Source organism: Stenotrophomonas sp. TWI377 (assembly GCF_039674525.1).
Taxonomy (GTDB): domain Bacteria; phylum Pseudomonadota; class Gammaproteobacteria; order Xanthomonadales; family Xanthomonadaceae; genus Stenotrophomonas.
The window spans coordinates 461,372-519,042 of sequence record NZ_JBDJNT010000001.1; the positions used below are offsets into that span (position 1 = coordinate 461,372).

Consider the following 57,671-nt stretch of genomic DNA (forward strand, 5'->3'; position numbering starts at 1 on the left):
CTGCTGCCCAGCACCGCGCTGATCCTCGCCGGCGGCATGACCCGCGCGCGCGCCGAGCAGTTGATCGATGCCGGCGTGATCGATCTGGCCGCCTTCGGCACCAGCTTCATCAGCAACCCGGACCTGGTGGCGCGCTTGCAGAACGGCTGGCCGCTGGCACCGGCCGATCGCGAGACGTTCTATGGTGGCGGCGCCGCTGGCTATATCGACTACCCGGCGTACGTTCCTGCACGCGAAGCCGCGACCTCCCAGGCGGCCTGATAGATTCGAAACAGCGCGCTCATCCCTCCCAACTCACTCCTTTCGGCGCGCTGAAGAAGCCCGCCGAACGGAGTGCGTCCATCAGGCCATCACGTCGGGCCGGCGCATCATCGATCAGCTCCACGGTGAACGAGGTGCGCCGGCCCCGCCGCAGTGCGCTGGCCAGTGCCTTCGCCGCGGCAGCCGTGGTACCTGCCAGGGACACATCGTCCGCATCGAAGAACGTCAACAGCTGGCGCCCCCCCTGGGCCAGGTACATCAGCAGCCGTCCACCGCCGATCACCACCAGGGCACCGGCGCGGCGCACCGGCCGCACGCGCGAGCCGTGCACCGGCCAAGGCAGCACGGTTCCGAACGGATTGGTCGGATCGACCGCGGACAGCCCGACGGCGACCTCGGCGGCACCGGGCCGCACGGCCTCGGCGATGCCGCGCAGCCTATCCACGATCAGGCGGTCGGCGAACTGCGCCCCGCCCAGCCCTTCCACGAAGCGGCCGCGCAGCACGCGGCCCGCATCCTCCATGCCCCGATAGACCTGTTGCAGGGCCGGGAAGCCACCGGCGATGCCTTCGGCCACCGCGGCGCCACGGGTCACGATGCCGTGCCGGTCCAGCAGGCCGTCGGCCAGCGCCACCGCGCGTACCGTGTCGCTGATCGCCTCGCGCTGCAGCAGCGACCAGCGCCCGGCCAGGGTGGGTGCGGCGAAACTGGCGATCACCGCCGACGTGCCGTCGGCCAAGGGCGTCTCCCCCATCGGGATGCCACGGAAGCCCCGCCCACGCCGGGACGTGCGCGCAACCCGCGGCCGTGGCGCGCGCGCGCCGGACATGCCGCGCAGCGGTGCCCACAGATCGGTGCTCAGATAGCCCGACCAGGCCAGGTCCCACAGCGCGGCGTGCAACTGCTCGGCGCTGATATCCCGCGTCGGCGTGCCGGCCCGCGCCCAGTGACTGCCCACCGCCGTGACCAGCTGGCGCGCGAAGTACGCGCCGCCGTCGGCCAGCACCTGCAGCAGCGCCTCCTGCAAGGGCGACAGCGCGGCCGAGACCGGGAGTGCCGGCAGTGTCTCGGCGGCGACCTCCTGCAGATGCAGCGAGACCAGCCCGTCCTCATCGCCCAGCCGCCCGTGGCCGGCCCACACCACGGCCCCGGTGGCGAGCAGCTCATCGAGCATTGCCGGGGCGTAGTCGACCACGCGCGCCGGGAGAATCTGCTGCTCCCAGACCGACACCGGCAGCGCCACGCCGGCCAGCAGCTCGACCACGCGCAGCACCCCGTCGATACCCTCCAGCGCGCCCGTGCCGCGGGGTGCGCTGCCACGCGCGGCCTGTTCGGCGTCGGCGAGCACGCCATGGCGCTCCAGCAGCAGCAAGGCATACGCCTCGCGCGCGACCGGGCGGGTCGCCTCGCGGGCCTGCTGCAGCGAGCGCATCCGCAGCCGACGGAACACCGCGTCACCCACCCATTCGTGGCGGGCCAGCGGCGTCGGCGCGGCCATGGCGGCAGCGGAGCGTGCATCCCGGCGGGCCACACCGAAGCTGCCCTTGAGCAGCTTGCCCTGCGCCTCCAACGCCGCCAATGCCGCATCGACGACGGCGACGCCGAGTCCGAACGCGGCGGCGGCCTGCGCCGTGGTGAACGGCGCATGCGTGCGTGCGTATCGCGCGAGCAGTTCGCCCAGCGGATCCACCGACGGCTGCAGGAATACCGCCGGCACGTCCGTCGGCAGGCCGACGCCGAGGGCATCACGCAGGCGCCCGGCATCCTCGATGGCCGCCCAGTGCACACCGCCGGCGATCCGGACCGGGAAGGCGCGCCGCTCATCGACGAGGGCGGCCAGCTCAGGCGCAGGATCGGTATCGACCAGTCGCAGCGCCAGCGCTTCGTCGGTGAGGGGCCCCAGCTCGCGCAGCAGGTCGGCGATCCCTTCCCTGCCGCGCGCCCGCCGATCGGGCGCCCGCCGTTGCAGCTCATCGCCCACCTGCTCGACCACGGCCGCATCAAGCAGTTCGCCGAGGTCGACCTGGCCGAGCAGATCGCCGAGCAGGCCGCTGTCGAGGGAGAGCACCGAGGCGCGGCGTTCGGCCAGCGGTACATCGGTGCCGTACATGAACTCGGCGACATACCCGAACAGCAGGTTCGCCGCGAACGGTGATGGCACCTCGGTGGTGACATCGGCGATCGCCACGCTGCCTTCGGCGAGCCGCTGCATCAGTGCATCCAGCGCGTCCAGATCGTAGACATCCTGCAGACACTCGCGCGCGGTTTCGATCAGGATCGGGAACTCCGGATAGCCCTGCGCGATGGCGAGCAGTTCGCCGGCGCGCAGGCGCTGCTGCCACAGCGGCGAGCGGCGGCCGGGCGTACGCCGCGGCAGCAACAGCGCACGTGCGGCACATTCGCGGAAGCGCGCGGCGAACAGGGCCGATCCGCCCACTGCGCGGGTGACCTCCCGGCGCAGCCGCTCCGGCTCGAACAGGAACAGCTCCGCTCCCGGCAGGCGCCCCTGTGCGTCGGGCAACCGCGCGATGATGCCGTCGTCGCTGGCGACCACCGCCGGATCCACGCCCCAGCGTTCGCGGATGCGCGCGGCCACCGCCAGCGCCCACGGATCGTGCACGCGCCGCCCATACGGCGAATGCAGCATCAACCGCCAGTCGCCGGCCTCATCCCGGCAGCGCTCCAGCACCAGGCTGCGATCGGTGGGCAGCACACCGGTGGCCTCGCGCTGCTCGGCCAGCAGCCCGGCGATGTTGGCGATCGCGTTGTCGGCCAGCCCGGCGGCCTGCAGCCGTTCGCGCAGTGCAGGCCCAATCCCCTCGTTCCCCTCGTCCGCCACCACGGCGTCGAGCGCGCCGATGAAGGCGCCCACCGCCTCGCCCAGCTCGGCGGGCCGGCCGACCCCCTCACCGCGCCAGAACGGCAGTCGCGCCGAGCGGCCCGGCGCCGGGGTGACGACCACCTGATCGTGGGTGATCTGTTCGATCCGCCACGAGGTCGCGCCCAGGGTGATCACGTCGTTGACCCGCGATTCGTGGACCATCTCCTCATCGAGCTCGCCGACGCGGCGTGACCCGGCGCGCTCCTCGCCTTCCGGCAGCACCACGCTGAACATGCCGCGGTCCGGAATCGTCCCGCCGCTGGTGACCGCCAGCTGCTTCGCACCCGGGCGCGCGCTCAGTTCGCCGGTGACCCGGTTCCAGACCAGGCGCGGCCGGAAGCCGGCGAAATCATCGGAGGGATAGCGCCCGGCCAGCATGTCCAGGGTGGCATCGAAGGCGCTGCGGGGCAGCGACCGGTACGGCGCGGCGCGGCGAACGCGTGCATACCAGGCCTCCACGTCCAGCGTCTCCATCGCGGCGGCGGCCACTGTCTGCTGGGCCAGCACGTCCAGCGGGTTGCGCGGCGGGTGGATGGCTTCGATCTCGCCGGCCAGCATGCGCTCCACCGCCACGGACGCGTCGATCAGGTCGCGCCGCGTGCGCGGGTAGACCAGGCCCGTCGAGATGCCTCCGACCTGGTGGCTGGCGCGCCCGACCCGCTGCAGCGCACTGGCCACCGAGGGCGGTGCGGCCACCTGGATCACCAGGTCGACCAGGCCCATGTCGATGCCCAGCTCCAGGCTGGAGGTCGCCACCACGCAGCGCAGTTCGCCGGATTTGAGCGCCTGTTCGATCTCACGGCGCTGCTCCTTGGAGACCGAGCCGTGGTGCGAACGCGCGATCAGCGCCTCCGCACCGGCGGCCAGTCCCCCGGTGCCGCCATTGAACGAACCGTAGTGCTCGAGCGCGGGCGCCGCTGCCGGGGCCTGCGCCGGGATCTGGCCGCGGGCGACGCGGTCGGCGTACAGCTCATTCAAGCGCGCGGTGAGCTTTTCAGCCACGCCCCGCGAGTTGGCGAACACGATCGTGGAACGCCGCGCCAGCACCTGGTCCAGGATGCTGGCCTCCACATGGGGCCAGATCGAGCCGATCCGCCCGGAGGCCGGTGGCGCATCGGCCGCGGCAGGCTGTGGCGGAATGTCGGCCATGTCCTCCACCGGCACCACGATGCGGACATCCAGGGCCCGTTGCGAAGGAGGATGGACCACGGTCACCGGGCGGTCGCCGCCGAGGAACCGCGCGACCTCTTCGACCGGTCGGACCGTGGCGGACAGCCCGATGCGCTGCGCCGGCGCCCGCAACAGGGCGTCCAGCCGCTCCAGGCTCAACGCCAGATGGGTGCCACGCTTGCTGCCGGCCACTGCATGGATCTCATCTATGATCACGGTATGCACGTCGCGCAACGTCTCGCGCGCCTGCGAGGTGAGCATCAGGAAGAGTGATTCGGGCGTGGTGATCAGGATGTCGGGCGGACGCCGCAACAGCCTTGCCCGCTCCGCCGTGGTGGTGTCGCCGGTGCGGATCGCGACCGACAGGGTGACCGCCGGGTCGCCGCGCCGCTCACGTTCGGCGCTGACGCCCTGCAGCGGTATCTGCAGGTTGCGCTGGACATCGGCGCCGAGCGCCTTGATCGGCGAGAGATACAGCACACGGGTGCCGCGCTTCTTCGGCGCCGACGCCTCCGGCTGCGCATCGCCCGGCTGCTCATCGCTGGGAGGCTCACCGCTGCGGAACAGCTGGTCGATCGCCTGCAGGAACGCGGCGAGGGTCTTGCCCGAGCCGGTCGGCGCGATGACCAGCGTGTGCTGGCCGGCGCTGATCGCCGCCCAGGCATGGTCCTGCACGGGCGTGGGCGCAGCGAAGGCTGCCGTGAACCAATCGCGCGTGGCCGGAGTGAAGGTGGCCAGTGCGCCGGGGGCGGGGTCGTTCGAGGTGGGCATGGATCCGGATGTCGTGGGACGCTCGCCCAGCGACGGCCGCGAGCGCAATGGAACCAGACTAGGGTATGCCGCGTCGGCCATCCGTCAATCGGCGCGGGACCGACGCGTCTCCGCCTGGCTCCACCCGCCCCTGAGCCCCCGCCACTCGTCCCTTCATCACCCACATCCGGCCCCAGGCCAAGGCCCGCGGGCCTCTGCGGGAACACACTCGCTGGCATCGACCACGCTGCCGCCGCAGGAACGACCCTCATGAAACGACGCGATTGCCTCAAAGCCGGGCTGACCCTCCCGCTGCTGCCGATGCTGCTCAAGGCCGGCCCTGCCTTCGCAGCGATGCGTTCGAGGGTCCGGCCGGGCGCTGCGGGGTGGCCCGCTGCCGCCGAGTGGGACCGATTGTCGCGTGCGGTCGGCGGTCGGCTGTCGGTGCCGCAGTCCCCCTTCCTCGCTGACGCCGCCACCCGGGCCGCCGCGCTGGAACAGCTGCAGAATCCGTTCTTCCTCGGCGATGCGCCCGCGCTCACCCAGACCAGTGGTTACTTCGGCGCATGGCGGTCAGTGCCCAGCGCGAAGGTGGTGGCCGCCGCCAACAGCGCCGATGTGGCCGCGGCGGTGAACTTCGCCCGCACCCACCGCCTGCGGCTGGTGGTCAAAGGCGGCGGGCACAGCTATCACGGCACCTCCTGCGCGCCGGATTCGCTGCTGGTCTGGACCCGCGCGATGAACCAGGTCGAGCTGCACGATGCCTTCGTCGCCCACAACGCCCGCCCGGGCACGGCGCCGCAGCCGGCGGTCAGCGTGGGCGCCGGGGCGATGTGGATCGATGCCTACGATGCGGTCACCACCCGCGGCGGGCGCTATGTCCAGGGCGGCGGCTGCACCTCGGTGGGCGTGACCGGCCTGGTCACCGGCGGCGGCTTCGGCAGTTTCTCCAAGGCGCATGGCACGGCCGCGGCCAGCCTGCTCGAGGCCGAGATCGTCACCGCCGACGGGCAGATCCGCATCGTCAACGCCGACAACGAGCCAGACCTGTTCTGGGCCTTGAAGGGCGGCTGCGCCGCGAGTTTCGGGATCGTCACCCGGATGACGCTGCGCACCCATGCCCTGCCCGACACCTTCGGCGGCGTCTCCTGCCAGATCCAGGCCAGCGACGACGCCAGCTGGCAGGCCCTGGCGGCGGAGATGCTGCGCTTCTACCGCGACGCGCTGTGCAACGCGCACTGGGGCGAGCAGTTCACGTTCAAGGACAAGCGCCGCCTGTCGATCTCGATGGTATTCCAGGGCCTGTCGCGCGACGCGGCCGAAGCGACCTGGACGCCGTTCCTGGACTGGGTCCGCGCCCGGCCGGCGTACACCATCACCGACCCCCTGCAGGCATTGGCGATGCCCGCCCGCCACATGTGGGACGCGGATTTCTTCCGCGAGCATGCCCCCGCGCTGATCGCCGAGGACACCCGCGAGGGCGCCGCCTCACGGCACATGCTGTGGAAGGGGGACCAGGGTCAGGTCGGCTGGTTCCTGCATGGCTACGCCTCGGCATGGCTGCCCTCCTCCCTGCTGGACGATGCCCGGCGCACGCAGGCGGCCGCAGCCATCTGCGCGGCCGCCGAGCACATGGATGTCGGCATGCACTGCAACAAGGGCCTGTTCGGTGCGCCCGCGGCGGCGCTGGCGGCCAGCCGCGAGACCGCCACCCATCCGGCGGTGCTGGATGCCTTCGCCCTGGCCATCATCGGCAACGCCAGCGGGCCGGTGTATCCGGGCCTCGGCCTGAACGTCGATGAGCCCCGTGCACGCCGCGGCGCGTTGAACGTCGCGCGCGCCTACCAGGCACTGAGCGTGGTGGCGCCCTCGGCGCCGGCCTATGTCTCGGAGAGCGACTACTTCCAGAAAGACTGGCAGAAGGCCTTCTGGGGACCGAACTACCCCCGGTTGCAGGCGGCCAAGCGCCGTTACGATCCGCACGGTCTGTTCGTCATCCACCATGGTGTCGGCAGTGAAGACTGGAGCGCGGACGGCTTCGAGCGGATCGCCGGCTGAAGCAGGTGCGCTTGCCCCTGCGCTGGCGTAGCCTGCGCGCAGCCCGCCCGCCAACGGAGATCGCCCTGTGATTTCGACCACGCCCGCCCGCCGTTTCTCCGCCGTGCTCGCCCTCGCGATCGCAGCCGCCCTCACGCTTCCCTCGCACCGGGCGCAGGCGCAGGCGCCAGCCCCCGCCGTCGCCCCGGCCGCCACCTCGTTCAATGCCCTGCTCGATGCGCAGACGATGGCCGCGATCAACGCCGATCCGGAACTGCGCACGATGCTCGGCATCAGTGGCGATGCCGCCGGTGATCTGTCCGGCCAGCTGACCGACGTCTCGCTGGCCCGGCGCGAGATCAACCGCCGCTTCCTGGTCGACAACCTCGCGCAGATCCGTGCATGGAAAGGCCCGCCGCTGGATCCACAGCAACGGCTCAGCGACGGACTGGCGCGCTGGTTCTACCAGACCCAGATCGATCTGATGGCCGTGCCGTGGGCCGCGGCCTGGTTGCCGGTCGGCGGCAGCACCTACGCCGTGGACCAGTTGTTCAGCCTGCCGGTCAACCTGCCGCAGTTCATGGACAACCAGCATGCGGTCACTGACGAGACAAGCGCGCGTCATTACATCGCACGGCTGCAGGCGATGGGCCCCAAGCTGGACCAGGTCCGGGCCAACGTGGACATGCAGGCCCGCCTGGGCGTGGTGCCGCCCGAGGTGGCGCTGGAGGGCGCGGCCAACCAGTACCGTGCCCTGCTGAAACCGGCGCCGCAGGACAGCCTGTGGGTGCAGTCGTTGCAGCGCAAGCTGGACAAGGTGCCCTCGATCCCCGCAGCCCGGCGCGCTGAACTGATCGCACAGGCGACCACGGCGGTGCGCGACGCGGTGAACCCGGGCTATCAGCGCCTGCTCGACAACGTGCAGGCAACGCTGGCGACCCATCCCGGCAACAAGGGCGTGTGGGCACTGCCGGACGGCAAGGCGTACTACGATGCCGCGCTGCGCTGGTACACCAGCACCGACCTGGATGCCGATGCGATCCACCAGATCGGGCTGCGCGAAGTGGCGCGGCTGGACACGAGCATGGATGCCCGCCTGAAACAGCTCGGGCTGCGCGACGGCAGCGTGGCCACGCGCATCCCGCAGCTGCGCAAGGACCCGCGTTACCTGTACGAGGACAGCGACGCAGGGCGCGCTCAGCTGATCGGCGACATCGAGCAGCGCCTGCGCGACCTCGATCCGATCCTGCCGACCTACTTCGGCCACCTGCCGACACAGAAACTGCTGGTGCAGCCGGTGCCCGCGCACATGCAGGCCACCTCGCCGGGCGGCTATTACTACCCGCCGGCGATGGATGGCTCGCGCCCGGGCACGTTCTTCATCAACCTGGGCGACATCAGCTCCAACACCCGCTGGAGCATTCCCACCCTCACCTATCACGAGGGATCGCCGGGCCATCACTTCCAGATCTCGATCGGCCAGACCCTGACCGACCTGCCGATGCTGCGCCGCAGCCTCAATCCCAGCGCCTTCAGCGAAGGCTGGGCACTGTATGCCGAACAGTTGATGGCCGAGGCCGGCGTGTACCGCGATGACCCCGCCGGTGACCTGGGCCGCCTGCAGGCCGAAATGTTCCGCTCGGTGCGGCTGGTGGTCGATACCGGTCTGCACCGCAAACGCTGGACGCCCGAGCAGGCCGTCGCCTACATGGAGGAGAAGACCGGCATGAGCCCGGCCGACGTCCGCATCGAGGTCAACCGCTACCTGGTGCAGCCCGGCCAGGCCTCGTCCTACAAGATGGGCCAGCTGCGGCTGCTGGAACTGCGTGAGCACGCCCGCAGGGAACTGGGCGACCGGTTCGACATCCGTGCCTTCCACGATCTGATCCTGGGCAATGGGGCAATGCCGATGACCGTGGTCAGCCAGGCCGTGGACGCGTGGATCGCCGCGGGTGGACCTACAACGACTGCCCCAGTTCGATGAACAGCACGTTCTCGCCGCCTTCGCGGAATCCCATGCCGAAGATCAACGGGCCGATCCAGGAATCGAAACCCAGAAACAGGCTGCCGTTCAAGATGCCGTCGCTCAACGACATGTCGCTGCGCCGCTGCCAGGCATTGCCATATTCGACCGTGCCACCAACCTGGGCCGAGCGCCCGAGCAGCGTGCCCAGCTCATAGGTGTAGCCGGCAAAACCCAGTGCATAATCCTGGCCGGTCAGCTGGTTCTGCTGGAAACCGGCCAAGCGCCAGCGCCCGCCGAGCCGGTACAGATTCTGCACCGGCGCCGTGCCGGACGAAGTGACGTGGTAGCGCAGCCCCAGCTGCAGGGCATGCTTGCCGAACGAGCGCGCAGCCACGGCATCCAGGTCGATCTGGCCGAACCGCGCATCCGCGCCAAGGCCGGTGCTGGACTGGTACGTGCCGGCGTTGACCAGATACCCCTCGCGCGGGAAATACACGCTGTCGATGTCGTCCAGCGTGGCCTGCGCGATCCACGCCCCCTCGTCGAAGTCCACGCGCGGGATGGTCGGGTCGCCGACTTCCACCTCGGCGTTGCCGGTGTAGCGCTCCACCCCCACGGACAACGCGAGCACGTTGGACACATTGCGGAACAGCGCCACCGTGGCGCCGGTCCGGCGCACGCGATAGCGCGCGATCTTGTCGCCGGCATCGTCGTAGAGATTGAAGCTGCGGGTCTGGAAGCCACCACCGGCCTGGAAGGCGTATCGATTGTGCAGGTCGAACGGGTGGTAGTACTGACCGGTCAGGCCGGGTTCGCTGCCGATCTGCAGCGCGATGCGCGCTTCGGCGCCGTAAGGCGACAGCGGCGAGAACAGCAGGCCGGCGCGCAGGTTGCTTTCGTGATTCCCTTCGAGGTCGTTGCTCAGGCTCAACCCGGCCTCCAGGTACACCGGTCCGTTGGGCTTGAGATAGGCCGACACCACGACACCGGTTCTGCCGTCGCGTGACCGGATTTCGTAGTTGATGCTGGCCAGCGTTCCCATGCCATACGCGCGCAGCACGCCGGCCTGCATCGCCTCGACATCCAGCGGTTGGCCGATGCGGACCGGGAGATAGGACAGCAGCAGTGCGTCGGCGTACCCGGTGTGGTTGTCCACCTCGACGAAATCGATCATGGTCGGCACCGCGGGCGGGGCCCGCCCGGCCCGCTGCGCGGCCAGCCGGGTGTAGGTCTGCGGCGTCTGCGCGAACGCCTGCAGCGCCGGCGCCGCCTGGTCGGCGGCGAGCTGGCCGATCCGCAGCGCCTCGGGCGCCTTGTCGAAATCGCCGGTGGCGACCTTGCCTGTCAGGTCCGGCGAGATCAGCAGATCCTGCGTGCCCAGACTGTCCAGCTGTGCCTGCGCGCTGCGCGTGGTCAGGAACCCGCTGAGCTGGCCGATCACCTCCACCAGGCTGGCATTGCGGTCCAGCGCGCTCAACGGCGTGCCCACGTCCACCGCGATCACCCGATCGGCGCCCATCGCCCGCACTACGTCGATAGGTACCTGATTGGACAGGCCACCGTCGAGCAGCACCTGGTCATGAATCACCACCGGACGGAAGATGCCCGGCAACGACATGCTGGCCCGCATCGCCATCGGCAGGCTGCCCTCGGACAACACCACTGGCTTGCCGGTATTGATGTCGGTGGCGACCGCCCGGAACGGAATCGGCAGGTCGTCGAAACGGCCATTGACCCGGCCGGCACCGGTCGCACGCTCGAACAGGGCGATCAGCTTCTCGCCTTCGGAGACGCCCCCGGCCAGCGCGACCGCCTTGCCCTCGCCGCCCAGCCCGATGCCGATCGGGGCCAGTTGGGCATAGTCATCGGCCTTGCGTCGCAGCGAGCGCTCGCTGCGCGGCACGGGGTCGGTGAACAGGCTCAGCCATTCGGTGCTCAGCACCAGTTGCTCGATCTGCTCGGGCGTGGCGCCGGAAGCGTACAAGGCACCGACCAGCGCGCCGGCACTGGTACCGGCGATGCAGTCCACCGGAATGTGCAGCGCCTCGAGCTGCTTGAGGATGCGGACATGGGCGATGCCCCGTGCGCCGCCACCGCCCAGCGCCAGCCCGATCCGGGGCCGGGTGTCGCCCGGGCCGCGCACGCCACAATGCCCCCCCTGGCCGGCCGCATCGTCGGCCGCAACGGGTTCCGCCGCGTGCAGCGGCGACAGCGCGCCGCTCGCGAACACGCACGCGAGCAGCAGCGATGCCGTGCACGGGCAGCAGTGCCGTGAAGGAATCAGCGCCACGCGCCGCCCACCCGTCAACGGCCAGCGGTGGCAGCGGGCGGGAAGCCAGCGAGCATCTTGTCCAAGGCGGTCTCCACCGCAGCGTTGATCTTGTCCGGCGACGAAGGCACGGTGCTGCTGGCCGTGCCACGCCAGACGGCCTGCTTTGTGCGCGTATCGAACATATCCAGCACCAGCGTGCCTACTTCGTAGGTACGGACAGTCGTGGTCGCGTTGCCCATGCCCCCGCCCCAGCCACCGCGCCAGCCCCATCCGCCCATGCCGGTCCCGGTGTAGAAGGTGTCAAGCGTCTGCTTCCGGTCAGTGACCGTGTGTGCGGCGAGCGCGATGTCGCCCTGCGGCACCTCGCGCATGCCCTTGGCCTGCAGTCTGGCATTGATGCCATCGACGATGCGTTGTTGCACCAGGGGTGAGCCAGCCGTTGGCTTGACCGCCCAGCTGTAGGTTCTGTACGCGCCAAAGTTGGCGGCCGGATCGAAATCAGTGTTGACGGTCGGTGTGGATGCACAGGCAACCAGGCTGGCCGCGACAACTGCGATGCAGAGCGCTTTCATGACATGAGCCTCCCAGGTATGAACCGAATGACGCACTGCGGTCGCAGGCGTCCTGCTACAGCCAGTGACTCTCTGCGATCAGCTCCTGCGCGGGCCACGTAATGATCGCGAGACGAACGACTCACCCTTCACAGCGGCCGCAACCGCCTCCAGCAGGTCATCACCTGCATCGGACTTGAGCACATAGCTGCACGCTCCCAGGGCCATTGCCTGCGACACCATCTGCGGCGCGGCGTGCACGGTGATGAACACCACACCAAGAACGGGGCGCCGCAGTAGAAGCCGGCGTGCGGCCTCCAGTCCATCCAACTCCGGCATGCCAATATCCGTCACCACCACATCGGGCAACATCGCCTGTGCTGCCTGCACCAGTGAAGCCCCGTCCTGCACGAGCCCGATCACCTGGACGTGCTGGGCAAGCAGCCCGCGCAGCTGGCGTCCCATCGCGCACCCATCTTCGGCCAGCAGTACCCGTACCGCGTTCATCGCACTCGCCTGCTCGACACCTGTCCTGATGGTGCAACCGGACACCGGACGCTCGCAAGGGAAAAACCACCGCGAGCGGGCAAGTAAATCTACTGGCTGCACACGGCCAGGCTGCTCAGGGGCGGATCAGGCCCTCCAACTGGGCCTTGCGCACCAGCTCCAGCGTCCCGTGAACCCCCATTTCCTGCATGATCGCGTACTTGTGCGATTCGATGGTGCGCACCGATACCCCCAGCGCGTAGGCAATCTGCTTGGAACGCAGGCCACGGCCGACGTATTCCAGGATGCGCAGCTGCTTGTCGGTCAGCGCATGCTGTCGGCGCCCCGACGACACGATCGCATCCACCGCCAGGCTGGGCGTGACATAGGTGTGCCCTTCCATCACGCCATGGATCGCGCGCACCAGTTCGTCGCCGGCCGCGCTCTTGAGCATGTAGCCACGGGCACCGGCACGGATCGCCTCGGCCGCGAGGCTGGACTCGTCGTGCATGGTGAGAAACAGAAACGGCGTCAGGCAACCTTCGCTGCGCACCTGGCGCATCACCTCAAGGCCGCTGATGCCGGGCATGCTGATATCCGAAACGACCATATCCGGCGTTTCGCGGCGGAGGGTGGCCAGCAGCTGCTCGCCGGACGACACCAGCACGATCGAGTCAAAACAGTCCATCAACAAGCGTTCGATGCCTTGGGCCACGAGCCTGTGGTCGTCGGCGACGACGACACTGCCGAATGGCACAGACCTCCTCTGCACGCACGAGACGCCCATTGCCTGCCTCCGTTCGCTGCGATAGCCCCCGTGGACCCGTCGCTGCAGCCACCATCGCCAGGTTCGTCATCGGCAATGCGCCACGACAAACCTTCCCGATGCGTCTGCAGCGTGCCGAACATGCGAGTGGCTGCGTGACGGGGCCGTGATGTCATGCACGCGATGTCGTGCGCGCTGCGGCCCACGGCTCAGGTCACGATTCAGCGTCGCAAGGTGTCTCGAGGACATTCCCCGAAGACAGTGCGGTACAGCAGGGAGAAGCGGCCCAGATGCCCGAAGCCCAGCCGCAGGGCTATCTCCGTCACACTCCCCGACGCATCTGCCTGCAGCAACGCGCTGCGCGCGCGGTTCAAACGGGCCACTTGGTGCCAGTGACACGGCCCATGTCCGTAGGCATCACGAAACAGACGTTCGAGCTGGCGTTCGCCCACGCCCAGGGCGAGCGCCAGGGCCGCGCTGTCGAAGGGCCGGTCAAGATGGCCTTTCAGATGGGTCTCGGCCCGCCGCACCACGGCATCGCGGTGGCGTTCGATCCAGCTGCCATCGGCACATCGTTCCGGTCCGGCATCGGCGGCACTGACGGCGTCCACGAAGGCGCCCAGCAGCAGCGCGGACTGCGCCGCCAGGTGCTCCGGCGTGATCAGGCCCTCCCAGCGCGCGGCGGTGTCCAGTGCGGAGAACACGCCGTAACGCAGTGCCTGCGCGTGCGCGGGGGCGGCCGGGCGGCTGCACCATCCGCGGCGCGGGAGGCGCAGTTCGCGGCCGACCCGCGCCACGGCCTCGCGCTGCAGGACCTCGCGCGGAATCAGCAGCACGGCCCACTGCCAGCCCCCGGGCTGCGGACGCACATTGAGCTCGCTGTCTTCGGCGAACACCATCACCTGGCCCGCCGGAACCCAGCGTCCGTTGGCCCACATCGGCTGCTGGCAGGACACGGCCATCGCCAGTGCGATCAATCCTTCGCCAAAACTGCCGCTGGCGAAAATCGGCAGCGTGTAGGTGCCGCTGTCCAAGCTGAACTCTGGAAAGACCAGCCGCTGGAGGCACGCGCGAAAGTGCCCGGCGGCCAGCAGGCGCTGTTCGAACCGCGTGTCGCGCACTACCCCCAGCAACGCATCGGCGTCGAAGCCATCGACGACGAAGCGGCTGTACGGGGCCATCGGTTCGTCCATGCCAGTTCCTCAAGCAGGTCGGAAATCGGATAGCGCGACGGGGGACAAGCTGTTTACATCGGCGCGATTGTGGGGCGGAAACGACATCGCTACAAGCGGTGACACGCTGCCCCGCAAGCGTGAAACGCATCACATTGAGACCTGTCCGAGGGAGGCGTTGCGCGCCTCGGGGACAGGCCTCGATCCGAAGCTTCCTCACGCACCCACCGAGGTCCACGTGCGCGTCAACGCGACTGTTACGCACATCGCTCCTGTCGACAGCACCCGTGCAGCAGCATCGGACGATTCGGTCAGCCCCATCGCCTCCACGCGCGCATCACCTGCGCCTCGCATCACATTCACGCACGTCCTGCCGCTGCTGATTGGTTGCCTGCTTGGCCAGTTGCTGCCGACGCTGGCGCAGATGCCGGGCTTCCGTCTGCACGTGCTGTGGATTCCAGGACCGCTCTTGATGGGCTGGTTGCTGTTCACCCCGCGCCCGCAGTGGCGCACGTGCATCCTCGCGGCCGCGGTCGGCACCGTGCTGGCGTTCGTGCTGGTGCCGTTCGTCGGGCTGAGTGGGCTGGTGGCCAGTGCCGGTGAACTGGCCCTGGTGGCCGCCGTAGCCTGGCTTTTGCTGCGCTGGCGCGCGACCGGTTCCGCGCTGGAGGGATTCCGCGACATCTCCCTGTTCATCGCACTCGGCTGCATCGCACTTCCCGTGTGCGTGGCGTGGTGGCAGATGCTCGTCTTTCCCGGCGCGCCCCGCGGACTGGCACCCGGCATGCTGCTCACACGGCTGCTCTGCAGCAGCGTGAGCTACCTGCTGGTCGTGCCGACGGTGGTCAACATCGCGCGGGTGCTGCAGACACCGGAACGTCGGGCCGGCTGGCGTTGGCGCACGATCGCTGTCGCCGTGCTTCTGTTCGGCGTGCTGGGCGTGATCTGGGGCATGGACTGGCCCGAAGGGGTCATGACCCCGCTGCTGGTCCTGGCCCCCATTCCGCTCCTGATCTGGGTGTTGATCGTGTTCGGGGTCAGCGGGGCAGCGGTGTGCATGCTGATCGTGGCGGTGCTGGCGATGCAGTTGAGCTTGGCCGGCGTGGGTCCGCTCGCCTTCTGGACGCCCGAGCGCAACCTGATCACCGCCCAGGTATGGACCCTGGGCACCGGCTGTGCCCTGCTGTTCCTCGGCGCGCTGTCCGAGCAGAAGCTGTCCAATCACCTGAAACTGCAGCAGGCCTATCGTCGGCTGGGTGAGGTGACCGGGCGGATGCTCGTGGTGCAGGAAGAAGAGCGCACGCGCATCGCGCGCGACCTGCATGACGACGTCAACCAGTCGCTGGCGGCGATCTCGATCTGCCTGAGTACCCTGCGCAACCAGATTCCCGAAGCCGACCGCCACAGCGTGGTCGAGCTCCAGGACCAGCTGTTGACGGTGTCCAATGACATCCGGTCGATCTCCCACGAGCTGCATCCGAGCATCCTGCGTTTCACCGGCCTGGCCAGTGCGCTCGATGCGTTCTGCATCAAGCGCAATGCTCGTGGGGCGCTGCGCGTGCGATGCCGGATCGAAAGCCCGCCCCGACTCGGTGACGACCGCGAGCTGAGCCTGTTCCGGATAGTGCAGGAAGCGGTGAACAACGTGGACAAACACGCGCATGCCAGTACCGCCCACGTCCTGGTGACGGTGCGCGGCGAGCAGCTGCTGCTGCGGGTCGACGACGATGGCATCGGCATGCCGGTAGCGGGCAGCACGCCGGCGGCGCCGGGGCTGGGCATGATCAGCATGGAAGAGCGTGCACGGCTGTTGGGCGGCAGCCTGCGGATCGGTTCCAGCCCGCTGGGCGGTACCCGTGTCGAAGTGCGCTTTCCGTTGGGCGATGTGGCGACCGACCTGCCGCCGCTGCGCGTTCCCGCGCACCCGTAAGCAGCTTGGGGCGGAGCGTGGAAGGCCGCGCGGGTCGCCCCAGATCGCAGGGTGCTCCAGAGCGCGACCGTACGCTGTCCCGCGGCCCATGCCATCCTGCGCCGATCTCCACCCCGAAGGCGCAGCAGATGGCACAGGTCCAGATCGTTTCCGATGGCGTGAACTACCGCCACCACATCCGCAGCGGCGAGCACGCGCTGGTGGCCGACGAACCGGTGAGCCTGGGCGGCCAGGCGGCAGGCATGGCCCCCTTCGATCTCTACCTCGCCTCGCTTGCGGCCTGCACGGCCATCACCCTGCGCATGTATGCGGAGAAGAAGGGCTGGGACCTGGGCGAGTTCCGTGCCGAGCTGTCTTCCTCCCGCGACGCGGACGGCCGCTTGCAGGTCCACCGCGTACTGCATGCCTCCGGGGTGCTGACCGAGGCGCACTGGGCGCGCCTGCTCGAGGTCGTCGAGAAGACGCCGGTCACCCTGGTCATGCGTGAGGGAGCCACGATCACCAGCGAACAGGGCCCCTGACCGGGTGGCCGCCCCGTGGTTTCATCGCGTGGTGCAGACGCCGCTTTCACCTGCTCCTGATAGTTGAAAAAAGAAAGCCTCCTGCTGCATCCGCCACGACACTCCCGCCGTAGCTGAAGGTGCGTCACACCGGCGCATCCATTTGGGAGTTTTGGTCATGAAGATCCAGTTCGCAGGCCTCGTACTGATCGGTTGTCTTGCCGCCACCGCGTCCCCGCTCGTCTTCGCGCAGGCCCCGGCCGCGCCGATGGCGGCGCACAGCAATCCGATGGTCGGCGGTGCGGCGATGTATGCCAACAAGGACATCATCGACAACGCCGTCAGTTCCAAGGACCACACCACGCTGGTTGCCGCGGTCAAGGCCGCCGGCCTGGTCGATACGCTGAAGGGCCCCGGCCCGTTCACCGTGTTCGCGCCGACCAATGCGGCCTTCTCCGCGCTGCCCAAGGGCACCGTGGAGGGACTGCTGAAGCCGGAAAAGAAGGCCGACCTGACCAGGATCCTGACCTACCACGTCGTCCCCGGCGCGGTCACCAGCACCGATCTGATGGCCAAGATCAAGCAGGGCGGTGGCAAGGCGAGCCTGACGACGGTGGAAGGTGAAGCGCTGACCGCCCGTGTCGCCGGCAAGGGCATCACCCTGACGGACAGCAAGGGCCAGGTCGCGCAGGTGACCATTGCCGATGTGAAGCAAAGCAACGGCGTGATCCATGTGATCGATAAGGTCCTGATGCCGTAACCGGAAATGGCGGCCGCAGTTCGCCTTCGGCCGGCCCGGGGGGGTGGAAGAGATGGCCAGGCGCGCCGTCTTCAGAACGATGACGGGGGAGACATCACGCTGTGCGGACGACGCGCCAGGTCAAGACGGTCCCTCGCCGGCGCACGGGTGCGCCGGCGGGGTATGGGCAGAGAGGTGAGCAGGCGGCCCCGTGCGGCTTCAGCGCGGCAGTGCCTTGCCCGACAGTTCGACGCGCCGGTTCGGTGCCAGACAGACGATCAGGGCCTTGCGCTGCGCCTGCTCGCACTGCACCAGCGGATCGGCCTTGCCGCGCCCTTCGGCGATGATGGCCGCCGTCGGCACTCCGCCGGCCACCAGCGCATCGCGCACGGCTTCAGCGCGCCGCTGCGACAGCACCAGGTTGTAGCGGTCGCTGCCGATCCGGTCCGTATAGCCGATCACCTGGATGGTCTGCACCCGGCTTGCATCCCGGACCTGCTGCAGCAGGGCGTCCACGTTCCGGCGCCCCTCGGGGGTGAGCATGGCGCTGTCGAAGGCAAACATCGCGTCGGCTGCCAGCCGCAGCGGCTCGCTCGGCATCGGCGCGGGTGCGGGGGGCGTCGGGGGGCGCGGCGGATCAAGCACGGCCGCACAGGCCTGCGGCTTCCAGTGCGCCGTCTGGGCGATCCCCTTTCCATCGAAGTCGACCTTGAACTGGCAGGTGAAATAGTCCCCGCCCGGGCTGCTGCGGAAGTTGAACAGGTAGTTCCATTCGCGCACGCCCCACATGCCCTCGCCGAAATGCGGGGTGCCCAGCAGGGCGTACAGTTGGCGCTTGCTCATGCCACGGGCGAACAGGCGCAGAGTGTCGACATCCACGAACAGGCCCTCCTTCAACGTGGCTTTGCGGGGATCCGGGAAGTTCGCCGCATCGGTGTCGGCGGTGTCGGCGGTCGCCGTGGACGGCGTGGTGCGTTGTTCGCCGTGGCTGGCGCAGGCGCCCAGCAGCAGGGCCGCCAGGCTCAGGCCCAGTGACCGCAACAGCGGCACCTGGGTGGTGGATGTGGGCTGCATGGACATGGTGTTCCCCCTGTATGCGTTGAATGCGGACCGCAGGTCCGGTGCCGGCAGCGCGCCGGCACCGGAGGCAGTCACCACTGGATGCCGGCACCTACCGCGACACCACCATCGCCGCGGCTGTTGGTCGAACCGCTGAACTTGTAGATCCAGCGCCCGCCTTCGGAGACCCCCGAGATGCCCACCGCCACGCCGGATTCACCGTTGAAGCTGCCGGCGGCGAGCGAGGCCATGCTGCGGCCGGCCTCATAGGGCTGCGGCAGGGCGGCCACCGCCATCGCCGAGGCGACACCGGCCGAGGCACGGTTGTCGGTCTTCTGCAGGTTGCGGTCGAACGAGTCCATGCGCTCGTCGGTGTAGGCCTTGGACCAGTCCAGGGTCTGGGCCATGCCGCTGCGCAGCTGGTCCACGTTGACGGCATCGGTCCCGGCGGTACCCGGGGCGACGTTGCGCACCGTGGTCGGCCCGGTAGCCGTGCTGCCCAGGGTCACGCTGTTGAGGTTGGTGGTGCCGTTGACGTTGGTGTCGTAACGGATCGTGCCCTGCTGGGAGGCCTGCAGCTGGCGGACGTTGACCGCGTCGGTGGCGTCGCTGCCATCAGCCACGTTGGCGATCTGCCGCTCCGCACCACTGCTGCCTACCGAGACCGTGTTGGCCCGATCGGCCACCGAACCGGCGCCCAGCGCGACGCTGTTGCTGCCCTGTGCGCTGGCTCCGTTGCCCAGCGCCGTGGCGTTGTTGCCCGCGGCGGCGGCGCCGGCACCACCGGCCACGGCGTTGTCGCCGGAGGCCGAGGGCGCAGCCAGGTTCTGCGTGTTGTTGACCTGGAACATGCCGGAGGTACCGTTGTTGATGTTGTTGATCTGCGTATCCGTGTAGGCCTTGGACTCGTTGATCGCGTAGTTCACGCCGTTCTGCAGCTGGCCCACATTGACCGCGTCGTAGCGCTCGGAACCATCGGCCACATGGGTGACCTTGCGCTCGGCCCCGGTACTGCCGACGGCCACTTCGCCCACCGAACTGCTCGCCCCGGTCTGGCCGTAGGCACCGGTGTACCCCGTCTGTGCCCCCACGCTGGCAACCGAGCCGGCGCCGAGCGCAACGCTGTTGTCCGCACTGGCGCTGGCGCCGTCACCGATGGCCGCACTGCCGCTTCCGGCGGCGCTGGCCAGCGGCCCGATCGCGATGCTGTCGGCACCGCCCGCAGTGGCCGCGCCCTTGGTCGAGTTCACCTGCACGTACTGGCTGTTGCCACCCGGCTGGATCTGGTCGATGCGGGTATTGAGGTTGGTCAGCGAGGCATCTACCGCCGAGAAGGCCACGGTGACGTCGCTGTAATCGTTGGCGATGACACTGCCGTCGGTGGCGATGGAGGAGATGCGGAAGGTCGGCGCCGTCCAGATCCCGGTGTTGCCGTCGAAGTTGGTGGTGCCGCCGAAGTACCCCACCAGCGCATTGTTGGTCTGGAACAGCTGGTTGCCATTGACCGCATCCAGGCTGCCGGCCTGCACGCGACCCTCGGCCAGGTTGGTCAGTGCGACCGCCGCGCCACTGGCATCACCGGCCAGGGTGATGGTGTTGGTGGCATTGCCGCTGGCATCGGCGTCGTACTTCACCGCCAGGCGGTCCACGGTGTCGGTCTGGTCGGCGACGTTGGCCAGCGAGGTGCTGACCGCATCGAAGGCACTGCCGACGTTGTCATAGCTGCCGGCGGTGACCTGGCCATCGCTGGCGACGTTGTTGATGGTGTAGCTCGGCGCGGTGACCATGCCGTTGGCATCCAGCGCAGCGCCGCCACCGAGGTGGGTGGCCACGGCCTGGTTGGCAGCGAACAGCTGGGCCCCGTTGATCGCTTCGCTGCTGCTGGCGGTGACACTGCCAGCGGCCAGGTTGCTGAGCGTGGTAGCACCGCCACCGTTGCCCAGTGTGGCACTGGCGTAGTTCACGCTGCCATCGGGATTGAGGTCGTAGCGCAGCGCGCCCTGTTCGGACGCCTCCAGCTGGCCCAGGTTGACTGCATCGGTGGCCTCGGTGCCCGCGGCCACGTTCGCCACCTGGCGTTCTGCACCGACCGCACCGACGGACACCGTGTTCTCGCGGTCGGCCAGTGCACCGGCACCCACCGCGACGCTGTTGGCGGCCGTGGCCGAGGCACCCGTGCCGACCGCGATGCTGTCCAGGCCCGCGGCGGCGGCTTCTGCCCCGGTCGAGTTGATCTTCAGATAGCGGCTGCCAACACCGTTGCGGATATCGGTGATCTGCGTGTTGAGGTTGACCAGCGAACCATCCACCGCGGAGAAGGCATCGCTGGCGTTGTCGTACACCCCCTGCGCGACTGCCCCGCCGGTGGAGATCGTGGAGATCTGGAAGCTCGGTGCGGTCCACGCGCCGGTGACCGGATCGTAGGCAGTGACGCCGCCGAAGTAGTCGACAATCGCACTGTTGGTGTCGAACAGCTGGGCGCCGTTGATGGCCTCGGTGCTGGTTGCGTTGACCGCGCCGTTGGCGAGGTTGGCGATCGTGGTGGTGCCGGTGCCGCCGCCGAGGGTGACCCGGCGGAAGTCGGCGCCGCCCGCGCCATCGTCGTCATAGGTCACCGCGAGCGTGCCGACCGCATCGATCTGCGAGATCGCGCCCTGCAGCTGGGCCACGTTGACCGCGTCGGTGGCGGCGCTGCCGGCAGCCACGTTGCTGATCTGGCGCTCACCACCGGCGAAGCCGACCGAGACTTCACCGGCCGACACCTGCTGCCCGTTCAACCCGTAAGCACTGTAGCCGGCCTGCGCGCCGCGGTTGGCGGCCGATCGGTACCCCAGCGCCACGCTGTTGGCCTGGTTGGAGGTGGCTTCCGCACCGAGGATGGTCTGGCCGTTGGCGGTGCCCGTCGCACTATCGCCGACGACCACGGAATGGCCCATGCGCGCGGCGTAGTCGGCGGTCGGGACGCCGGTGGGGTCGGTCGGATCGTTGAGCCCGGCGCCGGGGAACGCGATGCTGGCGTCCTGCCGCGGCAGCTCATGACGTGCGTTGGCGCCGATCACCACTTCCTTGGAGCCGTTGGCAAACGCCCCATCGCCGACCAGCACCTGGTAATCCTGCGCGGCATTGACCGCCCAGCAGTCCACGCTGGCCACCAGCAGGTTGAGGCACTTGTTCGACCATGCCGGCGACCCGTCCGGCAACACCAGGCCGAGCAGGCCGTTGGGATCGCCGTTGTTGATGTTGTAGATGTAGCTGTCGGAAGTGACGCCGCCGATCAGGGTCAGGTGCGAGCTGCCACCGGTGCTGGCGTTTCCCAGTCCATCGAGCAGCGTGCCGACCGGGCTCAGGTTGACCACCGGCAGGCCCAGCACGTTGGTGACCGAGTAGGTCTGCATCACGTTGGCGCTGCTGACTGCCAGGTTGCCATTGCGCACGTAGCCGTCGCCACCCAGCAGACCCTGCGCGGTGGGTCCGACCAGCTGCGAGAGCGAGCCGACCAGGCCACCGGTACCGATGATAAGGCCGGCGTTCGGATCGGCCGGGGCCGGTCCCTTCGGGCTGCCCGGCGGCAGCGACGTCGGTGCCGGGAACACGGTACCCAGTATCGGCGTGGTGACCGCGCCGACCGCGCCGAGCACGGGAGTCGTGATCGCACCCACCGTCGTGCCGACGCCATCAAGCAGGCCGCCGACCGCACCGCCCACACCGTTCAACAACCCACCGAGCGCGTTGCCCAATCCGTTCGGCGCCAGCGCCATCGAGCTGGTCTGCACGGCGCTGACGCCGGCATCGACGAGCTTGGGATTGCGGTCGGCCGCATCGACCACGTGGCCGAGCGCATCCACGCGCACGCCGCCAGCGACATTGCTCGCCAGCGATGCCTGGACCGCGTCCGGGGCATCGGGCGTGACCGTGGCCTCGGCGATCAGCGTCGCCTTGGCCTCCACCTCGGCCGCCGCCAGCCGTGCCTGTACTGCCGCATCGACGTTGGCCTCCAGTGCGGCCTTCCGCGGCGACGGCGTCGCGACGGCCACGTTCGCCGCCGCCTTCGCCTCGGCGTTCACTGCCCGTGCCGTATCCGCTGCCGCGGTGAGTCGCGCATCGGCCTTGACCGGCACGTGCACCGTCGCTGCGGTCGGCGCAATCGAGGCGACCGCGTTGGTATCGGCATGGGCATTCAACCCGGCACCGTTGCTGGTACCTGCCGCGATGCCCAGATCGGCCAAGGCTGCCACCTGGCCCCCGGGTGCGGCAACGCGCCTGGGCAGGTCCGCGTTGGCCTGCGCAGCGGCATGCACCTGCAGCGCCGCCCGGTGGGCCGTCGGTGTACCGAGGTTGAGATTGACCTTGGCATCCACGCTCAGCAGGGGGGCCGTGCCACGATCACGTGCCGCGGCTGCCAGCGCCACGTCGGCATCGAGCTTCACCGGCAGCGGTGCGGTGTACTTGGCGGTCAGTGCCTGCAGGTCGGTGAGGGTCTGGTTCTCACCCGCCCATGCACTGCCCGTGCACAGGGCCAGCGAGAGGCCCAGCGACAGCACCGACATCGGCACCTTCAGATGCACCACCACCGGACCAGCCGCCAGGCTGCCGCGCGCGGTGGCGATTTCGGAGACGACCACCAGGGCGTTCAGCCGGTGGCTCCACACCAATCGAAAGATACGGTTCATCAGGTATTCCCCCGTTTACGAATGCGTTGAACATCACCGGTGCCTGACGGCACGTGGATGTCATTACAGTCGAGGGGTCAAACCGTGAGCACTTCATTCCGGCAGCGCAAACGTGCGTTCCGGCAAGACGAGGGGTAAAACCGGCAGGCCTATGGGCAATTTCGGCAGGTTGCCGAATATGTGCACGGCGGGCGCGCAGCTGCCCACGTAAACCCTCAGGCCGGGCTGCCCATCTGGGCCGGCGCACGCATCAGCGTGTCGCGCGGCAGCTCGCCGAACACGCGGCGATAGTTGTCGGCGAATCGCGAAAGGTCCCACAGCCCGCAGCTGAGTGCGATGGCTTTCACCGATTTTCGGCTGGAATCGGCCATCGACAACCCACGGCACGCCGCGCACAACCGCAACATCGACAGATACCGGTTCGGCGAGGTACCGAACAGATCTTCGAAGGCATACCGCAATGCGCGCTCGCTTACACCGGCGGCATCACAGATTTCATTCATATAGATATAACGACGCAGATTGAGCCGCATGAAGTTCTCGGCGCGCTGCGCGATCAGATAATGCGTGCGCCGGCCACGGCTGCAGGTGGGGTGGTCATCGCTGCCCGCGCCGAGCAGCGCCTGGATGTGGTCATGCAGAAGGGCGTCCACGGCGTCGGCCGGCAACGTCCCGCCCTGCCCGAGCAGCGCTTGCTGGACATCACCGTAGCGTTGCACCAGTCGCGCTGCGTTGCTGCCTGTGCCGGCCTGGAAGAGGGAGAGGGCCTGCCCTGAGGGCAAGGTGCTGCGCAGGCTCAGCTCGGTCAGCTTGCGCTGAACGCGCTGCATCGGCGCGAGCAGCAACGTCAGGTGGGTGCCGGCGCTGAGCGTGAACTCGCTGATGCCCTCCGGCAGCACGGTCAACGCCATCCCGGCGGCCAGCGGCATGCCATGGCACCAGCTGACGTTCTCATTGGTGGCGTGGATCAAGCCAAGCAGGCACCAGTCCTGGGGCAGCATGAAACGACCACGGAAATGAAACCCGCTCACCGCGGTGCAGAACAGCGCTTCGTCATGCACCTGCGATTCGATCGCGGCACGCGGGCCGTTGCCATCGAGCAGGACCATCTCCAGATCGCACACGCGCAGGACACCGCTGAGCGAGGTCAGGTCGAATGCCCGCAGCCCGCTGTCGATCTGGTCTTCCACCACACCATCTACCATGACAGTGATGCCCCCTTTGGCCTGGAAACCCGATGCCTGCGCCGCATGGCCACCGGGTGCGCACTCCTGCGTTTTCCTGCTGCGCATTCTGTTGCGGCCAACCCGCCGCGACGATGCCCGCCAGCCCGCCCATGTAACTCGTTCGTGACCGCAGCTAAATCATTCACTGATCGCAGCTAAATCATTCACTGATTGCAGCTAAATCATTCACTGATTGCAGCTAAACCCCTCAGCCGATGCGACAGCGATTGTCGGCGAAGCCTTCGATACGCATTTTTGGCAATTATGCCCGAACTGGACGCCAGGTAAACAGAATCACAATCATCGTCACAACTGTGTCCGAAACCGTTGAAACCCAACGTTAAAGCGCGCTCGCATGGCGTCAAATAGTTGACATCACATCGTCATCACATAATCTCTACCCGGGCTTCACTTTGCCGCCATTACATCAGGGCTCATGCACGACGCACACGCGGCGCGAAGTTTCTAAAGTTGACCCCACGCCTGCCGATTTTGTGTATTGGATCCCACGTGATTCGTCGAGCATCGAATTCAGGACGCGCGGCGATACCGACGCGGTGATCGAGAAACAAGGGGAACGCCATGGACAGCAATCTTCGTACGCACTGCCCTCATTGCCGACGCCGCGTTTCGGCAGCAATGACCGCACTGTCCAGCGCGATCCGCCTCCAATGACGTCGCCCGGGCTCCGCCCGGTCGATAGCGCAGGCCTGCAAGGGCCGCACCGCGCAGGATGCGCGGTCGTGATGGCGGTCCTGGCGGAGCCAGGCAACACCATCGGTACCAGGGGCTGTATCCGCCCGTTCGGGCTCTGATTGGGAAATGGAGAAACCGTCATGAATGCATCCGTTCGCAAGTTCCTCGTTGAAGAAGATGGCGTGACCGCGCTCGAATACGGCCTGCTGGCCGCCGTGATCGCGGGCATCCTGGTGGCGGTGGGTAAAGACCAGATCACCGGATTCTTCGAAAATCTGTTCACCAAGCTGGGTGAAGTGGTCGACGACGCAACCGCGGCCGCGGCCTGATCGACTGTCGTTGACTGCCTGCGCTGTCGCCCGGCTCTCCCCGCGGCGACGGCATGGCACGCAAGTGCGTCGTACGACCGATTCGGGGGACATAACGCATATGGAACTCCTTCCCCTGGTGGCACTGCTGCTGGGCGTACAGGTCGCCATCCATGACCTGTACGCCCGACGGGTGTCCAATCGCGGGTTGCTGTTGGCCACCGGCGTCGCGCTGGTCGCGCTGGCGTGGCAGTGGTGGATGGCTGGCCGCGGATTTCCGGGCACGCACCTGCTCGGCTTCGTACTGGGATTGCTGTCGCTGCTGCCGTTCTATGCCATCGGCTGGATGGGTGCCGGTGATGTGAAGTATTTCGCCGTGCTCGGCCTGCTGCTCGGCGCGGCGCCATTGCTTCCAATCTGGATCATCGCCAGCCTGCTCGCCGGTGCGCATGCGACGTGCGTGATCGTCGCGCGGCGCATCGCGCCTGCGTTGTCCCATTCCGGTCCGCGTCCCGAGACGGACAATGCGGCCTCGCGCCGCCTGCAGCCGGTGATCGCGCAGTGGCGGCAGGCGCGCCAGGGCCGGGTCGGCATTCCCTATGCGGCGTACCTGGCCTTCGCCAGTATCTGGTGGGTCCTGCAGCAGCCATCCGGCGGTGCCGCATGAGCATCACCGCCAGCCCCCTCCGCCGCCCGACGCGGCAGCGCGGCATCGCGACCCTTGAGTTCGCGCTCATGCTGTTGTTCGGCCTGTTGCCACTGCTGCTGGTCACCTATTCAGGCGTGATGATCATGGCCGTGCAGCAGACGCTGTCGGCGGCGTCGGCGGAAGGCGCACGTGCTGCGTTCCGCCATGCCACGCCGACCGAACGCCGCACCGCCGCCTGCCTGGCGGCACGACGCTCCATGCAGTGGCTGCTCACTTACGCCAAGCAGACCCCCGATTGCGCCGCGGCTGGCGCGCCACCGATCACCGTTTCCACGCCCGCGCCCTGCGCCGACCTGCCGGCCGCGCAATGCATCCGCGTGGAGGTGAGCTACGACTACCGCGCCCACCCCTTCCTGCCCGGTACCGGGCGCGTGTACGGCTGGGTAATGCCACGGGCGCTGCGCAGCACCGCTGTCGCCCAACTCGACCTCGGCGGCAACTGATGACCTTCCGGAGAACCGCATGCTCAAGTTGACCCGCATCGCCGCAATCCTGTTGATCGGCCTGGCGGTGATCCTGGCCATTGTCGCCTTCGGGGTGAGCCGCCGCGCCAGCGAGGCGCCGCCCGGCACGCCGGCGACCGCCACTGCTCCTGCACAACCTGCCACCTGGCCGGTGGTCGAGGCGGCCGGCGCCTTGCCGGCCGGGCGACCGATCACAGCCGAGGACCTGCGCATCGCCGGCCATCCTCAACGCCCGGAGGGCGCCTACACCTCGATCAACGCCCTGGTCGGCGCGGTACCGATCCAGGACATCCCGGCAGGCACCCAGATCCAGACCGCGCAGATCGCACAGGGCTTTTCGCTGCGCCTGAATCCCGGCGAGCGCGCACTCGCGGTGCCAGTGGACGAACTGGTGGCCGCAGGCAATCGCATCCAGCCGGGCGATTTTGTCGATGTGTTCCTCAACCTGCGCGCGTCGGGCGGGTTGCGCGACGACGGTGACTCGCAGACGCGGCTGCTGTTGTCGCGGCTGCGCGTGCTCAGCTATGGCGCGGATGATCTGCAGAGCGTGGCCAGCATGCCCGCCGATGGCAGCGCGCCTGCACCCGCCGACAGCCGCGCACAGGACATCACTGGCGCAGACTCCTCGGCCGGCGCATCACGCAATGATGGAACCACGCAACCGGCACGCAGCGCGGTGCTGGCGGTGCCGGTCGCCGAGGCGAACCGGCTGCTGCTCGGCGCCCAACAGGGGAAGCTGTTCCTGGCGCTGCGCAACCCGGCTGACATCGCGCTGCCGGACCAGGCCTTGTTCCCGACCCCCGGCCGCGTGCTCAGCCCGCGCCGCGAGCTTTCCGCCGACGAACGCCTTGCCCTGCAGCGCCCGGAAAATGATGCCTACGCCGGCATCGACACCGACGCACTGGCCGGACGCGGGCGCAGTTCCACCGCGGCACTGCCCGTTCCCAGCAGCGTCCCGCGCCGCGCTGCACCGCGCGCGGACCGGGGCATCGAAATCATCCGTGGTGACATTTCCTCCCCTAGCGGGTCGCGTTAAGCCCATGCCGAGACAGCCCATGACCGAACGCCCCACCCTCGCGCGCCGCCTCTCCCACGCCCTGCCGCGCTGCCTGCTGGCCGGCGTGTTGATCAGCAGCCCGCTGCTGGCCAGCGCCGAGGCGGAGCTGGTGCTGCAGACCCGCGAGCAGCGCCCGTGGTCACTGCCTGCCAACCTGGAGCGGGTGGCCATTGCCGACCCCAGCGTGGCCGACGTGGTGATGCTGCGTGGCCGCGAGGCGCTGCTGGTTGGCAAGGCGCCCGGCAGCACCACCCTGCTGCTGTGGCGTAATGGCAACCGCGAGCCGGAACGGCTGCAGGTGGAGGTGCGCAGCGCCGTCCAAGGCGCACTGAGCGCGCAGGGCGGTGGCACCGAGCTGATCGTGCAGGACGGTCAAGGCCTGCTGCAGGGCCTGAGCCCCTCGCTGCTGGACCACCAGAACAGCGTCAAGGCAGCCGCCATGGCGGTCGGCAAAGACGGGCAGCTGGCCGATGTCTCCACCATCGCCAGTGGCGGCGTGGTCCAGGTCGAGGTGAAGATCGTCGAGTTCAACAAGTCGGTGCTGCGCCAGATCGGCATGAGCTTCGGCAACAAGAATTTCAACCGCAACAACGGCTTCTACTACGGCATCACCCGGCCGGGCGCGACCCTGCCCGGCGTGTTGCCGGCAGGCGAATCGGCAGGCCCGGACGACGTCATCATCACCAACCCGCTTTCCTCGGCGTTCGGGCTGGTGTTCAAATCCCTCACCCACGGCTGGGACGCGAACATCGACCTGCTGCAGAGCAACGGCATGGCCCGGGTGCTGGCCGAGCCGACCCTGGTCGCTTTGTCCGGGCAGAGCGCGAGCTTCCTGGCCGGTGGCGAGCTGCCGATCCTCGAGCCGCAGGGCCTGGGCACCACCACGGTGACGTTCAAGCCCTTCGGCATCGGCCTGACCGTGACGCCGACCGTACTCGGGCCGAACCGCATCGCGCTGAAGGTCGCCCCGGAAGCCAGCGATCTCAACTATGCCGCCGGCATCACCTACAACGACGTGCAGGTGCCCTCGATCACCACGCGCCGCGCGGACACCACGGTCGAGCTCGGCGACGGCGAAACCTTCGTGATCGGCGGGCTGGTCAGCAACAACGTCAGCTCCAACGTGGACAAGGTGCCGCTGCTCGGCGATCTGCCGATCATCGGCTCGTTCTTCCGCACCCTCAACTACAAGAAGGAAGAGAAGGAGCTGGTCATCATCGTCACGCCACGCCTGGTGCAGCCGCTGGCCCAGGGCACCGAAGTGCCGCTGCCGGGCCAGCGCGAGGCATCGCCGAACCTGCCGGTATGGGGCGCCTGGCTGCTCAGCCCGGCCTCCTCGGACCAGCTGCCCGGCTTCTCGCGCTGAGCCCAATGTCAGGAACCCGCCCCTCATGTCCGCCACTCTGCAACTGGTCCAACCACGGGATGCTTCGATGAAGCTCGTGCTGTTTGCACCGGACCGCGAACTCGCCACCCTGCTCTCGGCGTTGCTGCCGTCGCTGGGCGTGGTGCAGTGGCTGGACAGCGCCGCACCGGCCTCGGCGCTGGAGCCGCTGCGCGACACCGGCTGTGTGGTGCTGCTGGACTATCGGCATGAGCAGGCGGCATTTTCCGCCGCCTTGACCCGGCAATTGCAGGCGCAGGCACCGGAGCTGCCGCTGGTGGCGATCGGCTCCACCCATGCCGACCACATGGATGGCGTCGTGGCTGCGCTGCGCGCCGGGCTGCGAGATCTGCTCGATCTGGACAGCGCGCCGCAGGAGATGGAGGCGGTGCTGCGCCGTGCTGCCTCACTCGCCGCGCAGGGCCGCAGCAGCGTTCCGGCCACATCACCGGCACGTGCACCCATGGTTCTGCTGCTGGGCGTGCGGCCTGGCGTGGGCAGCAGCACCCTGGCGGCGCACCTGGGGGTGCTCGCCCAGCAGACCGATACGGCCCATCAGGGTGCCCCGGCCGCGACGGTGCCCGCCGGTGCGCAGACCCTGCTGCTGGATCTGGGCCAGCCCACCGGCGATCTGACGCTGTACCTCAATGTGGACCCCACCTTCCATTTCGACGACGCACTGCGTAATGCCGGGCGTATCGATGCGACGCTGGTGCGCACGGCGCTGGCCCATCATCCCAGCGGCGTCACCCTGCTCGGCCAGCCGCCCGGCATGGAAGGCGCCACGCTTGCGGATCCGGGCATGCTGATGCAGCGCCTGCGCAGTGTCTTCCACACCGTGCTGTGCGATCTCGGCGGTGTCCCGCTGCGCCAGTTGCCGGTGTCGCTGCTCAACAGCGCCGATGAGATCTGGCTGATCGCCGACCAGTCGATCGGCACCCTGGTCTCGCTCGACCAGATGCTCCGTCATCTCACCCAGGTGGGCGCGCGCGATGCCCGCGTGCAGCTGATCATCAACCGCCACGACGATGCCAGTGGACTGAGCCCGGCGCAGATCGCCGCCCGCTTCGAGCTGCCCCTGTTGGCAGTGCTGCCGGATCGGCCCACACTGCGCTCCAGTGCCAGCCATGGCCGCCTGCTGCTGCAGGATGCGCCACGCGACCCGTATGTGCGTGCCCTTGCCCCGCTGTTGTCGCACCTGGATCCGACGGCCCCCGCGCCGGCCAGGGGCTGGCGGGAACACCTCGCCCTCCGCCTGAGTGGTTCCCCATGGAAGACAAAGTGACCCCGTTCCCGACTGCCACCGCCCGCGCCGACGCCGGCACAGAGGCCGAGCACGGCGTGCAGCCGTTCGAGCAGTCCGAGCAGTACCAGAAGGTGCTGATCGCCGCACATGAGCATCTTCTCAACAGCATCGAGGACGAGCGCATCGATATCGATGCGTGGGCGCCGGACACCGTGTCGCGCTACGTGCACGCGCAGACCGCCGGCTTCGTCCACGAATGGAGGATCCCGATCAACGAAGCCGAGAAGGACATCGTCGCCACTGCGCTGGTCAAGGAGCTGACCGGCTTCGGCCCGCTGGATGACCTGCTGCATGACCCGGAGATCGAGGACATCCTGATCAACGGCTACAAGGACATCCACGTTTCCCAGGGCGGCATGCTCAAGCGGGCGCCGCAGCGTTTCAGCGATGACAGCCACCTGCTGCGGATCCTGCGCCGGATCCTGGCCCCGCTCGGGCGCCGCCTGGACGAGTCCAACCCGATGGTGGATGCGCGCCTGCCCAACGGCGGCCGCCTCAATGCCATCATCTCGCCGTTGGCCGTGGATGGGCCGATGGTCTCGATCCGCAAGTTCCGCAAGGACCCGTTCACCCCCGATGAACTGCTGCGCATGGGCACGTTCGACCGCCCGATGCAGGCGCTGCTGCATGCGATGGTCCTGGGGCGCTGCAACATCCTGGTGTCCGGCGGCACCAGTTCGGGCAAGACCTCGCTGCTCAATGCACTGGCCAATTACATTCCAGCCAACGAACGCGTGATCACCGTTGAAGACACTGCCGAGCTCTCGCTCAACCATCCACACGTGGTGCGCCTGGAAAGCCGTATCGGCGGCGCGGACGGCAACGGCGCGATCAGCATCCGCGATCTGGTCCGCAACAGCCTGCGCATGCGCCCGGACCGGATCGTGGTCGGCGAAGTGCGTGGCGCCGAAGTGCTGGAAATGCTGCAGGCGATGAACACCGGCCATGACGGCTCGATGGCCACCATCCACGCCAACTCACCGCGCGATTGCCTGTACCGGATCGAGATGCTGGCCGGGTTTGCCGGCTTCCAGGGCAGCGAGGACAGTCTGCGCCGACAGATCGCCAGCGCCATTGATTTCATCGTGCAGATCTCGCGACTGGGCAGCGGCCGCCGCGTGCTCATCTCGATCACGGAAATCACCGGGGTCACCGACAACATGATCGCCACCCAGGAGATGTTCCGTCACGAAGTGCAGATCGACGCCGATGGCAACGAGTACGACCGTTGGGTCGGGCTCGGCTTCCAGCCGCACTCGCACAAGCTCGAACCGTTCCGCCGGCAGCTGCGCGAAGCACTGGGCGGAGGCTTCTGAGCATGGCCTTCGTCCTGCTCCTGTGCAGTGCGGCACTGGTGCTGATCGCCCTGGCCGTGGAGCTGTGGGGCGGCGCTGCCGCACGCGAGCAACGCAGGTTGTCGCTGCAGCACGCCGAGCAGCGGCTGGCGCGTCCGGACACCTCGCCGCGCCTGGCAGGCATGGGTGACAGCCAAGCGCCGATGCCGGTGAGCACGGCGCCGGCGGGGCTGCCTTGGGACGCGTTGATGCAGCGCGCTGCACTGCCGACCGGTTGGCGGGTACCGCTGCTCATCCTCGCCGCCGCGTCGCTGCTGGCCTGGATCGCCAGTGCACGCCTCGGCACGGTGTGGGCTGCGCCGATTGTCCTGGTACTGAGCGCTCTGGCGGCCTGGTTCTGGGTGTCGCGGCGGATCAACCGTCTGCAGGCCAAGCTGCTGCGCCAGTTGCCGGATTTCCTCGACAACCTGGTGCGCCTGGCCGGTCTGGGCAACAGCCTGCAGATGGCCTTCCAGACATCGGCCGCGCAGATGCCGATGCCGCTGCGGGGCCTGCTCGATGCCACCCTGTCCTACACCCGCAGCGGCCTGGACCTGGACCGCGCGCTGGCGCAGGCCGCCCAGCCCTATCGGCTGGAAGCCTTGAATGTGCTCTCGGTGGTGTTGGGCGTCAGCGTGCGCATCGGCGGCCGCGCCGATCAGATCCTGCAGCGCATGGCCGATTTCATGCGCGATCTGGATCAGGCCCAGCAGGAACTGATGGCCACCACCTCCGAGACCCGGATGTCGGCCTGGGTGCTCGGCCTGCTGCCACCGATCAGTGCCGTACTGATGGCGATCACCAGCCCGGATTTTTTCCAGCCGATCCTGCACGAGCCGCTCGGCCACAAGCTGCTGCTGTGGGCATTGGGACTGGAGCTGATCGGCGGCTTCCTGCTGTACCGGCTGGCCAAATCCATATGAGTACCTGCCTGCACGTCCAGATCGGAGTCCCGCATGACCAGTAGCAGCTGGTGGATCGCCACGTTGTTGGTGCTCGCCGCCGGCGTGGCCCTGTTGGGGGTGCGTGGCTGGGTGCTGAGCGGACGCGAACAACGCCACCAGGATGCGTTGCAGGCCGCATTGCGGCCGCGCGATGTGGCGGGCACACCGGCCGCCCCACCCCAGCCGGCGGTGAGCCTGCGCCAGCGCTGGCTCAAGGGTGTCGCCGCGTTCGGCCAGCGCTTCAACGGCGGGCGTATCGAAGCGGCACTGCTGGCTCCGGAAGATCGGCTGCTGCTCGATCAAGCCGGATGGAACACCCACGCCGGCACCGCGATCTTCCTCGGCCTGCGCCTGTTGATCGCGGTCGCCACACTGGCCCTGGTGCTGGCCTTCAACCACAGCACCGGCTTCAGCCGCGCGATGGTGATCTTCGGCGCGCTGGCGTTCGGCATACTGCTGCCGAAATTCGCCCTGCGTGCCTGGGCGATGCGCCTGCGCAGACAGGTGACCGCCGAGCTCCCGCTGCTGATCGACCTGTTGCGGCTGCTGCAGGGCGTGGGCTTCAGCATGGACCAGAGCCTGCAGACCCTCGGCGACAAACTGCGCAACGCGGTCCCGGTGCTGGGCCGGGAGATCCACCAGGCCAACATCGCCTACATGCATGGACGCAGCCGGGAGCAGTCACTGCGTCGCCTCGGCGAATCATTCGATGACGAAGACCTGCGCAGCCTGGTGCAACTGATCCTGCAGGTCCATGCACATGGCGGCGCGGTGCAGGAACCGCTGCGTCAATTCAGCCTCCGCCTGCGCGAGCAGCGCCGTTCCACGCTCAAGGAGAAGGTCGGCAAGCTCTCGGTGAAGATGACCGTAGTGATGATGTTGACGTTGTTGCCGGCGTTGATGCTGGTGCTGGCCGGTCCGGCCATCATCGCCCTCGCCTCCGCCCTGACCAAACTGGATTGAACGCCATGCGCCACGCCGTGCTTCCCCGCCTCTGCCTGCTGCTCGCCGCGACGGCTCTCTGCGCGGCCTGTTCGAACGTGCGCAACGGTTACCGCCAGGACCCGATGGCGCTGGCGTCGCCGGAGGTAGCGCCCCAGGACGACAAGCAGCTCTACGCCGAGCTGATTTCGAAGATGCAGCAGCAAGGTGCGTACTACGCCTCGCTCGCGCACGTGGATGCCTATCGGCAACGGTATGGCGACAGCCCTCAGCTGCGGCTGTTGAATGCCGATGCGCTGCGCGAAACCGGCCAGCGCGAGGCCGCGCTGGCCATGTACGGCAGCCTCACCAACGGGCCACAAGCCGCCGCGGCATGGCACGGCCTGGGCCTGATCGCCGCCCGCGATGGCGACCCGGCACGGGCCGAGCAGGCACTGGCGAAGGCGGTGCAGCTGCAACCGTTGAACACGGGCTACCTGGGCGATCTCGGCTTCGCCCGGCTGCGCGCAGGTGACTGGACCCGCGCGCAGGAACCGCTGGCCAAGGCCGCCGAGCTTTCGCCGGGCAGCGCCAAGGCGAATGCCAATCTGGCGGTGTGGGCACTGCTGCGTGGCCAGACAGCGATGGCCGAGACGATCATGCGCAATGCGCGCCTGACCGACGGTGCGCAGGCAGAGGTGCGCCGCCTGGCCGAGCAACTGCGCCAGCAGGCGACCCCCGCACCCTCCGTGCAACGCGCGCCTGCCAGCGTCGCGGCAGCGGCAGCCGCGCCCGCGCCCGGGCCCCGGCCCGTCGCGCTGCCTGCGCCGCAGCCGGCTGCCCCGCGGTCGGCCTCGCGCCACGTGGCGGTGGACACCGATCGCCGCACCAGTGCCGATGCCCGCCTTGCGCCATCGATGCTGGAACGCTTCAGCACGCCCTCTCCTGCCAGCGAGACCACGCCATGAGCCAGCTGCGTCGCATGCCTGTTCCCCTCCTGCACACTGCCCTGCTGCTGATGCTGGTGACCTGGGCGGTGCCCGTGATCGCGCAGCAGGCACCGCTCACCGGGCAGATGCTGGGCGGACAGGATGGCCCCACGGCCGTCACCACGCCGCTGCCCCCGCCCGCACCCGTTGAGCGCGTTGAGCCCGTACCGGCTTACGTGGAACGTGCCCCTGCATACGCAGCCGCCACACCTGCCGAGCGCTACACGCCGCCCGCACCGCCACCGCGCGGCGAGATCGGACAGACCACCCGCGACCTGCTGCGCATGCAGGCCCAGGGCACCCATGCCGGGGCGCGACTGCCGATCCTGGGTGACCAGGCCGCCGCCAGCTACGCGCGCTACCTCAAGAGCTTCGAGCACGAGATTCCCGAGTTCCTCAAGACCAGCGTCAAGAAGGACGGCGCTGACACCAACTAAGGAGGGCAAGGCCATGTACCACTCCAGCGCCTACGCACCCCGGCCGTCCCGACGGCGGCTGCGCGGCGGGATGTCGGTCACCATGATGCTGGTGCTGCTTGGCCTGGTCGGCATGCTCGGCCTGGTCGAAGTGGGCTATCTGTACTGGGCCAAGCGGGATGCGCAGAAGGTGGTCGACCTGGCCTCGATGGCCGGCGCGCAGCGGTTGGACCTGTGCAGTGCCGACCGCCGTGACAACAGCGCCGCCCGCGGCAACGCGCAGAAAGACAACGGCTTCACCGGCACGCTGGCAATCCAGTGCGGCAACTGGAACCCGGGCCGCGGCGCGGACGATCATTTCAGCATGACCCTGGACGCGGCCAGCCCGCTCAATGCGGTCAAAGTGGTCGCGACGCGCTCGGTCGTGCCGTTCTTCGGCCAGAACACGCGCCTGCCCACGCTGCGTGCGGAGGCCGTGGCCACCCGTGCACCGCCAATCGCGGTGTTCTCGGTGGGCTCGCAGTTGCTGCGGGTCAATGGCAATACGCCGCTGGGCAATGTGCTCAACCTGGTGGGCGTCAATCTGGACCGCACCACCCTGCTTGGCTATGACGGATTGGCCCAGGCGAACGTCACGCCGGGCGGCCTGCTGCAGGCGCTGGGGATTCCGGTCAAAGCCAATATCGGCGTCGCCGAGTTCAACGCACTGCTGGCCGCCAACCGGGTCTCGCTCGGCCAGCTGCTGGATGCCACCGCGACGGTACTGACCAACAGTGGGGTCGCCAACGTGGATCTGCGCGCGCTGCGCAATGCGCTCGCGGCGAAGCTCGATCTCAATCAACTCAATGTCCAGCTTGGCAGCACCGATGCCGCGGGCGGCCTGTTTGCACACATCGTGGCTCCCGAAGGCCCTGCATCTCCGGCATTGCAGGCCGACGTCAACGCGCTGGACCTGATCACCACCAGCATCAGCATCGCCAGCGGCGGCAACGGGGTCGCCGTCAACAATCTCGACATCCTTGGCATGGTCAAAACGCAGGCGGCGATCATTGAACCGCCGTCCATCGCCATCGGCGGTGTCGGCACGCGCGCCTACAACGCGCAGGTCCGGCTGAAGATCAACATCGATACTGGCGGCCTGGCGCTGCTCGGCCCCATACTCAACTCGCTGGGCATCCGCCTGAACCTGCCGATCTATGCCGACGTGACCAACGCGATGGGCACACTGGAGGCGTTGAACTGCGGCGCGACCCCGCCAACGGCGACGGTGCGGGTGCAGTCGTCGCTGCTGCGCGCCTGCGTAGGCCGTGTGGATGCGGCCAATCAGTTTTCGCAGCGCAACGTGTGCGATACGGGGCTGCAGAACGAGCAGCTGCTGACCCTGCTGGGGGCACCACTGGTCACCGACAAGATTTCCCTCAATGCGCTGACCCGCGATGAGAGCATTACCCTGGCCGCCGGGGAGACCGCGTCCACTTATTTCAACCAGGCCCAGGTCGGCACAGCCGTCTCCGGCCTGGTCAGCGAACTGCTGCGCGTGCTGAGCAACGTGCTCACCCCGGGCAAGCAGGGCAGTAGTGATGCCACAACGGCCGCCCGCCTGGCAGATCAGTATCTCAAGGCGGCCAATCCGGGGAACGGGTTCTACGATGCCAAAAAGACCATCGAGCTCCTGCGCATGGGTGATCCGTCCCGCGGCATCGGTGCGCTGGGTGACTGGGAACTACCCAACGCCGTGCCCTACCCATGTGGCCTCCTGAACCTCGAGACCTGCTTCAAGCCGGGCTCGGTCTGGGTCGGATACAACGCCACGGTCACGGGTGAAGGCATGGGCGGACTAAGTGGCGTGCTGGGCCCCATCCTCGGTGGTCTGGTCATCAACCGCTGCAACAGCCTGCTCAGCACGCTGCTCAACTACAACAACTGCGTCAAATCCAACCTGGCCGCTTACATGCAGACCCGGCCCGGCGGTCTGCAGGATCTCGGCGACGGCACCGGGGTGATCGACCCGGGCACCGACCAGTTCCGCTGCAGCGGCCTGCTGTGCCTGGCACTGACCCCGGTGCTGGAGAGGCTCAAGCCGCTGCTCAACGGCGTCGGCATCCTGCTCTCGCAGACCCTGGCCCAGATACTCGGGCTGGAGCTGGGCCGGACCGACGTGCACATGCAGTCCATCCAGTGCAGCCCGGCGCAGTTGGTTTATTGACGCTGCGGCGAAGTGCAGACCACGCGATTGTGCGTGCTAGACTTCGGCGGGGACTTTACTTCACTGATAATCCACTCGTGGATGGCCTGAATATGCGAGAGAGAAAAGGGGTTGGCTCCATCGTCGCGCACGCGCTGACCGGTGGGATTGTGTTGCTGCTGACATTGAGCGTCGTCCCGCAGGCCCTGGCCGCGCGCGCACCGCGTGCCGAGCCGGCCGTGGATACCGCCACGCGCCCGGCGCCGGTAGTCCGCAATACCGTGGATGAACTGCGCCAGCTGGTGGATTCCAAGCAGCTCACCGAGCTGCGCACCACCTATAACGGCAGTTATGGTGCCAGCCTGCTGTTCAATACCAGCACGCTGAACTATTACGTGGCGCTGTTCCACGAGAAGGACTTCTGGCGCGTGATCAAGACCGATTCGGTCGACAACGCCGAGAAGGTCTACCGCACGTTCGTCGAGCAGACCGAGCAGCTGGCGCAGGTGTATATCGACACCACCCGCCTGCAGGCCGGCAAGCGCTATACCGAAAACCTGGTCGCCTACAACGAAGAGCGGCTGCGCAGCCTGCAGCAGGAAGCGGATCTCCAGCGCCAGCAGTCGCTGCAGGTCAGCGCCTCGCTGGAACAGGCCAAGCAGCAGGCGGTCAGCCTGAGCACGGACCTGCGCAGCAGCCACAGCGAACTGGACGCGCTCAACCAGCGCATCCAGACATTGCAGGCCCAGCAGCTGAACCCGGCACTGTCGCTGCCCTCGGCCGAAACGGCCACGCCGGACCCTGCTCCGCAGGGCAACCCCGCCAACCTGTAACGGCATCCGGCCCTGTAGTTGCGGGGCACGTGACCGACGGCGCCGATGGCGCCGTCTTTCTTTCCGGTGCAGTACCCTTGATGGCGCAGACGTACTGCGCATCAGCAAGGAGTGCACCATGCCCGTTCCACGCCCCCGTAGCGCCCTGTCCCGCGCGCGCGCCGCCCTGGTGTCCTCCCGCACACGGCTGGCCGCGGCCCTGGTTGCAGCGCTCGCCCTGCCGGTCGCCGCCCCTGCCGCCCCGCCCTCGCCTCCATCGCCTACATTGCCGCCACTGTCGGCCGAAGCATCCGATCCCAGGCTGCTGGGCTGGATGCAGGGCGCGCCGCCGCCGGAAGACAAGCGCATCCGTTACACGGATGACGACTATTTCAGCTTCCCCAAGCTGCGCTGGACGGCCTGCCATTTCCGCCAGTTGATGCCCACCGTGGGCGTCAGCCGGGGACCGGGTGCCGCGCATGACCTGCCGCGTCGGCTGGATGCCGCGATCGACGCGCTGTCGTTCACGCCGACCGGCACCAACAGTCAGATGACCTGGGCACAGTCGCTGTCGGCCAACTACACCGACGGCATCGTGGTGCTGCACGACGGGGTGGTGGTCTACGAACGTTACAGCGGCTGCCTGGACGAGCACGGCCAGCACGGTGCGATGTCCGTCAGCAAGTCGATGACCGGTCTGCTCGGCGAGATGCTGGTCGCCGAGGGGGTGATCGATGAAACCCAGCGCGTCAGCGCGATTGTTCCCGAGCTGAAGGACAGTGCGTTCGGCGATGCCACGGTCAAGCAGGTACTGGAGATGACCACGGCACTGCGCTACAGCGAAGACTACGCCGACCCCAACGCCGAGGTCTGGGCGTTCTCCGCGGCGGGCAGCACTCTGCCCCCGCCTGCCGGCTACACCGGGCCGCGCAGCTATTACGATTACCTGCAGACCGTGCAGAAGCAGGGCCGCCACGGCGAGGCTTTTGGCTACAAAACGATCAATACGGACGCGCTGGGCTGGATCATCGCCCGGCGTACGGGGCAGTCGGTTGCACAGTTGCTGCAATCGCGGATCTGGCAACGGCTTGGTGCGGAGCAGGATGCCTATTACACCGTTGACTCCAGCGGCACGCCGTTTGCGGGTGGCGGCTTCAATGCCGGCCTGCGTGATCTGGCCCGCGTCGGCCAGCTGCTGCTCGACGACGGCACGGTCAACGGTCAGCCCATCGTGCCCGCCGCCGCGATCGCCCGGATCCGCGCGGGTGGCAACAAGCAGGCCTTCGCCAAGGCCGGCTATCCCCAGCTGCCGGGCTGGAGCTATCGCGGCATGTGGTGGATATCGCACAACGACCATGGCGCCTACATGGCGCGCGGCGTGCACGGCCAGGCGCTGTACATCGATCCCACCGCACGCGTGGTGATCGCGCGGTTCGGCTCGCACCCGGTGGCCGGCAACAGCGCCAATGACCCGACCACCCTGCCGGCGTTCGATGCCGTGGCGCGCTATCTGATGGACCGCCACTGACGGCAGTGAGTGCCGACGATGCCTGCATCTCACCGGCAGGCATCGTGCACCAGGTCATCCATCCGCCGGCTCAGGGCCAGGCTCGGGCGGTCACCCGCCTTCGCGTAGGTTGTCTCGCGCTGGCGGCGCGCGGCATCGCATCGGACCGGATCGGCATGCACCGAGATCACTGCGCCCCGGAAGGCGGCTGCCGGCTGCACGTTGCGGCGCGGCGACCGGCGCGGGCGCGCCGGTGCAGTCTCTGCGCGCCGTTTGGCCTTGAGCTCCTGGCGAAGCGATTCGATGTACAACGTATTGGCGCGCGTCTCCGCAGGCGGCGGCATGTCACGGATGCGCTCGGTCCGGCCGGTGCACGGCGTGGACTGGTACTGACGGCTGCCATGCACGACACAGGTGTGCACCTGCTGCGGAAAAGCCTCGCTCGCTGCAGCGCTCATCATGATGGCCAACATCCATACAGACACGGCTCAGCTCCCTCCACGAGGCTGCAGCATGTCCGTGGCCCCTTATCCCCGGCCGTGACCTGCCGCACGCTGGACGCGCGACGCGCATGATCCCGACACGACGTCAGTACTACGCCCTACCCCGATCCTACGGCGTGGCGCCCACATGCAGCTCAAGCACCTCATCGCCCAGCGCATCGATCTCACCGGTGGGCCGCCAGCCGAGGTAACGATAGAAGCCGTGCGAGCGCACCGCCGGATCCGCTGCACACCCCAGGATCAGCCGCGTATGGCCTGCCTCGACCAGATCGGCGATGGCCAGATCCAGCAAGTGCCGACCGATGCCCCGCCCTTCATGAGCCGGCAGCAACGCCAGGACCACGATCTCCCCGCCTTCGCGATCGCCAAAGCAATACCCGACCATCCGCCCGTGTTCGAGTGCGATATGGCCCGGCAATGCATCGTCACGGATACCGGCCGCCCAGCAGTCTTCGGTGATGCCCAGTTCGGCCAGCTGTGCGGCGGAGAAGGCGTTCTCGCGGGTGCGTCCGCGCAGATCGATGCAGGTAGCGGCATCGTCGGGCAGCGCACGGCGGTAGTGAAGGTGATTTATCATGGCGCATGGATTGCAGTGAGTTTCAGGCGGCAAGCATACGCGAGCGCCCCGCTTCCGGCCGCATTGCCTCGGAGAACGACTTCTGGCGGGACCCCCAGCTGCCGTGGGTTGAGTCACGTCGCGCGTGCAACAGCCGGGCCTGTTACCGCCCGCACAGTCATCCCACCTGGTCGATCGGCGCCGTGGACGCGGGTGAGAGCATGTTCAGCGGCGCGCCTGGCGGACAGCACCGCCTTCAACCCGGCACCTTGGTCATCGTGCCGGCGCACCGTGTACACGCCTGCAATCCAGCGCCCAACACCGCCTGGAGCTACCAGATGCTGCATCTGGATGCAGCATGGGTGGCGGCAGTCACGGAAGACAGGCACCCCATCGACAAAGACGCCCCAGCGGCGCCGCTGATCCGGATCGACCGCAGCCCGGTGCGCTACCGGCTGTTCTGCGACATGAATGCCCTGCTGTTCTCCAGTGTCGATCCCGGTGAAAAGGAAGCAGCTGTCGTCGCTTTCATCGACGATCTCGACGTCCTTGCCGGGGCGCCGGTTCCCGCCCCGCACGCAAGTGCAGCGCAACACCGGCGACTGCAGCCAGCATTCGCCCTGCTGGACGCCGCGCCGATGTCGAGCGTGTCGCTGGCCGATCTGGCCACATGCACGGGGATGGACCGCTACGCGATGATCCGGGCGTTTCGCAATGCCACTGGACTGACGCCACATGCCTGGCAGCTCAATCGGCGGATCAATCTCGCCCGCGAGCGCCTTGGTCGAGGGCAACCGCTGGCCGAGGTCGCACACGCGCTCGGCTTTGCAGACCAGAGCCATTTCCAGCGCCTGTTCAAAGCTCACGCCGGTATTACGCCAGGCCGTTATCGCCGCTGAGTACTGCGCAATATCGTGCAATACATCGCCGCGCAACATCGGCACAGTCAGGCGCCCCATTGAAGCCTGCCCGCCCCCTATGGAACAGTTTCTGCTCGTTGCTGCCGTGCACTTTCTGGCGCTGCTGTCGCCCGGGCCGGACTTCTTTCTGATCACCCGCACCGCAATCCATCAGGGCTGGCGTGTTGCAAGCGGCGCATGCATCGGGGTTGCATTGGCCAATGGTGCCTATATTGCGCTGGCGTTCTCCGGCGTCGCGGGGCTGCAATCCGGCAGCGCGCTCTTTCGGGTGATCCAGATAGCGGGCTGCGCCTTCCTGCTGTACATCGGCCTGCTGTTCCTGCGCCATGCCGGGACCGCCTCACTGCGTCTGCCTGGCGAGCAACCGGCGGAGCTGTCCCGCCCGGCTCAGCGTTCCGCGTGGATTCGAGCCCTCGGACTGGGCGCCGTCTCCGCCCTGCTCAACCCCAAGAACGCCCTGTTCTACGCCAGCCTGGCGGCCATGTTGAGTGGGCCGGACAATACCGCCGGAACACGGCTGTTCTACGCGGTGTGGATGTTCGCGGTGGTGCTCGGCTGGGACCTGTTGATGGCCGGTATGGTTGGGCGCGCGGCAGCGATGGACCGATTCAACGCAGCGCTGCCGTGGATCGAGCGCCTGTCTGGCGTGCTGCTGATCATCCTGGCACTGGCGGTATTGGGCGCGATGGTGATCTGAGCAGCTTCGGCGCCTGTGACCCAAACGCAGCGGGCCCGGCATTGCCGGGCCCGCGAGCGGATTACAGGAAGCGGTAGTCGAACTCCAGCCACAGCTGGCGACCGTAGGGGTCGTAGTTGCCGACCGGGTAGAACGGCCAGCCACCGCCGTTCTTGTCCGCCGGTGGGCGGCTGTCGCGCAGGTTGTTGACGATCAGGCCGAGCGTGGCGTTGTCATTGAGCTTGCGGTACAGACTGGCGTTGTAGGTCATGTACGGGGCGATGCGGCCACTGCCATCGGTCTTGGGCAACGAGCCGTAGCGCATGCCATACAGGGTGGCGGTCCAGTCATTGATCGCCCAGGTGACGCTGCCGTTGACCTTGCTGCGCCACTGGTAGGAATCCAGCGAATTGCGCTGATCCTGCACGTCATCGCCAGCGAACTGGCGGTAGCTGTGATCGATCACCAGCGAGTACGCCACGCGGGCCGAGAAGCGACCATAACGGCCTGCATCCCAGCGCAGATTCGACTTCAGGTCGATGCCGCGCACGGTTTCGGAGGCGGCGTTGATCGGGTTGATCAGCACGCGCACGACCTGGTTCGGCTGCACTGCGGCATCGGCCGGGTTGCGGATCACCCGGCGCAGTGCATCCTGGCATTGTGCCGAGCCGATATCGCGTGCGTCACCGCCCACGGTCTGGCCGAGGCGGCAGTCCGCTTCGTCCTTCAGGATGCGGGTCGCATCGAGATTGGTGACCTCATCGTCGATGCGGATGTCGTAGTAGTCCGCCGTGACGTCCAGGTTGGCCGAGGGCGACCACACGAAGCCCAGGCCATACGATTTGGCGGTTTCCGGCTGCAGCTGCGGGTTGGCGCCGCTGGTGTAGTCGATCGCCAGCCCGCTGAAGTCACAGTCGTCATACACCTGGCCGGCACTGCGGCAGCGCCAGTAGTCGGTCATGCCGGGGTTGTAGCCACGCGTTTCGGTCGCGAACACGTAGTTCATGTCCGGCGCGCGGAAGCTGGTCGCCGCACTGGCACGCAGCAGCAGCGTATCGAACGGACGGAACTCCAGGCCGGTGCTCCAGGTCGCCTTGCCCAGGTGGTCACCGGCCGCGCGGTACTGGTCGTAGCGTCCCGCCACGGTGGCGGTCAGGCGCTCCAGCAACGGCAGCTGCAGTTCCACGCCGGCTGCGTAGCGATCACGTTCGCCACCGGCGGGGATGCCTGCGTTGAGATTCCAGAACACGCCCTGCGCCAGTGCCGGGTCCGGGCGGTTGCTGTAGCCCTGGCTGCCCGCTTCGACGACGGCTGCCAGCGCGGCGCGGCCACCGGGCAGATCGAACAGCTGGCCGTTGACGCTGACGCTGGCTGTCTGCAGCCACGCGGCGTTGCGGCTCTCGTAGCGGCCCGACAGGCCTTCATACTCGCCCGGGGTCAGCGGCTGATACAGGCGTGATGGATCCGGTGCATACACCTCCACGCCATTACGGGTGCCCAGCTGCGGGCCGAGCATGTACGTATTGATGTCGATCAGCAGGCCCGGGCGCTGCGTCTTGTTCTCATAGCGCGAGCGGCTGTAGGCCGCTTCGTAATCCCAGTCCGAGCCGCCGATACTGCCACGCGCGCCCACGTTGAATGACCAGGACTGCTCCAGGAACCGGTTGGCATTGCGCTGCACGCCGCCGATCTCTTCCGGTGCGAAACGCCGGTACCAGCTTTCCAGCTGACCGCTGTTCTGGTTGTAGAAGTAATTGCGCGAGGAGGTCCAGCTCGGTGCACGGGTGTTGTTGTAGATACGCGCGGTGCCGATGGCCGCATCGGCGAACAGTTCCTGGCGATCGTTCAAGCGCCACGTCACCGCGCTGTAAGCATCGATGTTGCGCTTCTCGGTCTGCACGGTCCAGAACGTCGGCGCGGCCTCATTACTGCCGCAGTATCCGCCCTGGCGCGGATTCTGCGCGCGGAACACGCTGCCGCCATACAGCGTGCTGGCGGCATCGCAGCCGTCGGTACCGGGATCGATGTAGTTGTTGGTGGAGGCGTTGCGGCGATACGCCACCGCCGTCGCCAGCGGTGCCACGCCACGTGGATCATCGGTCAGCGAATCCATGAAATCGCGCTGCGAGCCGTAGATCGCCTTGCGGTTGGCGATCTCCAGCCCGAAGATCGCGTCCCAGTTCTCACCCGAGCCGCCGCCAACCGCCTGCAGCCGCTGGTTGTCGCCCCCGCCCTGTTCGGTGGTGCCGGCGCGCACATTGATGCCGACGCCGTCGTAGGTCTTCTTGAGGATGATGTTGACCACACCGGCGATCGCATCCGACCCATAGACCGCCGACGCGCCCCCCGCCAGCACTTCGATCCGGTCGATCAGCGCACTCGGGATGTTGGCCAGGTTGACCACATTGACCGAGCCTTCGTAGGCCAGCGGGTAATCCGACTGGCGGCGACCGTTGACCAGCACCAGCGTGCGGTTGGGGCCGAGGCCACGCAGGTTGATGGTGTTGGCAGCCGGCGTGAAGGTGTTGCCGAAATCCTCACCCTGCACGTTGCCGGTGTTCTCGGTCAGCGCGCTGAGCGCTTCGAAGGCGCTGCGGTAGCCCTGCGCCTCGATCTGCTCCTGGGTGATCACGGTGACCGGCGAGGGCCCTTCCACGCTGGCGCGGGGGATGCGCGAGCCGGTGACCGTGACCGCATCGAGCTGGGTGGGCGCATCGGCCGCGTGGACCACGGAACCTGCGCCGAGCAGGGGCAACAACGACATAACCAAGACCCGCCGACGCAGCGGGCGATACAGCACAGACATGCAGATTTCCGGTAAAAGAGCTACGTCCCGGCGCGGACAAGCCCGTGCCAGAGCGTAGTGAGGGAGGGGCCGTGATTCTGCTGAACAGGCGGAAAAGGAGGAAATGACCGCCCGGGATATGCTTATCGGGATTTTGCCTAAGCCCTGCCCTGCAAGGATTCCGCATGCGCTTCATCCAGACCTTCCAGCTGTATCCCTTCCTGGACACCGTGGTCAGCCTGGTCGCCGCGTTCGTGCTCGGCACCTTGATCGGCGCGGAACGGCAGTACCGCCAGCGCACCGCCGGACTGCGCACCAATGTGCTGGTCGCGGTCGGCGCAGCGGCCTTCGTGGATCTGGGCATGCGCATCGCCGGCAACGCTGAAGCCGTGCGGGTGATCTCCTACGTGGTGTCCGGGGTCGGTTTCCTCGGCGCCGGCGTGATCATGAAGGAAGGCATGAACGTGCGTGGCCTGAACACCGCCGCGACGCTGTGGTGCTCGGCGGCGGTCGGTGCGTGCACCGGTGCGGACATGCTGGCCGAAGGCGCGCTGCTGACCGTGCTGATCATCGCTGGCAACACGCTGTTGCGCCCGTTGGTCAACGCGATCAACCGCATCCCGATCAATGAGGCCGCCTCTGAAGCGACCTACGAGGTGCGCCTGAGCGTGGACCCTGCGGCCACGCCCCTGGCACGCGAACGCCTGGTGGACGCACTGGAGGCCGCGCAGTACCCGGTCAGCGACGTGCAGGTGATCGAACACGGCAACGGCCCGGTGGAGCTGGTCGCGATCCTGGTCAGCACCGCCGTCAGTGCCGATGAGCTCGATGCCGTGGTCGCGCGGCTGCAGCGTCAGCCCGGCGTGGTGCATGCCAACTGGGAAGTCAGCACCCGCGATTGATCCGCGCCCTGCCCGGAACAACGAAAAACGGCGGCCCTGCGGCCGCCGTTTCCGTGATCGCCCACGCGCCTTGAATCACGCGTCGGCAGGCAGCGCGCTCTGACGGCTCACCAGCGCGCTGAAACGGGCCAGCGAGCTCAGGTGGTGATGCACCAGCGCCAGCCAGCCGCTGCGGTGCCAGGCCACGACGGTGGCGTCCGGCAACGCGGCGAACTTCTCCACGTCCACGACCTGGAAGCCATTGATCGACATCTGCCGGCCATCGGCCAGGGTGACGTCGATGTTGCGGTCGATCAGCAGTTCGTTCTCGATCAGCGCGGCGGTGAAGCGACGGGTCTGGTCATGCTCGCGCGTGTAATCGCCGCAGAAGCGCATCGCGTTGTCGACAATCTCGGTCGCCTTGCCATCCTGGAACAGCGGCACGCCGTCCTCGCTCTGGCCCTGGTTGACCTGCTTGGCGGCCGAGTCGAGCGCGAGCACGTATTCGTCCTGCTCACCCGCCTGCATGAACACGAACGGGTAGCGGCGCACGTACGCCGGCACGTAGCTCTGCTCGTCCCATACACCATCGGCAACAAACAGGTTGCGCTGGGCCAGGCCGACGGCCACCAGCGGCATCGCGTCCTTCCCGGTGAAAATGATCGGGTAATGCTGGGCCAGCGAGCCGAACTCGCCGATCACGGCGGGGATCGCATTGGTGTCGGCAGCAAAATGCGCGGTGTCGGGCACCAGGCGCCAGGCGGCATGCAGATCCGAGCGCAGCGGCACGGGCGTCTGGTAGAACAGCGGACCGGTGGCCTGGGACGGCGCAGCGGCGGGCGGAGTCGTGGTTTCAGCAGTCATGGATTAAGTCGGATACGTCGCGCCAGTCAGCCCGGGCGCGAAAGCGGGAACCGCATTGAACGGCCACTATAACGTGCCACGTCCGTGGTTTTTATTTCAATCACGCTGGATTCCCCGCGCCGCGCGAGTGTCCGGTGAGTCCACGTCAGTCCGGCACTGCCTGATCGGCGATACAGGCGCCGTCCCGGAAGCGAGATACACGCCGCTACGAGCGGGCCGGATCCGACACGGTGCGCAGGTCCGACGTGTTTACCCGGCCGTGCGCAAGCCACTGCTGCGCGCCCTGCCCCGGCAACGCCTCACAGCACACCGTCCAGCGGGCCGGCGGCACCGGTCAATACGGCGCAGGCGTGATCCTGCAGCTCCTCACCACTGGCTTTGTTGCCCGCTGCCAGGTCCAGCCGGGTGGCCAACAGCACGAATCCGGGCGCACCGGCGGGGTCCGTCTGCCCGGCCACCACCAGCGACCAGTTGCCGATATCGGCGGGCTCGGCCAGATGAGCGGCCAGCAGACGGACCGGATTCGCGGTGAGCGCGGCACCCGGCAGCTGGCGGGCGAGATAGGCATGCCCGCGCAGCGGCTCCGGCAGTGGCTGCCAGTCCGCGCCGATGGAGGGCTGCAGCCGGCGCAGCTGGGTCAGGACATCGGCCCGCAGGCAATCCACGTGGATGTGCAACTGGTGCTGGGAACGCCCATGCGGCGAGTTCAAGGCCAGGCTGGCCACGTCGCGCGGCAGGGACCGGCCCAACGCCTGCTCGGTGTGGCTGCGGGCGGCCCAGGCCGCGGCGAAGTAGTTCGGCGCTCCGGCCCGCAGCAGCGCGGGGCTTTCGATCCCCGTGACCCGGTCCAGCGGCAACACCAGGAACTGGTAGTGGCCGTGCGAATCCTTGAGCAGCACATCGCGGCGCTGCGCCTCGGCGGCCACCGCCAGGCAGCTGCCACGGGGGGCGGCAGCGTCGGCGCAGTCGCGCTGGATGATGCCCCACAGGGCGTCCGGATTGGCGGGCGGCTTGGCCGGCGGCCGGGCCGGCGTGGCGCAGGCTGCCAACAACAGCAGCGCACAGGACAGGAAGAATCGGGCGATCACGGACAGGCTCGGACAAGGATGCGGGCCCGGCCGGCAGTGCCGGTGGGCGGGCGCGATTGTACCGTGCCGGTTCTGTCGCTTCCGTGTCAGTAGGTGCTGTACGGCACCTCGACCACCACCGGCGCGGCCGGTGCCGGCGGCAGCAGGGTGTAGCGATCCAGCGCGCCATTGTCATCGGCGAAGCGCTGCGACTGCACCTGCAGGCGGTACGTGGTGGTACCGAACTTGATGCTGCCACCACTGGCATCCAGCGCGGCCCCGGCCGGCAGCAGCAGGCCGCCGAGGTCGCTGTAGCCGCCGCCTTCCTGCGAGAAGACATGGTCGACCAGCTCGCCCTCGCGCGCCATCGCGAACACATGCGGGTCGCCGTGCCGGCGGTTGTAGTCCTCGTTGCCGAGCAGATCGGCGATCCATACCCCGGGCAGCCGGTAGCGGGTTTCCAGCGCGATCGCATCGAGACGGTCGCTGTCCACCACCAGGCAGCACACTGCCTGCTTGTTCTCGCGGTCCAGGATCGCGAACCGCTCGCCCTTGGCAACCTCGCCCGGCAGGATCGCAAACGGCTGGTTCCTCAGCACCGGCTCGGCGCCACTGGCCGAATGCAGGTTGCGCCAGCCACCGAACACGGGTGCGTCCGGCTCGGCCGCCACGGCGTTGCCGGCCATCATCATTCCCAGCGTCACGATCACTGCTGCGGTGATCTTCCTGCTCTGCATGCGCTACTTCCGTTGGTTGACCTGTCGCGGCGACATCGCCGGACCTCACAAGACCGCGACACTATGCGCCAGCGGGACGGCCGCGGGCAATCGGGGCCGTTCAACCGATCACGATGTAGTCACTGACCAGCGCAATGCCCTGGTGCTCCCCGCGCTCAAGCTGCACATACCGGCCGCCGACCTGGTCGATGGCGAGACAGTCATCGACCTCCAGCAGGGCATCGGTATGCGGCTTGAACCAGCTGGCATCGCGCAGCGCCTTGGCCTTGTGCTTGGCCTCTTCGACACTGGTGGCGACCAGCAGCCGGTAGTCATGGGCCTCGCCCAGCGCGCCGGCGGCATACCCGCCGAGATTGAGGAAGTAGAGCCGCGGCGCGCCCGCGGCCGGGGCCACCTCGCCGAAGCGCACCCGGTACGCCTCGACCCCATCCACGGCGAGCCAGCCATCGACATGCAGCCCTTTGCGTTCGCCGAACCACTCCTGGCGCAACTGCGGGTAAGCCTCTTCGATGACATCGACATTGGCGAAGGCCACATCGTGGACCTCGATCCTGGCCCGGGCATGGCGCCCGCCAAGCATGAACACGTGCAGCACCTGCGACTCCCGGCATGGCCGATCTGAGGGGCCGCCAGTGTAGCGCGGGCGGCCGTTGCGCCCGGCCCCATCAGCCGCGCAGGCTGCGTCCAACGGTCGCGGGGTCCCCACCACGCGGCGATGCACACGGCGGTGGTATGGTCGGCGCCTGACCCCGTAGGAGCGACCCGATGTCATCCCTTTCCCGATATCCCCTCGCCGCGATCATGCTCGCCGGCACCCTCTCGCTGGCCGCCTGCGTCAGCACGCCGGGCCCGGAGATCAAGGGGCCGGGCCTGTGCAAGGCCGATGCCCTGGGCTGGGCCATCGGCCAGCCGGCCGACCAGGCGAACATGCGCAAGCTGCTGCTGCAGAGCGGCGCCGGCCTGATCAACCCGATCGGCCCGGCCACGATCACGTCGCGCGACCTGCGCAAGGATCGCCTGCGCGTGTTCATCGACAAGGACAACGTGATCACCGCCGTCCGTTGCGAATGATGCCCCGCGGGTAGAGCCACCCCATGGGTGGCTGCCCTGAAACCCGCGATACGCCGGCACAGCCACCCATGGGGTGGCTCTACCCGTGGGTGGTGCAGTCGCAGCTGCCCCATCCGCGCGTCTTCGCGGTCTGGCCGATGCCCGGATTGAACGTATTGCTCGGATCCAGCTGCTGATAGAACGCCGCCAGCGGCGGCTTGGCCGGATATAGATGGCCGACGTTGTGTTCGGCTGGATACTCGGCACCGCGTGCATCCAGCAGCGTCCACATCGCGTGCTCGATGGCTAGCGGATCCTCGCCCTTGCGCACGATGTAGTCCTGATGGAACACATGGCACAGGAAGTGCCCGTAATACAGTTTGCCAGCCAGGCGTGCGTCGAGTTCCGCCGGCAGGTGTTCCACCCACTGGCGGTCGTCGCGTCGCAGTGCCACGTCCAGGGCCACGATGTCTGCGACCTCGCCGCGGTGCACTTCGCGATAACGCACGGCCGCGCCGGCCACGGCGAAGCGATGCAGGAACGCCTTGCGCCCCTCCTCGGCCGTGCACTGGAAGAAGTCGCCCTCGCCATCAGCGAAGTGAGTGCGCAGGAAGGTTTCGGTTGCGGCGGCATCCTCCGCCGAGACCTTGAGCAGCAGATGGTGCTCGTAACGGTCACGGAACTGGCCCATGCGCGTGGGCAGATGGCGTGGCAGGCAGCGCATCGCCCACTGGATCACCCGGTCGGTGACCCCGCGCAGGCCCAGGCTTTCGAACCAGCCATCGACGCGGCTTTTCAGCGCGAACGCGGCCGGCACCCGGGCCGTACCGAAGCGATCGATGAGCAGGAAGGTGTCCTTGCCATAGCGCTCGCCGATGTCATACGCCTCGCGGTGCAGGTACTCGCCGGAGATCGGCAGGCGTTCGAACGCGGTCAGCAGATGGCGGCGGATCGCGGTCAGATCCTCCATCGCGTTGCTGCCGATGTAGAACACCTCAGCCGGCTCGCGCGCGAAGGTATCCAGCCGCACCGCGAACACCGCCAGCTTGCCGGCCGAGCCGGAGGCCTCGTAGTGGCGGGAAGGATCGGCGTTGTAGCGGGCCGGCGTGGCCGCATCGACCTGGCGCACCTGCTCGGCATACCGCGGGTCGGAGGCGGCGCGGTCGTTGCCGTTGTCCACGTCGGCCGGCACGTAGTCGCCGCGCTGCAGCCGCTCCAGGATCTGCTCGGGGGTGTCGCCCAGCGCGATGCCGAGATGATTGACCAGCTGCAGCTGGCCGTGGGCATCGACCTGGGCGAACAACGCCATCTCGGTATAAGCCGGGCCGCGCCGCACCAGCGAGCCGCCGGAGTTGTTGCAGACCCCGCCCAGCACCGAGGCACCGATGCACGACGAGCCGATCACCGAGTGCGGTTCGCGGCCCAGCGGCGCCAGTTCCTTCTCCAGCCGGTCCAACGTCGCCCCGGGCAGGCAGACCACCTGGCGGCCCGCGTTGATCAGCTGCACGCCGGTCAGGCGCAGCGTGTTGAGGATGACCACCGGGCGGTCATAGTCGGCACCATCCGGCGTGGAACCGCCGGTGAGGCCGGTGTTGGCCGCCTGCATGATCACGATCGCGTTGGCCGCCACGATGGCCTGCAGGGCGCGCCACTGTTCCAGCAGCGTGCCCGGGCGGACCACCGCCAGCACGGGGCCATCGCCGAAACGGTAGCCCTTGCGGAAGCGCCGGGTCGGCTTGTCGCCGCACAGCACGTGTGCATCGCCGACGATCGCGCGCAGCTGCGCCAGCAGCGCTGCCGTGCCCTGGGATGGGGCGTTCATGGCGCCGCCGCGAGGCGACGCGTGGCGTCCACCAGCGAATCGGCACTGATATCGGCGATGGTCTTCGCGCCGGTGAGCGTCATCGCAACGCGCATTTCCTTGGCCATCAGGTCCAACAGGTTGGCTACGCCGGCCTCGCCCTGCGCCGCGAGCGCATACACGAACGCCCGGCCAAGCAGCACGCTGTCTGCGCCGAGGGCAATCATGCGGACCACGTCCAGGCCGTTGCGGATGCCGGAGTCAGCCAGGATCTTCAGCTCTCCCTTGACCGCATCGGCGATCGCTGGCAGCGCCCGCGCGGTGGACAGCACCCCGTCCAGCTGGCGACCGCCGTGGTTGGAGACCACGATGCCGTCGGCGCCGAACCGCACCGCATCGCGCGCATCGTCCGGATCGAGGATGCCCTTGATCACCATCGGGCCGGTCCAGAACTCGCGGATCCATTCCAGGTCCTTCCACGAAATGGACGGATCGAAGTTGTTGCCCAGCCAGCCGATGTAATCGGCCAAGCCGGTCGGGCTGCCACGGTAGGTGGAGATGTTGCCCAGGTCATGCGGGCGGCCGAACAGGCCGACGTCCCACGCCCAGCGCGGGTGGGTCATCGCCTGCAGCATGCGCCGCGCCGGCGCGTTCGGGCCACTCATGCCCGAATGCGCATCGCGGTAACGTGCGCCCGGCGTCGGCATGTCCACGGTGAACACCAGCGTGGTCACGCCGGCCGCCTTGGCCCGCTCCAGCGCATTGCGCATGAAGCCGCGGTCCTTGAGCACATACAGCTGGAACCACATCGGCCGGTCGATCGCTGGCGCCACTTCCTCGATCGGGCAGACCGAGACGGTGGACAGCGTGAACGGAATCCCCCGGCTCGCCGCCGCCCGCGCCGCCTGCACTTCACCGCGGCGCGCGTACATGCCGGTCAGCCCGACCGGCGCCAACGCCACCGGCATCGCCAGGCGTTCGCCGAACAGCGTCGTTTCCAGGCTCAGATCGGACATGTTGCGCAGGATGCGCTGGCGCAGCGCGATGTCCGACAGATCCGCGACATTGCGTTTCAGGGTGTGCTCGGCATACGCGCCGCCATCGATGTAGTGGAACAGGAACGGCGGCAGGCGGCGTTGCGCCGCTGCGCGGTAATCGGTGGAGGCGGAGATGATCATGGGTCAACCGTGGGAAGAAGGAAGCCGCGACGCGCGGGCGCGCCGGGCTTCGTTGTCGTCGAGCGTGCGCAGGGACGTGTGCACGAATTCCAGGTGCGCGTGCGCGGCGGCACGCGCGCGTTCGGGGTCGCCGGAGAGCACCCCCTCCATCATCTCGCGGTGCTGGACCGACAGCGGCTCAAAGGTGCGGGCCGAGGTATAGAGCTTCTCGCGGCTCTGCGAGATGTTGGTCTGCAGCAGTTCGAACAGGCCGCGCATGACCTGCAGCAGCACCAGGTTGTGCGAGGCCTCGGCGATGGCCAGGTGGAAGGCTGCATCGGCCCGTGCCTCACCGGCGGGGTCGTCCTTGCCGTGCGCGGCCATCATGGTGTCGAAGGCCTGGCGGATCTTCGCGCGGTCCTCGTCGGTGGCGCGCAAGGCCGCATGCCAGGCGGTCGCCCCTTCCAGTGCATGGCGGATCTCCAGCACATCGAAGCGGTATTCCGGGTCACCCTGGAACAGCGGCAGGTACGGCATCAACGGCTCATCGATGGTCTGGCGGGCGCGGGCCGCCGGCTCGCTCACGTAGGTACCGCCGCCGACCCGTGCACTCAGCAGGCCCTGGCTGGCCAGCTGCGCGATCGCTTCGCGCAGCGCGGTGCGCGAGACCCCCAGCTGCACCGCCAGTGGCCGCTCGGCCGGCAACCGGTCGCCCGGCTGCAGGTTCTGCTCACGGATCAGGCCACGCAGCTGCGCGGCCACCTTGTCGGACAGGCGTTCGTTCTTCATGCCGCCATTGTCGCCCGCGTGGCGGGCGATGGGGTCGATGCCAGTAGCCGGACTGCCGCGCATGGGCTCAGGGAATCATCCAGGTCAGCCAGTAGGCCTGCACCGTGGTGAGGATGCCGACCATCACGGTGAAGATCAGGCTGTGCTTGACCGTGAAGCGGAACAGGTCCGATTCCCTGCCGGCCAGGCCGACCGCCGCGCAGGCAATCGCGATCGACTGCGGCGAGATCATCTTGCCGGTGACCCCGCCGGTGGTGTTGGCCGCGACCAGCAGCACTTCGGACACGCCGATCTGCTGGGCCGTGGTCGCCTGCAGCGCCGAGAACAGCGCATTGGACGAGGTGTCCGACCCGGTCAGGAACACGCCCAGCCAGCCCAGGAACGGCGAGAAGAAGGTGAACGCCTTGCCGGTGTGCGCCAGGGCCAGTGCCAGCGTCGCCGACAGCCCGGAGTAGTTGGCGATGAAGGCGAACGCCAGCACCATGCCGATGGAGTAGATCGGGACCTTGAGTTCATTGGCGGTTTCAGCGAAGGTGCGCAGCGCCGCGGCCGGGCGCATCTTCAGCAGCACGATCGCGATGACCGCGCCCAGCATGATCGCCGTGCCGGTCGCCGAAACCGCATCGAACCTGTAGATCGCCTCGTACCCGGTCGGCACCGGCACGATCGGCGGCATCTTCTGTACCAGCTGATCCAGCGACGGCACCGGAATCTTCAGCACCCACTGCTCCAGCGCGCCACCGGCGGCGAACAGCGCTTTGAATGGCGGGATGCTCCAGATCGTGACCATGGCGGTCAGGATCAGGAACGGCGACCACGCCTTGACGATCTGGCCGGTGGAATGCCGCGGCGCTTCCAGGGCCTGGGCCGCGGCTTCGGCGCTGGTTTGGGTATCGAAGCGGAAGATCCGCACCGGCTTCCACCTGCGCAGGAACAGGGTCAGGCACACCAGCGAGGTCAGCGAGGCGGTGATGTCCGGCAGCTCGGGGCCGATGAAGTTGGAGGTCAGGTACTGGGCGATTGCGAACGAACCGCCGGCCACCAGCACCGCCGGCCAGGTTTCCTTGACACCGCGCCAGCCATCCATGATCGCCATGATCCAGAACAGCACGATGAGGGTCAGGAACGGCAGCTGGCGCCCGGCCATCTGGCCGATCTCGAAGGCGTCCAGTCCGGTCACCTGCCCGGCCACGATGATCGGAATGCCCATCGCGCCGAACGCCACCGGCGCGGTGTTGACGATCAGGCACAGGCCGGCCGCATACAGCGGCTTGAAGCCCAACCCGACCAGCAGCGCGGCGGTGATCGCCACCGGCGCACCGAAGCCGGCCGCCCCTTCCAGGAACGCGCCGAACGCGAAGCCGACCATCAGCATCTGCAGGCGCTGGTCTTCGGTAACCGAGAGGATCGAGGCGCGGATGATGTCGAACTGGCCGGTCTTGACCGAGACCTTGTACAGGAACACCGCGCCCAGAATGATCCAGGCAATCGGCCACAGGCCATAGACGAAGCCATACCCGGCCGCCGCGAATGCCTGCGACAGCGGCATCCGGTAGAACAGCAGGGCGACCGCCAACGCGATAGCCACGGTGATCGTGCCGGCCAGCCACCCCTTCATGCGCAGTACGGCCAGCGCGACGAAGAAGAAGGCGATCGGCAGCAGCGCGATCAGGCTCGACAGCCAGAGGTTGCCAGCGGGGTCATACAGTTGTTGCCAGGCCTGCATCGGCGGATCTCATCAAGACGGACAGGGGCCCGCGCGGTCAGCACCGCGCGAACCAAGAACGCTCAACGACGACCATTGGTAGTACCAATATTCATGTCAGTCGTTGAAACTGCCCGCATTGAAACGCCAAACGCAAGGCGAGCCTATTAGACCATAGGTCTAGGCCCGCCTATTGGTAGTACCACTTAACAGCCGCAGTCGTTCGAGCGGCCTTTGAGCTCGACCGAGTTGCCATCCGGATCGCGCAGGCGCAGCGACAGACCGTCACCCTCCGCGCCGTAGTTGCGCTCGGCCGGTCCACTCAGGACCACGTTCAGCCCCTGCAGATGCGCGCGCACCTGTTCGGCGTCGAACGGCTCCACGCGCAGGCAGACATGCTCGACATTTCGCCCTTCCCGCCCAGGTGCTGCGCCACCTTCGCGCCCCAGCGGGCCGTCGACACTGATCAGATCGATCAGCGATTCGCCGGCATGCAGATGCACCATGCCCAACGAGGGCCGCTCGCGGGCGACCGTGCAGCCCAGGACGTCGCAGTAAAAGCGCACCGCGCGTGGGAGATCCTGCACGCGCAGCACCACATGGTCGATGCGCTGGATCTCGAAGGGACGTTCACTGCTCATGACGACTCCAGTTTTTTAGCGATACGGCTGAACACCACCAGCACGATCAGGCACAACACACTTACCCCGATAGCGATCACGTACTCACCGATGCCGACCGCGATACCGATCGCCGCGGCCATGATCAGTGAGCTGGCGGTGGTCAGGCCGCTGACCTGATCGTCGCGCGAACCGCGCAGGATCGTACCGGCGGCGACAAAGCCGACGCAGGCCACCACGGCTTCGATGAGACGGACCGGATCGACCTGCAGCAGGTCGCGGTAGCGCTCTTCCTGGAAGTGCTCGGCAATGCTGTCACCCAGCCCGACAATGAGGGCGGCAGCACCGGCGATCAGCATGTGCGTGCGCAGCCCGGCCGCATGCTTGCCCATCTCCCGCTCGATCCCAAGCGTGGCGCCGAGCAGCATTGCCACGGCGATCCGCAGCAGGATTGATAGATCTTGTTCCAGTCCCATCTGCACCTCTCATCCGGCAATGGACGGAGCGTCGCAGACAAGGGCGTCTGAGGGCCGTGAAGCCAACGGCAGGCCCCTGTGAGCCTGCCGTCGCGGGGCTTACTGCGCCAGGTACCCGCCATCGATGGCGTAGTACGTGCCGGTCGCAAAGCTGGCGTCCGCACTGGCCAGCCAGGCCACCAGCCCAGCGACTTCCTCCGGCGTGCCGAGCCGGCCGAGCGCGTGCTTGCTCTCCAGCGCCTGCTTCACCTTCGGGTCCATCTTGTCGAGCAACGGCGTGGCGATGAAACCGGGGCCCACGGCGTTGATGCGGATCTTGTCTGCGGCGTGTTCCCACGCGGCCGTCTGGGTCAGCCCGACCACACCGTGCTTGGCAGCCGCGTAGGCGGAGGAGTTGCCGAACCCCACCTGGCCCAGAATCGAGGCCATGTTGATGATGCTGCCGCCGTTGCCCGCGCTGCGCATCGCCTGGATCTGCGCCCGCTGGCACAGGAACACGCTGTTGAGATTGACGTCGATGACGTTCTTCCAGCCGTCCACCGGGTAGTCGCCGCTGGCCGCCGACGGCCCGCCGATACCCGCGTTGTTCACTGCGATATCCAGCCCGCCGAGTTCCTCGACGGTCTGCTTCACGGCCGCTTCAACGGCGCTCTCGTCGGTGACGTTCAAGGCGATGCCGATCGACTTCACGCCTTTCCTGCGCAGCGCCTCGGCAGTCTTCTCCACGGCATCGGCCTTGAGGTCCCACACCGCCACCGCCGCGCCGGAATCGGCCAGCAGTTCGGCCACGGCCAGGCCGATGCCGGAGACGCCGCCGGTGACAATGGCGACCTTTCCCTTGAGTTGATAATCAATCATCGCGTTGTTCCTCGGGTTGGAATAAGGCTGCGGGCAGTGCCTGCCCATGCCTCGACCATACGCCGCGAAAACGTTACAGAACGTGCACAGCGTGCTCCGCAACAATCCTTCCCATCGCTGCAACGCACCTGCGCCTATGCTCGGGGTCGTACGCCTGCCTCCCTTCTTTCAGCGGCCGATGGCGGTCGCCCTCCCCCAAGGTAAACCCATGACAGACTCCAATGACGGCCAGTTGTTCTCCCCCACCCGTCTGGGGGCCATCGACGTCGCCAACCGCGTCGCGATGGCACCGCTGACACGCAACCGCGCGATCCACGACCGCATCCCCAATCCGCTCGCCATCCAGTACTACGAGCAGCGCGCCAGCGCCGGCCTGATCATCGCCGAGGCCACCCAGATCAGCCCGATGGGCCAGGGCTATCTCGACACGCCCGGCATCTACAGCCAGGCGCAGATCGATGCCTGGAAAAAAGTCACCGATGCCGTCCACGCGCGCGGCGGAAAGATCGTGCTGCAGTTGTGGCATGTCGGCCGTATCTCGCATACCAGCCTTCTGCCGGAGGGCGAAGTCCCGGTTGCACCGAGTGCACTGCGCGCCAATGCCAAGACCTTCACCGCCGAGGGCTTTGAAGATGTCTCCGAGCCCCGCGCCCTGCGCCTGGATGAGATTCCCGGCCTGATGCAGGACTTCCGCCAGGCCGCGCGCAACGCGATCACCGCCGGCTTCGATGGCGTGGAAGTGCATGCCGCCAACGGCT

48 protein-coding genes (2 of these 48 running past the window's edge) are annotated in these 57,671 nt (G+C 67.9%); 25 read left to right on the plus strand and 23 right to left on the minus strand.

Annotation, left to right across the window (positions count from 1 at the left end):
- Positions 1-261, plus strand: partial view of an alkene reductase gene (locus tag ABE546_RS01930; protein WP_313211395.1) — the end only. The gene continues 897 nt to the left of window position 1, outside the view; 261 of the gene's 1,158 nt are visible here — the last part of the coding sequence; its start codon lies beyond the left edge, outside the window; it ends in the stop codon at positions 259-261.
- A gap of 19 nt (positions 262-280) precedes the next feature.
- Here the strand turns inward: ABE546_RS01930 and ABE546_RS01935 are convergent, their stop codons facing one another.
- Positions 281-5,083, minus strand: a complete 4,803-nt coding sequence (locus tag ABE546_RS01935; RefSeq protein WP_313218543.1) for an ATP-dependent helicase — start codon at positions 5,081-5,083, stop codon at positions 281-283.
- Between the two features lie 249 nt (positions 5,084-5,332).
- On the opposite strand from ABE546_RS01935, the gene ABE546_RS01940 reads away from it, so the two are divergent.
- Both ABE546_RS01940 and ABE546_RS01945 read left to right on the plus strand, forming a co-directional pair.
- Positions 5,333-7,120, plus strand: coding sequence for an FAD-binding protein (locus ABE546_RS01940; RefSeq protein ID WP_346462497.1), 1,788 nt, complete (start codon positions 5,333-5,335; stop codon positions 7,118-7,120).
- 67 nt (positions 7,121-7,187) lie between these two features.
- Positions 7,188-9,083 (plus strand): DUF885 domain-containing protein, encoded by a 1,896-nt coding sequence (locus ABE546_RS01945; protein ID WP_313211398.1) that lies wholly within the window; start codon positions 7,188-7,190, stop codon positions 9,081-9,083.
- Here the strand turns inward: ABE546_RS01945 and ABE546_RS01950 are convergent.
- The 5 genes from ABE546_RS01950 to ABE546_RS01970 form a co-directional block, all read right to left on the minus strand.
- On the minus strand, positions 9,058-11,355 hold the full coding sequence (locus tag ABE546_RS01950; RefSeq protein WP_346462499.1) for a patatin-like phospholipase family protein: 2,298 nt from the start codon (positions 11,353-11,355) through the stop codon (positions 9,058-9,060). The two genes, ABE546_RS01945 and ABE546_RS01950, sit on opposite strands and share 26 nt — an antisense overlap.
- A gap of 14 nt (positions 11,356-11,369) precedes the next feature.
- Entirely contained in the window at positions 11,370-11,909 is a 540-nt protein-coding gene (locus ABE546_RS01955; protein ID WP_346462501.1) for a DUF4136 domain-containing protein, read from the minus strand.
- Positions 11,910-11,987: 78 nt separating this feature from the next.
- Entirely contained in the window at positions 11,988-12,395 is a 408-nt protein-coding gene (locus ABE546_RS01960) for a response regulator (protein ID WP_313211401.1), read from the minus strand.
- A 115-nt stretch (positions 12,396-12,510) separates the two neighbouring features.
- The gene (locus ABE546_RS01965; RefSeq protein ID WP_313218550.1) at positions 12,511-13,131 is read right to left on the minus strand and encodes a response regulator transcription factor; all 621 of its coding nucleotides are present in this window, start codon (positions 13,129-13,131) and stop codon (positions 12,511-12,513) included.
- A gap of 230 nt (positions 13,132-13,361) precedes the next feature.
- Positions 13,362-14,333: a helix-turn-helix domain-containing protein gene (locus ABE546_RS01970; protein ID WP_313211403.1), complete on the minus strand. Its 972-nt coding sequence runs from the start codon at positions 14,331-14,333 to the stop codon at positions 13,362-13,364.
- Between the two features lie 217 nt (positions 14,334-14,550).
- Between ABE546_RS01970 and ABE546_RS01975 the strand changes: the two genes are divergently transcribed.
- From ABE546_RS01975 to ABE546_RS01985, 3 genes are all read left to right on the plus strand, one after another.
- Positions 14,551-16,242, plus strand: coding sequence for an ATP-binding protein (locus ABE546_RS01975; RefSeq protein WP_346462503.1), 1,692 nt, complete (start codon positions 14,551-14,553; stop codon positions 16,240-16,242).
- A gap of 128 nt (positions 16,243-16,370) precedes the next feature.
- Positions 16,371-16,763 carry an OsmC family protein gene (locus ABE546_RS01980; protein ID WP_176988749.1) on the plus strand — a complete coding sequence of 131 codons (393 nt, stop codon included), beginning with the start codon at positions 16,371-16,373 and terminating at the stop codon, positions 16,761-16,763.
- A gap of 157 nt (positions 16,764-16,920) precedes the next feature.
- Positions 16,921-17,502, plus strand: coding sequence for a fasciclin domain-containing protein (locus tag ABE546_RS01985; protein ID WP_346462505.1), 582 nt, complete (start codon positions 16,921-16,923; stop codon positions 17,500-17,502).
- Between the two features lie 198 nt (positions 17,503-17,700).
- Here ABE546_RS01985 and ABE546_RS01990 read toward each other — a convergent pair whose 3' ends face one another.
- The 3 genes from ABE546_RS01990 to ABE546_RS02000 form a co-directional block, all read right to left on the minus strand.
- Positions 17,701-18,555 carry an OmpA family protein gene (locus ABE546_RS01990; protein ID WP_346462507.1) on the minus strand — a complete coding sequence of 285 codons (855 nt, stop codon included), beginning with the start codon at positions 18,553-18,555 and terminating at the stop codon, positions 17,701-17,703.
- A 77-nt stretch (positions 18,556-18,632) separates the two neighbouring features.
- The gene (locus tag ABE546_RS01995) at positions 18,633-23,210 is read right to left on the minus strand and encodes a YadA-like family protein (protein WP_346462509.1); all 4,578 of its coding nucleotides are present in this window, start codon (positions 23,208-23,210) and stop codon (positions 18,633-18,635) included.
- Positions 23,211-23,425: 215 nt separating this feature from the next.
- Positions 23,426-24,415 (minus strand): helix-turn-helix domain-containing protein, encoded by a 990-nt coding sequence (locus ABE546_RS02000; protein WP_313211408.1) that lies wholly within the window; start codon positions 24,413-24,415, stop codon positions 23,426-23,428.
- 857 nt (positions 24,416-25,272) lie between these two features.
- Here ABE546_RS02000 and ABE546_RS02005 point away from each other — a divergent pair.
- The 14 genes from ABE546_RS02005 to ABE546_RS02070 all read left to right on the plus strand — a co-directional run bounded on the left by ABE546_RS02005 (position 25,273) and on the right by ABE546_RS02070 (position 39,489).
- Positions 25,273-25,461: a Flp family type IVb pilin gene (locus ABE546_RS02005; protein ID WP_019184693.1), complete on the plus strand. Its 189-nt coding sequence runs from the start codon at positions 25,273-25,275 to the stop codon at positions 25,459-25,461.
- Positions 25,462-25,561: 100 nt separating this feature from the next.
- Positions 25,562-26,107 carry an A24 family peptidase gene (locus tag ABE546_RS02010; RefSeq protein ID WP_313218557.1) on the plus strand — a complete coding sequence of 182 codons (546 nt, stop codon included), beginning with the start codon at positions 25,562-25,564 and terminating at the stop codon, positions 26,105-26,107.
- Positions 26,104-26,592 carry a pilus assembly protein gene (locus ABE546_RS02015; RefSeq protein WP_313211410.1) on the plus strand — a complete coding sequence of 163 codons (489 nt, stop codon included), beginning with the start codon at positions 26,104-26,106 and terminating at the stop codon, positions 26,590-26,592. The genes ABE546_RS02010 and ABE546_RS02015 overlap by 4 nt, the downstream gene beginning before the upstream one ends.
- Positions 26,593-26,611: 19 nt before the next feature.
- The gene (gene cpaB / locus ABE546_RS02020) at positions 26,612-27,649 is read left to right on the plus strand and encodes a Flp pilus assembly protein CpaB (RefSeq protein WP_346462511.1); all 1,038 of its coding nucleotides are present in this window, start codon (positions 26,612-26,614) and stop codon (positions 27,647-27,649) included.
- A 19-nt stretch (positions 27,650-27,668) separates the two neighbouring features.
- Positions 27,669-29,036: a type II and III secretion system protein family protein gene (locus ABE546_RS02025; protein WP_313211412.1), complete on the plus strand. Its 1,368-nt coding sequence runs from the start codon at positions 27,669-27,671 to the stop codon at positions 29,034-29,036.
- Positions 29,037-29,103: 67 nt separating this feature from the next.
- Complete coding sequence (locus ABE546_RS02030; protein WP_346462513.1) at positions 29,104-30,339, plus strand: fimbrial protein; 1,236 nt, start codon at positions 29,104-29,106, stop codon at positions 30,337-30,339.
- Positions 30,324-31,676: a CpaF family protein gene (locus ABE546_RS02035; RefSeq protein ID WP_313211414.1), complete on the plus strand. Its 1,353-nt coding sequence runs from the start codon at positions 30,324-30,326 to the stop codon at positions 31,674-31,676. Before ABE546_RS02030 ends, ABE546_RS02035 begins: the two co-directional genes overlap by 16 nt.
- 2 nt (positions 31,677-31,678) lie before the next feature.
- Positions 31,679-32,617, plus strand: a complete 939-nt coding sequence (locus ABE546_RS02040; RefSeq protein ID WP_313211415.1) for a type II secretion system F family protein — start codon at positions 31,679-31,681, stop codon at positions 32,615-32,617.
- Between the two features lie 33 nt (positions 32,618-32,650).
- Entirely contained in the window at positions 32,651-33,601 is a 951-nt protein-coding gene (locus ABE546_RS02045) for a type II secretion system F family protein (RefSeq protein WP_346462515.1), read from the plus strand.
- A 5-nt stretch (positions 33,602-33,606) separates the two neighbouring features.
- Complete coding sequence (locus ABE546_RS02050) at positions 33,607-34,527, plus strand: tetratricopeptide repeat protein (RefSeq protein WP_346462517.1); 921 nt, start codon at positions 33,607-33,609, stop codon at positions 34,525-34,527.
- A 14-nt stretch (positions 34,528-34,541) separates the two neighbouring features.
- The gene (locus ABE546_RS02055; protein WP_346462519.1) at positions 34,542-34,985 is read left to right on the plus strand and encodes a DUF3613 domain-containing protein; all 444 of its coding nucleotides are present in this window, start codon (positions 34,542-34,544) and stop codon (positions 34,983-34,985) included.
- Positions 34,986-34,998: 13 nt separating this feature from the next.
- Positions 34,999-37,170 (plus strand): TadG family pilus assembly protein, encoded by a 2,172-nt coding sequence (locus ABE546_RS02060; protein WP_346462520.1) that lies wholly within the window; start codon positions 34,999-35,001, stop codon positions 37,168-37,170.
- 92 nt (positions 37,171-37,262) lie between these two features.
- Positions 37,263-37,982, plus strand: coding sequence for a DUF2968 domain-containing protein (locus ABE546_RS02065; RefSeq protein WP_346462521.1), 720 nt, complete (start codon positions 37,263-37,265; stop codon positions 37,980-37,982).
- 118 nt (positions 37,983-38,100) lie between these two features.
- Complete coding sequence (locus tag ABE546_RS02070) at positions 38,101-39,489, plus strand: serine hydrolase (protein WP_346462522.1); 1,389 nt, start codon at positions 38,101-38,103, stop codon at positions 39,487-39,489.
- Between the two features lie 29 nt (positions 39,490-39,518).
- On the opposite strand, the gene ABE546_RS02075 is transcribed toward ABE546_RS02070, so the two are convergent.
- Together ABE546_RS02075 and ABE546_RS02080 are read right to left on the minus strand one after the other, a co-directional pair.
- Complete coding sequence (locus ABE546_RS02075) at positions 39,519-39,953, minus strand: hypothetical protein (RefSeq protein ID WP_346462523.1); 435 nt, start codon at positions 39,951-39,953, stop codon at positions 39,519-39,521.
- A 127-nt stretch (positions 39,954-40,080) separates the two neighbouring features.
- The gene (locus ABE546_RS02080) at positions 40,081-40,548 is read right to left on the minus strand and encodes a GNAT family N-acetyltransferase (RefSeq protein WP_346462525.1); all 468 of its coding nucleotides are present in this window, start codon (positions 40,546-40,548) and stop codon (positions 40,081-40,083) included.
- 5 nt (positions 40,549-40,553) lie between these two features.
- Between ABE546_RS02080 and ABE546_RS02085 the strand changes: the two genes are divergently transcribed.
- Entirely contained in the window at positions 40,554-41,426 is an 873-nt protein-coding gene (locus ABE546_RS02085) for an AraC family transcriptional regulator (protein ID WP_346462527.1), read from the plus strand.
- A gap of 79 nt (positions 41,427-41,505) precedes the next feature.
- Complete coding sequence (locus ABE546_RS02090; protein ID WP_313211426.1) at positions 41,506-42,144, plus strand: LysE family translocator; 639 nt, start codon at positions 41,506-41,508, stop codon at positions 42,142-42,144.
- 61 nt (positions 42,145-42,205) lie between these two features.
- Here ABE546_RS02090 and ABE546_RS02095 read toward each other — a convergent pair whose 3' ends face one another.
- A complete protein-coding gene (locus ABE546_RS02095) occupies positions 42,206-44,929 on the minus strand; it encodes a TonB-dependent receptor (protein WP_346462529.1) in 2,724 nt (907 codons plus the stop codon).
- Between the two features lie 164 nt (positions 44,930-45,093).
- Here ABE546_RS02095 and ABE546_RS02100 point away from each other — a divergent pair, with 164 nt between their 5' ends.
- Positions 45,094-45,810 (plus strand): MgtC/SapB family protein, encoded by a 717-nt coding sequence (locus ABE546_RS02100; RefSeq protein WP_346462531.1) that lies wholly within the window; start codon positions 45,094-45,096, stop codon positions 45,808-45,810.
- Positions 45,811-45,885: 75 nt separating this feature from the next.
- Here ABE546_RS02100 and ABE546_RS02105 read toward each other — a convergent pair whose 3' ends face one another.
- The 4 genes from ABE546_RS02105 to ABE546_RS02120 form a co-directional block, all read right to left on the minus strand.
- Positions 45,886-46,653: a SapC family protein gene (locus ABE546_RS02105; protein ID WP_313211429.1), complete on the minus strand. Its 768-nt coding sequence runs from the start codon at positions 46,651-46,653 to the stop codon at positions 45,886-45,888.
- Positions 46,654-46,952: 299 nt separating this feature from the next.
- On the minus strand, positions 46,953-47,741 hold the full coding sequence (locus ABE546_RS02110) for a CDP-diacylglycerol diphosphatase (RefSeq protein ID WP_346462533.1): 789 nt from the start codon (positions 47,739-47,741) through the stop codon (positions 46,953-46,955).
- Positions 47,742-47,827: 86 nt separating this feature from the next.
- Positions 47,828-48,457, minus strand: coding sequence for a decarboxylase (locus tag ABE546_RS02115; RefSeq protein WP_346462534.1), 630 nt, complete (start codon positions 48,455-48,457; stop codon positions 47,828-47,830).
- A 100-nt stretch (positions 48,458-48,557) separates the two neighbouring features.
- Positions 48,558-49,052 (minus strand): DUF1543 domain-containing protein, encoded by a 495-nt coding sequence (locus ABE546_RS02120; protein WP_346462536.1) that lies wholly within the window; start codon positions 49,050-49,052, stop codon positions 48,558-48,560.
- Positions 49,053-49,222: 170 nt separating this feature from the next.
- Between ABE546_RS02120 and ABE546_RS02125 the strand changes: the two genes are divergently transcribed.
- The gene (locus ABE546_RS02125) at positions 49,223-49,528 is read left to right on the plus strand and encodes a hypothetical protein (RefSeq protein WP_313211434.1); all 306 of its coding nucleotides are present in this window, start codon (positions 49,223-49,225) and stop codon (positions 49,526-49,528) included.
- A gap of 79 nt (positions 49,529-49,607) precedes the next feature.
- Here ABE546_RS02125 and dld read toward each other — a convergent pair whose 3' ends face one another.
- From dld to ABE546_RS02160, 7 genes are all read right to left on the minus strand, one after another.
- Entirely contained in the window at positions 49,608-51,329 is a 1,722-nt protein-coding gene (gene dld / locus ABE546_RS02130; protein WP_346462538.1) for a D-lactate dehydrogenase, read from the minus strand.
- Positions 51,326-52,486 carry an FMN-dependent L-lactate dehydrogenase LldD gene (lldD, locus tag ABE546_RS02135; protein ID WP_346462540.1) on the minus strand — a complete coding sequence of 387 codons (1,161 nt, stop codon included), beginning with the start codon at positions 52,484-52,486 and terminating at the stop codon, positions 51,326-51,328. The genes dld and lldD overlap by 4 nt, the downstream gene beginning before the upstream one ends.
- A 3-nt stretch (positions 52,487-52,489) precedes the next feature.
- Positions 52,490-53,254: a transcriptional regulator LldR gene (lldR, locus tag ABE546_RS02140; protein ID WP_313211437.1), complete on the minus strand. Its 765-nt coding sequence runs from the start codon at positions 53,252-53,254 to the stop codon at positions 52,490-52,492.
- Positions 53,255-53,321: 67 nt separating this feature from the next.
- Complete coding sequence (gene lldP / locus ABE546_RS02145; RefSeq protein WP_346462542.1) at positions 53,322-54,980, minus strand: L-lactate permease; 1,659 nt, start codon at positions 54,978-54,980, stop codon at positions 53,322-53,324.
- 185 nt (positions 54,981-55,165) lie between these two features.
- The gene (locus tag ABE546_RS02150) at positions 55,166-55,600 is read right to left on the minus strand and encodes a VOC family protein (protein WP_313211439.1); all 435 of its coding nucleotides are present in this window, start codon (positions 55,598-55,600) and stop codon (positions 55,166-55,168) included.
- Positions 55,597-56,055: an MgtC/SapB family protein gene (locus tag ABE546_RS02155; protein ID WP_313211440.1), complete on the minus strand. Its 459-nt coding sequence runs from the start codon at positions 56,053-56,055 to the stop codon at positions 55,597-55,599. The genes ABE546_RS02150 and ABE546_RS02155 overlap by 4 nt, the downstream gene beginning before the upstream one ends.
- A gap of 99 nt (positions 56,056-56,154) precedes the next feature.
- On the minus strand, positions 56,155-56,913 hold the full coding sequence (locus ABE546_RS02160; RefSeq protein ID WP_313218590.1) for an SDR family NAD(P)-dependent oxidoreductase: 759 nt from the start codon (positions 56,911-56,913) through the stop codon (positions 56,155-56,157).
- Positions 56,914-57,121: 208 nt separating this feature from the next.
- On the opposite strand from ABE546_RS02160, the gene ABE546_RS02165 reads away from it, so the two are divergent.
- Positions 57,122-57,671, plus strand: partial view of an alkene reductase gene (locus ABE546_RS02165; RefSeq protein ID WP_346462544.1) — the 5' portion only. Its footprint extends 545 nt past the window's final position; the window shows 550 of its 1,095 coding nt (coding positions 1-550); it begins with the start codon at positions 57,122-57,124; the stop codon falls past the right edge of the window.

What these genes read in the sequence shown, in the direction of transcription:
- ABE546_RS01955 (WP_346462501.1), bottom strand. Translation starts at nt 11,909, where the DNA reads ATGAAAGCGCTCTGCATCGCAGTTGTCGCGGCCAGCCTGGTTGCCTGT.
- ABE546_RS01935 (WP_313218543.1), bottom strand. Translation starts at nt 5,083, where the DNA reads ATGCCCACCTCGAACGACCCCGCCCCCGGCGCACTGGCCACCTTCACT.
- ABE546_RS02055 (WP_346462519.1), top strand. Translation starts at nt 34,542, where the DNA reads ATGCCTGTTCCCCTCCTGCACACTGCCCTGCTGCTGATGCTGGTGACC.
- ABE546_RS02160 (WP_313218590.1), bottom strand. Translation starts at nt 56,913, where the DNA reads ATGATTGATTATCAACTCAAGGGAAAGGTCGCCATTGTCACCGGCGGC.
- ABE546_RS02010 (WP_313218557.1), top strand. Translation starts at nt 25,562, where the DNA reads ATGGAACTCCTTCCCCTGGTGGCACTGCTGCTGGGCGTACAGGTCGCC.
- ABE546_RS02125 (WP_313211434.1), top strand. Translation starts at nt 49,223, where the DNA reads ATGTCATCCCTTTCCCGATATCCCCTCGCCGCGATCATGCTCGCCGGC.
- ABE546_RS02030 (WP_346462513.1), top strand. Translation starts at nt 29,104, where the DNA reads ATGAAGCTCGTGCTGTTTGCACCGGACCGCGAACTCGCCACCCTGCTC.
- ABE546_RS01995 (WP_346462509.1), bottom strand. Translation starts at nt 23,210, where the DNA reads ATGAACCGTATCTTTCGATTGGTGTGGAGCCACCGGCTGAACGCCCTG.
- ABE546_RS02095 (WP_346462529.1), bottom strand. Translation starts at nt 44,929, where the DNA reads ATGTCTGTGCTGTATCGCCCGCTGCGTCGGCGGGTCTTGGTTATGTCG.
- ABE546_RS02005 (WP_019184693.1), top strand. Translation starts at nt 25,273, where the DNA reads ATGAATGCATCCGTTCGCAAGTTCCTCGTTGAAGAAGATGGCGTGACC.
- lldD (WP_346462540.1), bottom strand. Translation starts at nt 52,486, where the DNA reads ATGATCATCTCCGCCTCCACCGATTACCGCGCAGCGGCGCAACGCCGC.
- ABE546_RS02025 (WP_313211412.1), top strand. Translation starts at nt 27,669, where the DNA reads ATGACCGAACGCCCCACCCTCGCGCGCCGCCTCTCCCACGCCCTGCCG.
- ABE546_RS01940 (WP_346462497.1), top strand. Translation starts at nt 5,333, where the DNA reads ATGAAACGACGCGATTGCCTCAAAGCCGGGCTGACCCTCCCGCTGCTG.
- ABE546_RS02115 (WP_346462534.1), bottom strand. Translation starts at nt 48,457, where the DNA reads ATGCAGAGCAGGAAGATCACCGCAGCAGTGATCGTGACGCTGGGAATG.
- ABE546_RS02155 (WP_313211440.1), bottom strand. Translation starts at nt 56,055, where the DNA reads ATGGGACTGGAACAAGATCTATCAATCCTGCTGCGGATCGCCGTGGCA.
- lldR (WP_313211437.1), bottom strand. Translation starts at nt 53,254, where the DNA reads ATGAAGAACGAACGCCTGTCCGACAAGGTGGCCGCGCAGCTGCGTGGC.
- ABE546_RS02060 (WP_346462520.1), top strand. Translation starts at nt 34,999, where the DNA reads ATGTACCACTCCAGCGCCTACGCACCCCGGCCGTCCCGACGGCGGCTG.
- ABE546_RS02105 (WP_313211429.1), bottom strand. Translation starts at nt 46,653, where the DNA reads ATGACTGCTGAAACCACGACTCCGCCCGCCGCTGCGCCGTCCCAGGCC.
- cpaB (WP_346462511.1), top strand. Translation starts at nt 26,612, where the DNA reads ATGCTCAAGTTGACCCGCATCGCCGCAATCCTGTTGATCGGCCTGGCG.
- ABE546_RS01990 (WP_346462507.1), bottom strand. Translation starts at nt 18,555, where the DNA reads ATGCAGCCCACATCCACCACCCAGGTGCCGCTGTTGCGGTCACTGGGC.
- ABE546_RS02065 (WP_346462521.1), top strand. Translation starts at nt 37,263, where the DNA reads ATGCGAGAGAGAAAAGGGGTTGGCTCCATCGTCGCGCACGCGCTGACC.
- ABE546_RS01960 (WP_313211401.1), bottom strand. Translation starts at nt 12,395, where the DNA reads ATGAACGCGGTACGGGTACTGCTGGCCGAAGATGGGTGCGCGATGGGA.
- ABE546_RS02080 (WP_346462525.1), bottom strand. Translation starts at nt 40,548, where the DNA reads ATGATAAATCACCTTCACTACCGCCGTGCGCTGCCCGACGATGCCGCT.
- ABE546_RS02040 (WP_313211415.1), top strand. Translation starts at nt 31,679, where the DNA reads ATGGCCTTCGTCCTGCTCCTGTGCAGTGCGGCACTGGTGCTGATCGCC.
- ABE546_RS02050 (WP_346462517.1), top strand. Translation starts at nt 33,607, where the DNA reads ATGCGCCACGCCGTGCTTCCCCGCCTCTGCCTGCTGCTCGCCGCGACG.
- ABE546_RS02035 (WP_313211414.1), top strand. Translation starts at nt 30,324, where the DNA reads ATGGAAGACAAAGTGACCCCGTTCCCGACTGCCACCGCCCGCGCCGAC.
- ABE546_RS01980 (WP_176988749.1), top strand. Translation starts at nt 16,371, where the DNA reads ATGGCACAGGTCCAGATCGTTTCCGATGGCGTGAACTACCGCCACCAC.
- ABE546_RS02100 (WP_346462531.1), top strand. Translation starts at nt 45,094, where the DNA reads ATGCGCTTCATCCAGACCTTCCAGCTGTATCCCTTCCTGGACACCGTG.
- ABE546_RS02070 (WP_346462522.1), top strand. Translation starts at nt 38,101, where the DNA reads ATGCCCGTTCCACGCCCCCGTAGCGCCCTGTCCCGCGCGCGCGCCGCC.
- ABE546_RS02015 (WP_313211410.1), top strand. Translation starts at nt 26,104, where the DNA reads ATGAGCATCACCGCCAGCCCCCTCCGCCGCCCGACGCGGCAGCGCGGC.
- ABE546_RS02085 (WP_346462527.1), top strand. Translation starts at nt 40,554, where the DNA reads ATGGATTGCAGTGAGTTTCAGGCGGCAAGCATACGCGAGCGCCCCGCT.
- ABE546_RS02150 (WP_313211439.1), bottom strand. Translation starts at nt 55,600, where the DNA reads ATGAGCAGTGAACGTCCCTTCGAGATCCAGCGCATCGACCATGTGGTG.
- ABE546_RS01985 (WP_346462505.1), top strand. Translation starts at nt 16,921, where the DNA reads ATGAAGATCCAGTTCGCAGGCCTCGTACTGATCGGTTGTCTTGCCGCC.
- ABE546_RS02045 (WP_346462515.1), top strand. Translation starts at nt 32,651, where the DNA reads ATGACCAGTAGCAGCTGGTGGATCGCCACGTTGTTGGTGCTCGCCGCC.
- ABE546_RS01970 (WP_313211403.1), bottom strand. Translation starts at nt 14,333, where the DNA reads ATGGACGAACCGATGGCCCCGTACAGCCGCTTCGTCGTCGATGGCTTC.
- ABE546_RS02090 (WP_313211426.1), top strand. Translation starts at nt 41,506, where the DNA reads ATGGAACAGTTTCTGCTCGTTGCTGCCGTGCACTTTCTGGCGCTGCTG.
- dld (WP_346462538.1), bottom strand. Translation starts at nt 51,329, where the DNA reads ATGAACGCCCCATCCCAGGGCACGGCAGCGCTGCTGGCGCAGCTGCGC.
- ABE546_RS02000 (WP_313211408.1), bottom strand. Translation starts at nt 24,415, where the DNA reads ATGGTAGATGGTGTGGTGGAAGACCAGATCGACAGCGGGCTGCGGGCA.
- lldP (WP_346462542.1), bottom strand. Translation starts at nt 54,980, where the DNA reads ATGCAGGCCTGGCAACAACTGTATGACCCCGCTGGCAACCTCTGGCTG.